We start from the raw sequence: 54,730 nt of genomic DNA, 5'->3' as shown, positions 1-54,730 counted from the left end.
CCGTGCAACAGGCCGCCGTCACGCTGGGAAATCCGCACCCAGGCCAGGGCGCCCTGCTCGGCCAGGAAGGCGTCCAGCTGATTGGCGAAGTTCACGGTCTTAAGCGAGCGTTCGATGGCGGCCGGCGAATGCTGGGGCTGGTTATAGGTGTTGCGCTCGGCCAGTTCGGCGCTGGTCCAGCGGCGGAAGGCCGGCTCGGTCGGCTCGGACCCCGTGCCCGGCTGGGACAGCATGACGATCTTGCCCGACAGCTTGCCGCGCCATTTGTCGAAATCCTCGACCTTGGAGATGGGCGCAACGATGACGCCGCCGCTGATGGTCCCATTGGTCGAGGGCGTCCAGGCCACCGGGATGGCGCGCAGATCGAGCGGGCGCGGTGCGGTCATGCGGGCGCTGGAGCGGACGATGGACCAGCCCCGGCCGAACTCGAACCCCTCGGCGCGAACATTGGACAGGCCGTAGTTCGTGAACTGCGCTTGAGCCCACCGTTCGGCCTCGCGCATCTGGGGCGAGTTGGTCATCCGCCCGCCGATCCGGTCGGTCAGATAGGCGGCGGTCTGCATCACCTGGCTGTGGTTCAGCCCCTGGTCGATAATGCCGTTGACAGCGACGCGGTTCACCGACTGGGCGGCGACCGGCGTGGCGAGAAGAGCGGCGGCGGAGACGAAGGCGAGCAGACGCGACATGGATTTCCCCAAGAAAGCCCGATGGCTGAACAGGGGCGCATCTGATGCGATCCGCCTACGGAGTGCAAACCGCAAACCGTGTTCAGGCCGCGACGATCAGCCCCAGGGGCCGCGCGGCTCCGTCGGCGTCGCGGGAACGCCGGTGGTCGAGGTCGTGAGGCCGGCGGCGGGCCGAGGCTGGGCCAGGTCCAGCGTTCGCGGGCGCGGCTGCATCCCCATCTTGGCGCCCAACTCCAGCAGCGCCTTGACGCGATTGAGCGTCGCCGGATGGGTCGAGAACAGGTTGTCCGCCCCGCGTCCCGCCAGCGGATTGATGATGAACATCTGACCCGAGGCCGGATTGCGCTCGGCCGTCTGATTGGTGATCCGCCTGGCGTAGGCGTCGATCTTCTGCAGGGCCGAAGCCAGGGCCTGGGGATCGCCGGCGATCTCGGCGCCGACGCGGTCGGCCTCATATTCGCGGCCCCGGCTGATGGCCATTTGCACCAGACCGGCGGCCATGGGCGCCAGCAGCATCAGGGCGATCGTGCCGATGATGCCGCCCGGCCGCTCGCGGTCATTGCCGCCGAAGAACAGGGCGAAGTTGGCGAGCGCGGCGATGGCGCCGGCGATGGTCGCCGTCACCGTCATGATCAGGGTGTCGCGGTTCTTCACATGGGCCAGCTCGTGCGCCATCACCCCGCGCACCTCCTCGCGCGTCAGCATGTCCAGCAGGCCGGTGGTGGCGCAGACGGCGGCGTTCTCGGGGTTTCGGCCCGTGGCGAAGGCGTTGGGCTGATCATTGGGAATGATGGCGACCTGCGGCTGAGGCAGGCCGGCGTCGCGGGCCATCTGACGCACGTCGGCGACGTAGTTCCTGACCACGGCGTTGGGGTGCTGCTCATCGACCGGCTGGGCCCGGTACATCTTCAGCACGATCTTGTCGGCGTTCCAGTAGCTGAACAGATTCATCCCGCCCGCGAACAGCAGGGCGATCGCCATGCCGGTCGCGCCGCCGATCAGATAGCCGACCCCTGCGAACAGGGCCGTCATCGCCGCCAACAGAATGAAGGTCTTCAGATGGTTCATCGCGGTTCCATTCCCGATCCGTCTGGCGTCACGGGCTTGAACCTCTATTTGAGAGAAGGCGCATCAAGCCTCAAGGGAGCCGCCCTGTGACCGAACATCCCACCCTCGCGCCGAATGACGCCGACGAAACGCCGGTGGCAGCGCCCATTTTCAATGCCGACGTGCCCCACGCCACGCCGGAACGGCCGCTCAGCGAGGCCGCGCGGCGCGCGCTTCGGGAAGCGGCGGATCGTCGCGCGGCGGAAACGACCGTTCAGGCGGACACGGAATATGGCGGTCCGACCGGTCCCGAGCCGACCCGTTTCGGCGACTGGGAGAAGAAGGGTCTGGCGGTCGATTTCTGACCCGCCGAGCCTGCTGCGACGGGCGCAAAGGTTAACCACGCCTTAAGAAACAGGCGCCGGACTTGCCAGTGTCGGGACAACTCAGAGGAGTCTGTCCCGTGACGATACAGTCGATACTTACCGCCGCGTCGGCGGCTCTGCTGCTCTCCGCAGCGCCCGCTCTGGCCGGTGGTCCCGGTCACGGGGGTTATGGCGGCGGCCACCCCGGCGGCGGCTGCGGCGGGGGATGCGGCGGCGGCGGTCACTACGGCGGCGGCAACTACAACGCCAACCACAACGTCAATGTGAACGTGACCGGCGGCGCCTACGCCAATGCCAACGCAAACGCCTATGCGAGCGCCTCCAGCTACGCGGCGAGCAGCGCACGGTCCTATTCCAGTTCGTCCAGCTTCCAGCGCGGCTATGTCGGCGGCGGCACGACCTATGTCGGAAGCGGCGGCTATTCGGACGGCTATTACGGCGGCGGCTATGTCGGCGGCGTCAGCGCGACCTCGGTTCTGGTCGGTCGTCCTCCGGTCAGCGCGCCGGTCGGCTATCCGGTCTATGGGTTCGGCCGTGACTATATCGGCTGGCGTCCGTATCCGGGCCGTCCGGTCGACTGCAACTGCCGTCCACCCGTTCGCCCGCCGGTTCGCTACGAACACCGCTATGAGCAGCGTTACGAGCAGAGCTACGTCGATCAGCCGCCGGTCTATGTCCAGGCGCCGCCCGTCCAGATCGCGCCGCAGCGCATCTATGTCGCGCCTTCGCAGGTCAGCATGGCCCCGCCTCAGATCGAGATGGGACCGCCCACCTATATCGAACAGCCGCCCATCTATGTGCAGGCGCCGCCGGTGAACATCGGGCCGCAACGCGTCCAGGTGGCCCCGTCGCAGGTGAACCTGGCCCCGGCACAGGTCGATGTCGGCCCGCCCGTCTACGTCGATCAGGCCCCGGTCTATGTGCAGTCGGCGCCCGTCAACATCGGCCCGCAACACATCCAGGTCGCCCCGGCCCAGGTTAATGTCGCGCCCGCCCAGGTCGAGGTCGGCGGTCCGGTCTATGTCGATCAGTCGCCGGTCTATGTGCAATCCGCGCCGGTCAATGTGGCCCCGGCCCAGGTCTATGTCGCGCCGCCGGAAGTGAACACGGCCCCGCCGCCGCCGCCTCCGCCCCCGCCGCCGCCGTCGGGCTACTACGGGGACCTGCCGCCGCCCGAGGCGCCCGCGCCCCACGCCCCGCCGCGTCACGGCTATGCCCAGGAGCCGGGCGAGCGCGGCTGATCCCCTCGCGCTAGAATAACCGAAGACGAACGGTCGCCCTGGTCTGTCTCAGATCAGGGCGATCTGCTGTGCGATCTGTTGCGCGGCTGCGCGTGGATCGCTCGACGCCGTGATCGGCCGGCCGATGACCAGATGAGTCGCGCCGGCTTCAAGCGCCGCCTGTGGCGTCGCCGCCCGCGCCTGGTCGTCCAGCGCAGCGCCGACGGGTCGTACGCCCGGCGTGACGATCAGGAAGTCGGGCCGGCCCGCCTCGACCGCCAGAGCACGCGCTCCCGCCGCCTCATGCGGGCTGGAGACGACGCCGTCGATTCCGGCCTCCAGCGCCTGCCGCACGCGCCGTTCGACCAGATCGGCCGGCGACAGGCTGTGGTCGTCGGCGGCCAAATCGTCGGCCGTAAGGCTGGTCAGGACCGTAACCCCCAGCACCTTCATTTTCGAGCCCGCCGCGCCGCGCGCCGCCGCCGCCATCACCTGGGGCCGCGCATGGACCGTCAGCAGGTCGCAATCCGCGCCCGCCAGATTGGCCGTCGCCTTCTCCACGGTCGCGCCGATGTCGTGCAGTTTCCAGTCCAGGAAGATTTTTCGCCCCTGCGCCTTCAGCTCACGCGCCAGCGCCATGCCGTCGACCGCGAACAGTTGCAGCCCGACCTTATAGAAGCCGATCGCGTCGCCGATCCGCTCGGCCAAAGCAGCCGCCTCGGCCGTCGTCGGCACGTCCAGGGCGCAGATGATCCGCTCGTCGGGCGCACGATCGGAGGGGGTTTGGGGATCGGTCATCGACGGACTCGCGCTGAGCGGCTATGCCGGACACGAGGGCGCGTCGGCAGGGCGGCGTGATGGATTGAGGGCGAGGGCAGGCGATGAACGCAGTCGATTTGGGTGTCAACCTGTTCGTGACCCTGTTCGCCCTGCTGGACCCGATCGGCAATCTGCCGATCTTCGCCGCCGCAACGGCCGGGGCGACCCTGCGTCAGCGGATTTCGGTCTCGGCCCTGATCTGCGCCTTCGCCGCCGTCTTCCTGGCCTTCTTCCTGTTCACGGGCCTGGGCCTGCTGCAGTTCTTCGGCATTTCGCTGGCGGCGTTCCGCATCGCGGGCGGCATACTGCTGTTGTTCCTGGGTCTGGACATGGCGCGCGGCGACTTCCTGGCCATGTTCGCCGACAAGGATGCGCTGGCCGATTCCAAGGACGTGCGCGGCTATGCCCGCAGGCGTTTCCAGCGCCTGGTCGTCCCCTTCGCCATTCCGCTGATGATCGGCCCCGGCGCCATTTCGGCGGTGATCATCCAGGCAGGCGAGGCGGCCAAGCTGGGTTACGGCGGGACCATGGGCTCGCTGGTCGCGATCGCGGCGGCCTGCGCTGTCTCCTTCGTCTGTTTCGCCCTGACCGGGTCGCTCAGCCGCCTGCTGGGCGAGGTCGGCATGGCGATCATCGTCAAGGTGCTGGGCCTGATCCTGTGCGCCCTGGCGATCCAGTTCATCCTGCTGGGCCTGGGAGAGGCCATCCCCGGCATGATCTCCGGCGCCGTGACGACCCCCTATCCGGGGACCAAGTAAGACGTCAGTCCGCGTCGTCCTCGATGGCGTGAATGTCGTCGTCGGTCAGGCCGAGGTGATGGCCGATCTCGTGGATCAGGACGTGGGCGATCAGTTCGCCGATCCCCACGTCGCCGCGCTCGCACCATTCGTCCAGGATGGGGCGGCGATAGAGGAAGACCCGCGACGGCTCGGCCGCCGGGCCCAGGCTGTCGCGCCGGCCGATGTCCACGCCATGATACAGGCCCGTCAGCTCGAAAGGGTCCTCGACCTCCATCTCCGCCAGCGTCGCTTCGTCGGCGAAGTCGTCGATGCGGATCACCACCTCGCCCGCCGCCTGTTTGAATGGTCCAGGCAGGGCGTCGAACGCCTCCTGAGCCAGGCGGGCGAAGTCATCGAGCGAGGGGGCGATCGGGTCGGTCATGTCCGCGATATCGCCGTCCCGACGCCCTGCCGCAACGGGGCGCGATGACGCGATCACGAGACTGCCGCTTTTTCGCGCGCTTGGAGTATGGTTAGCGAATCGGGGCTGAGACTCTTCTCCAGGGACACGAATGGCCGAGGCCGACATCGCCTATGTCGCCACAGCGGGCGCAGCCGGACTGGCCATGGCCGTCAGCGCCTGGGCCTTGCTGCTGCGCGGGCGGCTGCACGAGACCGCCGTCGCCGCCGAGCGTGAGCGCGTCGAGGCCTTGGCCGACCTCAGCCGCCATGACGCCATGCTGCGCGCCTTCGACGACGTCAGCCTGGCCCTGACGCCGGACGGGCAGGCGGCCGGTGTGCCGATCGGTTCCGCCGAACTGATCGCGCGGCTGGCGGGTGAGGACGCCGAGGCCGGGGCCGCCGTCTTGAACAAGCTCCGGATCACGCACGGCGCGCTGATCGACGCCCTGGTTCACGAAGGTCAGGCGTTCGAAGGTCTGGTCGCGCTGGACGACGTGGAGCCCTGGCGGATCGAGGGACGGGTCGCGGGCGGTTCGGCCTGGCTGCGGCTGTCGCCCGCCTCGCGCTTCACCCTGACCGGGGCGGATGCGACCGAGAGCGGCCTGGCCCTGCTGGGCGACGCCTCGCCGACCCCGACCTGGGTCGTGGACGGGACCGGCAAGCTGGCCTGGGCCAACCGCGCCTGGCTGAACGAGACCAATGCCGAGAGCATCGACGACGCCGTCGAAAAGGGCGTGTCCTTCGACCGTGGCGCCGACGCCCTGGTCGCCGAGGCCGCGCGCTTGGGCGTGCGCCAGGAGGGCTTCCGCTGGACGACCGGCGGGGGCGCGCGGCGCGCTTGGCGCATCATCGCCGAGCCGGCGGGCGGCGGCGCCGTCACCGCCTTCGCCATCGAGGTGACCGAGGCGGAAGAGACGCGCGACACCCTGCGCCGCCACGTCGACGCCCATGACGAGACGCTGAACCACTTGGCCGATGCCGTGGCCATCTTCGGCCCGCAAAAGCGGCTGGCCTTCCACAACACCGCCTTCCAGACCCTGTTCGACATCGACGCGGCCTGGCTGGACGAACGTCCGACCCATGCCGAGCTGCTGGATCGTCTGCGCCAGCGTCGCAGCCTGCCCGAAGTCGTCGACTACGCCGGCTGGAAGGCGCGAGAGCTGGAGTTCTATGGCGCGTCGGAGGCCTCGCCGGACGACAGCTGGTCCCTGCCGGACGGGCGCACCCTGCGTGTCGTGCGCCAGCCGCACCCGCTGGGCGGCATTCTGCTGATCTTCTCGGACATCACCGACGAGTTGAAGCTGCGCAGCCGCTTCAACGCCCAGATCCAGGTCCAGCGCGCGACGCTGGACAAGCTGAATGACGCGGTCGCCGTGTTCGGCTCGGACGGCCGACTGCGGCTGCACAATGAGGCGTTCGAGACCTTCTGGAACCTGTCGGTGGACAAGATAGCGACGGCCTCGGACTTCGACGCCCTGGCCGAACTGTGCAAGGCCGTGCTGCCCGATCCCGCCCTGTGGCTGGGGCTGAAGGCGCGCGTCGCCGATCCAGATCCCGAAAGCCGCGTCGCCATTTCCGGCGAGGGCCGGACCGTGGACGGTCGCGTCGCCGCCTGGCAGACCCGCCCCCTGCCGGACGGCGCGACCCTGGTCGCCTTCTCGGACGTAACGGCTCGACGCGGGCTGGAGCAGGCGCTGGTGCAGCGCGAACAGGCGCTGGCCGAAAGCCAGGCGCTGAAGCGTGAGTTCGTGGGCAGCGTCTCGTATGAGCTACGCACGCCGCTGACGACCATCGTCGGCTATTCCGAACTGCTGGAGACGATGGGCGATTTGCCCGAGCGCAGCCGCCAGCACGCCGGCGCCATCCGCATCGCCGCCAGCCAGCTGGCCCGCTCCATCGACGACGTGCTGGACATGGCCCAGATCGACGCGGGCGAGATGGAGCTGTCGCTGGGCGACCTCAGGGTCTGCGACCTGTTGAGCCAAGCCGCCGAAAAGGTCCGGGCGCGGGTCGAGGGCCGCGGCGCGACCCTGACCGTGTCCTGTCCCGCCGATCTCAAACCCATCCGCGCCGACGAACACCGCATCGGCCAGGCGCTGGATCATCTGCTGGAGAATGCGGCGCGCGCCGTGTCCGAAGGCGGGGCGGTCGTGCTGAAGGCCGAGACCGGGCCGTCCGAAATCCGCCTGACGGTGTCCGACACCGGGCGCGGAATCCCCTATCACCTGCAGGCCCACGTCTTCGACCGCTTCGTGCGGCGTGAACGGGGTGGTCCCGGCGTGGGGTTGGCCCTGGTCAAGGCCCTGGTCGAATTGCACGGCGGTTGGGCCGAGGTCGAAAGCGAGCCGGGCAAGGGCGCCGCCTTCATCCTGCATCTGCCGCTGGGCGCCGCGACCACCGCCGCCGCGCCCGAGCTTCAGCTGGAACTCTAGCGCCGCGACGCCTTCGAGGCATCCCGCGCCGGGCCGAACTCGGCGCCCGCGTTCCATTCCGGCCACTGATCCCCGTCCGCCAGCTCGCGACCAACGGCGTAGATCAGGGCGACATCGGCGGCGGCCGCGTCCATCGTCGAGGTCGCGTCCCATTCGTCCGTGGGCTGATGATAGCGGTTCTGAACGTAGTCGCGGCTGGCCGCGCTGGCGCCGGTGAAGCCCGCCGCCGGGAACAGAGCCGGCACGCCCTTCAACGCCAGGGGGAAGTGGTCCGAGCGATAGAAGGCCCCGGCCTGGGGCGCCGGATCGGCGATCAGGGTGCGGCCCGTTTCGGTCGCGTGGCGCGCCAGAATGTCGTCCAACTGGTTCTTGCCCTTGCCGATGACGACGACGTTCGGGTCGATCTCGGTCCCTGGCAACAGGCTGTCGACGTTGATGTTGGCGACCGTGGTCTCCAGCGGCCAGACCGGATTGGCGGCGTAATAGGTCGAACCCAGCAGGCCCGCCTCCTCGCCCGACCAGGCGGCGAAGACGACCGATCGTTTCGGACGCGAACCGTCGGCGAAGGCGTGGGCCAGTTCCAGCAGGGCCGCGACGCCGGTCGCATTGTCCACCGCCGCATTATAGATCTTGTCGCCCTGGGCGTTCGGGGTGCCGACGCCGTAGCCGTCCCAGTGGGCGCCGTACATGACGGTCTCGTCCGGGCGTTCCGAACCCGGAATGCTGGCGATGACGTTTTTCGTTTCCACCTTGTCGGCGATCTGGCCGAAATCGACGCTCATCGTCAGGCCGGGCAGGACGACGGGCTTGAAATCGGCGCTGCGCGCGCTGTCCTTCAGGGCGGCGAAATCCAGGCCGGCGGCGCTGAACAGCTCTTCGACCTTGGCGCGCTGAATCCAGCCCTGGAACGCCGCGCGCTCGGCGTCGGGGTTGGCGCGCACGATGTCGAACTTGGGCGCGGCCGATGAGTTCTGCAGCGTCGACCAGGGATAGCCGGCGCCGGCCGTCTCATGCACTACCAGCACGCCCGCCGCGCCGCGACGACCCGCCTCCTGGAACTTGTAGGTCCAGCGGCCATAGAAGGTCATGGCGTTTCCGTCGAACTTGCCTGCGACCGGGTCGCCGTCGGGCGCCTGGAAGTCGGGATCGTTGACCAGGACGACGATGACCTTGCCGCGCACGTCCACGTCCTTGAAATCGTCCCACTGGCGCTCGGGCGCCGTCGCGCCGTAGCCGACGAAGACCACGGGCGCGTCGGTCACCGTAATGTAGTTGGTCGGACGGTCGCTGGACACCAGAACGTCGGGACCGCGCTCAAGGCTGATGGTCTTGCCGCCGACGGTCGCGGCGACGGTGGCCGGACCGTCTTGGCGTGTGCGCGACAGATGGGCGACCTGGACGAAGGCGCCGTCCGGCCCGCCGCCCTCGGCCCCCGCCGCCTTGAACTGTTCGACTAGCCAGGCGACGGTCTTTTCCTCGCCGGCCGAGGCGGGGGCGCGGCCTTCGAATTCGTCCGACGCCAGAACCCGAACCGACTCATTCATCCGCGCGGCGTCGATGTTCGGCGTCGTCTCTTGCGCCAGGGCCGGGGACCAGGCCATCATCAGGGCCAGGACGGAAACAGCGGGGAGGGCGTGGCGCATCGGATACTCCTGATCGAACCGCGCGACCCTGCCTTTCTCAGTCCCGGCTGTCGAGCCAGTCGATGACGCCGTCGGCCGCGACGACGGCGGAGGCGAAACTGGCCTGAAGCAGGTAGCCGCCGGTCGGCGCCTCCCAATCCAGCATCTCGCCGGCGATAAAGACGCCCGGTCGCGCGACCAGCATCAGACGTTCGTCCACGCCGTCCAATTTGACGCCGCCCGCGGAGGAAATGGCCCGTTCCAGTCCCTGAACGCCGGTCAGGGTCAGGGGCATGGCCTTGATCCGTTCGGCCAAGGCCCGAGGCGAGGCGGGCAGGGGACCGGCCTCATACAGCAGGGCGACGGCGGCCGGCTCCAGTCCGACCACCTTGCGTAGATGGTTCGACAGGCTGGCCTTGCCGCGCGGCTTCGACAGACGGTCGGTCAGTTTTCCGGCCGCCACATCCGGCTTCAGGTCGATCTGGATCTCGGTGCGCCCCGCCGTCTCGACCGCCGTCCTCAGCGCAGAGGACAGCGCATAGATGGCGCCGCCCTCGATGCCGTAGCGGGCGATCATCGCCTCGCCCCGCGCCGTTCGGTCACTATGCGTGACAGCGACGCCTTTCAGCGGCTGGCCCGCGAACCGATCACGGAATAGAGCCGACCAGGCGACGTCGAAGCCGACATTGGCCGGTTTGAAAGGCGACACGGCGGCGCCCTGCGCTTCCAACCACGGCGTCCAGGACCCGTCCGAACCCAGGCGCGGCCAGCTGGCGCCGCCCAGCGCCAGGACCACGGCGTCGGGTCGTTCCAGCCGCTCGCCCTCCGGCGTCTCGAATGTCAGCGCGCCGTCGCGCCAACCGGTCCAGCGCGAGCGCGTGCGAATCTCGACGCCCTGCGCCTCCAGCCGCGCCAGCCAGGCCCGCACCAGCGGCGAAGCCTTCATGGCCTTGGGAAACACCCGCCCGCTGGAACCGACGAAGGTCTCCTGCCCCAGGGCCTCGACCCAGGCGGTCAGGTCGGCAGGCGTGAAACGGTCGATCCAGGCGGCGGCCGTCGGTTGGGCGGGACCATAGCGGGTCAGGAACCGATCGAGCGGTTCCGAATGGGTCAGGTTCAGCCCGCCGCGCCCGGCCATCAGCAGCTTGCGCGCCACGGACGGCATCCGGTCGTGCACCACGACCGTCGCCCCTGCCTGCGCCAGCCGTTCGGCCGCCATCAGCCCTGCTGGGCCGGCGCCGATCACATGAACGGTGCGAGAGGTCGTAAGACGGGGCGACTGTTGCATGGCGTGGCTTTGCGCGCTTGCGGCCGCGCTGGCTATAGGCGTCGTCATCGCTATGTTCTGTGTCATGAGCGTTGCCTTCACCCGCGAAGAAGATCTGGAAGCCACCGCCGCCGACCTGGCGGACCGCCCGATCTCGCCCCATCCCAATCTGGTCACGCCCGAGGGTCTGGCCGCGATCGAGGCCGAGCTGGCCTCGGCCCGCGCCGCCTATACCGCCGCACAGGTCCAGGGCTCGATCGAAAGCGACCGCACGGCGATGGCGCGCGCGACGCGGGATCTGCGTTACTGGGCCGCTCGCCGTGCCTCCGCGCAACTGATCGAGCCGACCGAGGACGATGGGGCCGTGCGGTTTGGAGGTTCCGTGTCCATCGAGCGCGAGGACGGGCGCGCCCAGACCTGGCGCATCGTCGGCGAAGACGAGGCCGATCCGGCCGCAGGCTCGGTCAGCCATGTCTCGCCACTTGCCCGCGCCGTCATGGGCAAAAGGGTCGGCGACGAGCTGACGGTGGCCGGTCAGTCGGCCGAGATCGTCGCGGTCGGCTAGACGTCAGTCCTGGGCGTCTTCGTCGCCCAGCATATCCCGCATCATGTCCAGGATCAGCTTCTGCTTGCGCGCCGGCAGGCGCGGCGCCAGGCGGGTGATCTCGACGCTGGTCTTGGTCGGGCGATGGTCGTGGTCGAAGGCGGGCGCCTCTTCGGCGAGGCCGCCCGCCGCGCTGCTGTAGCCGTCGAAGAAGAAGGGAATGCCGACCTTCATGAACTCGGCCATCTCGAACAGTTTCGAGGCCGAGACGCGGTTCGTGCCCTTTTCGTACTTCTGCACCTGCTGGAAGCTTACGCCGACGGCCTTGGCCAAGGCGGTCTGGGTCAGGCCCAGGTCGAGACGCTTTTCCTGAACGCGACGGCCGACATGGCGATCGACGGGATGCGGATCCTCGTCCTTTTCACGCGCCATCACCGTCACCCTTCACCTAGATCGCTACTTGATTTCCCTGGACCCTAGATCGCCGGATCGACGGCCACAAGGACAGGATGAACGCTGTTAGCACTGAGAAAAAGAACAGGAAATCGCCAAATCGACCATAGGGCGTGACGCCCGTCGGACGGGGCAGGGGCGCGTCGATCACTCCCATGAAGCGCGGCTCCAGCCGTTGACCCTCAACGATCCGGCCCCACGGATCGATCATGGCCGAAATCCCCGTCGGGGTGGCCCGCGCGATGGGCAGGCCGGTCTCGATCGCGCGATAGCTGGCCAGGTTCAGATGCTGGCGCGGACCCGAGGTCGCGCCGAACCAGGCGTCGTTGGATGCATTGACGATCCACTCGGGCCGTCCGGTCGCGCCGGGCGTGAAGCCGGGATACAGGCTCTCATAGCAGATCAGCACCTGCGCCGGCGGGGCGCCCGGAACAGAGATCGGCGCTGGCGTCGGCCCGGCGGAAAAGTCGCTGGGCATATGCACCAGGCTGCGCAGGCCGATGGAGGTCATGATCGACCCCAGAGGCAGGTATTCGCCGAACGGCACCAGCCGGTGCTTGTCATAGACGGCGGAGACTCTCAGTCCCGCCCCGCCCTCGTCAGCCAGGGCGAACAGGCTGTTGTAATAGCGCGCGCCCTCGGGCGCGGTCAGGTCCGGCTCGCCGCGCGCCAGGCCCATCAGCAGGGTCTGTCCCGGACGCAGGGCCCCCGCGATAGCCTGGGCGTCGGCCGAGGCGAAGACGTCGTTGGCCGAGGCGGGCAGGGCGCCTTCGGGCCAGACCACGACATTGGGCGTCCGCGCCGCCGCCTGACCCGTCAGGGCGACATAGCGATCGACGATGGAGCGATAGGCCTCAGGCGACCATTTGGTCTCCTGCTTCACATCGGCCTGAACCAGACGGACGACTGTGTCGGTGAACTGAAGATCCGACTGCGCCAGCCTGAGGGCGCCGAAGCCGCCGACGGCGATCAGGGCCAAGACGCCCAGGCCTGCGGAGATCAGGCGGCTGTGCTTGTCGCCCGGCCCGATCAGGGGCGCGAAGGCCGCCGTGGCCGCGACCGTGACCAGGCTCAGCCCATAGACGCCGACGACCGAAGCGAACTGGGACATGCCGCCGCCCGCGCGCCAGGTCGCGCCTGCCGGGTTCCACGGAAAGCCCGTCAGCACATGGCCGCGTAGCCATTCAGCGGCGCAGAACAGGGCGGCGAACAACAGCACCCGCACGGCGCCGAGCGGCGCGAACCGACGATAGAGGGCGCAGGCCGTCCCCCAGAACAGCCCCAGGCCCGCCGGCAGCAGGCTGGCCGCAAACGGCGCCATCCACGCCTGTTCAGGATTGACGAAAAACGCTTCGGCCACCCACCAGCAGCCGACGAAGAAATAGGCGAACCCCGCCAGCCACCCCATCCAGAAGGCGCCGCGCGCCGTGTCGGACCGCTCCGACAGGATCATCAGCAGCGGATAACCCAGAAGACCGATCAACACTCCGAACGGCGGATGAGCGAAGGCCGTCCCGGCGCCGGCCAGCAGCGCCAGAACGTTGCGGATCAGCCGCCATGTCAGGGCGCGCTTCCTGTCGGGCAGGGCGCGGATCGGGGCCGCGAATCGGTCCAGCAGGGCGTCGGGGAACATCGGGTCAGTCCTGCTCGGCAAGATAGGGGTCGGCGACGCCGATCTGGGCCAGGATTTCGCGTTCCTCGGCCTCCATCTCCTCGGCCTCGGCGTCGTCTTCGTGGTCGCGACCCAAAAGGTGCAGCACGCCGTGGACGACCAGATGGCTCAGATGATCGGCCAAGGTCTTGCCCTGCGCCTCGGCCTCGGTCGCGCAGACGCCGTAGGCCAGGACAATGTCGCCCAGATGCGGAAAGGCGTTCTCCGGCGCCGGGAAGGACAGGACATTGGTCGGCTTGTCCTTGTCGCGAAACCGGCCGTTCAAGTCGCGCACGGCGGCGTCGTCGGTCAGCAGGACGACGATGTCGCCCGCCACGGCGCCCAGTGCGGCCTGCGCCGCGCGTTCGACGACGGCCTCAGCGTCCGGAAGGGCGCCGGTCCAGGCCTCGGCCTCGACTTCAATCTCGATCATGCGGGGTCTTCAAGGTCCGGGGCGGGGCGTCCGCGCGCGGCGTCGGCGTCATAGGCGCGCACGATCCGCTCCACCATGGCGTGACGCACCACGTCGGACGCCTCGAACTTCAGGATGCCGACGCCCTGAACCCCGTCCAGGATCCGCAGGGCGTGGGCCAGGCCGGAATCGCGCGGGTTCAGCAGGTCGATCTGCGACGGGTCGCCCGTCACCACCATCCGCGCGCCCTCGCCCAGGCGCGTCAGCACCATCTTCATCTGCAGGCGGCTGGTGTTCTGGGCCTCATCGACGATGACGAAGGCGTGGCTGAGCGTGCGGCCGCGCATGAAGGCGATCGGGGCGGCTTCGATCTCGCCCTTGTCGCGGCGACGCTGCACGTCCTCGGCGCCCAGAATGTCGTTCAGCGCTTCCCAGATCGGCGCCAAATAGGGATCGACCTTTTCGTTCAGGTCGCCGGGCAGGAAGCCCAGCTTCTCGCCCGCCTCGACCGCCGGGCGGGTGATGACCAGCCGGTCCACCTGCCCCCGCCGCAGCAGCGATGCGCCGTAGGCCGCCGCCAAAAAGGTCTTGCCGGTGCCCGCCGGACCAACGCCGAAGCTCAGTTCGCACCGGCCCAGCATGTCCAGATAGGCGGCCTGCGCCTTGGTCTTGGGCACGATGGCGCCGCGCTTGCCGCCCGGCAACGACACGCCCGCCGCCGCCATGCCCGGCGTGCCGCGACCGCCGCGCGCCTGGCCTAGGGCCGCGCGCACATCGGCCTCGGTGACTTCGGCGCCCAGGGCCGCGCGCTTGGCCAGATCTTCGATCACCTGGCGGGCGTCCGTGCGGTCGCGCGCACCGCCGTTGACGGAGACCCCGCCGCCCGGGGCCTCGACCAGCACCTTGAAGGCGTCCTCGATCAGGGCGACGTGGCGACTGTTCGGCCCGATGACCGCCCGCAGTTCGGCATCGTTCAAGGGGACGAATTCAGACTCACGCGCCATCAAGCGGCCTTTTCTTTTTGGGCTATCGCCGAGCCCGCGGGACCCGGCTGCTTGAGCCCGTCTGCTATGAGCCGGCCTGACAGACTGTTCTGTTGGCCGGCGATGATCTCGACCGGAACGATCTGCCCGATCAGATGATCCGCGTCATCGACGTGGACCGATTGGAGATATGGGGATCGACCGATCGCTTGACGACGGTGGCCGTGCCGTCCCGGCTTGTCGAACAGCACGTTCAGCGTCCGGCCGGCCTGCGCGGCGTTGAAGGCGGTCTGCTGTTCCGTCAGCAGGGCGATCAGGCGATGCAGTCGGTCCTTGACGATTTCCGGCTCGACCTGTTTGCCCATGCCCGCCGCCGGCGTGCCCGGTCGCGGCGAATAGGCGAAGGCGAAGGCCCCGGCGTAGTTCACACGCCGCACCAGATCGAGCGTGTCCTCGAACTCCCGATCCGTCTCACCGGGGAAGCCGACGATGAAATCGCCGGCGATGGCGATGTCCGGTCGTGCAGCGCGGATGCGGTCGATCAGGTCGAAATATTTCTGACGCCCGTGCTTGCGGTTCATCGCCCGGAGAATCCGATCCGACCCCGCCTGAACCGGAAGGTGCAGATAGGGCATCAAGGCGTCCAGATCGCCATGCGCGGCGATCAACTCATCGGCCATGTCGTTGGGATGGCTGGTCGTATAGCGGATGCGGTCCAGTCCGGGGATCTCGGCCAGGGCATAGGCCAGTTCGGCCAGGCTCGCCTTTCGCCCGTCCGGCCGCTCGCCGTCATAGGCGTTGACGTTCTGGCCCAGCAGGGTGACCTCGCGCACGCCCCGATCCGCCAGCTGACGCGCCTCTTCCAGCACCGCCGCCATCGGCCGCGACCATTCGGCGCCGCGCGTGTAGGGCACGACACAGAAGGTGCAGAACTTGTCGCAACCCTCCTGCACCGTCAGGAAGGCGGTCGGCCCCTCGGTGAAGCGGGCCGCGGGCAGGACGTCGAACTTGTCGTCGGGAGCGAAGTCGGCGCCGATCCGCTCGCCTCGCGCCCGCGCCGTGCGGGTCAGCAGTTCGGGCAGCTGGTGATAGGCCTGAGGGCCGACGACGATATCGACGGCCGGCTGACGCCGCATGATTTCTTCGCCCTCGGCTTGGGCGACGCAGCCGGCGACGGCGATGGTCAGATCCCCGCCGGTTTCGCGCCGGATGTCGCGCATCTCGCGCAGCTTGCCGAGCTCGGAATAGATCTTCTCGGCCGCCTTTTCGCGGATGTGGCAGGTGTTCAGGATGACGAAGTCGGCGGCCTTGACGTCGTCGGTGACGCCATAGCCCAGCGGGCGCAGCACATCGGCCATGCGCTCGGAGTCATAGACGTTCATCTGACAGCCGTAGGTCTTGATGAACAGACGCTTTTCAGGCGCCGTCTCGACTTGAGGAACCAGGGTCTCGGTCATCGTGGGCTTATGATCGCCCGCAAGCGTCGCGACAAGCCGAGCGTCAGCCCGCATCCAAATCGGCGGGATCGACGCGCGCCGCGTGCCGGGTGAAGATCAGACCTTCGCGCTTGGACGGCTCGGCGCCCTCGATCGCAACGCCGTAGAGCTCCAGCTTGTGGCCGATCAGCTGGAAGCCCAGCCGTTCCGCGATCTCGTTCTTCAGCCGCTCGATCTCGGCATCGAAGAATTCGATCACCTCGCCCGACTTGGTGTCGATCAGGTGGTCGTGGTGATCGTCGCCGGCCTCTTCATAGCGGCTGCGGCCGTCGCCGAAGTCGTGCTTCTCGACCACGCCCGCCTCTTCGAACAGGCGCACGGTGCGATAGACGGTGGCGATGGAGATGTGCGGATCGATCGCCGAGGCGCGGCGATACAGCTCTTCCACATCCGGGTGGTCCGCGGCGTTGGACAGCACCCGGGCGATCACCCGGCGCTGTTCGGTCATACGCATGCCGCGCTCGGCGCAGAGTTTTTCGATCCGGTCCATGCGCTTAGAATAGGGGCTTGTATCGCATCAGGGAAGCGTCAGGTTGGCGTCAGGCGCACAGAGGTCGCGGCTCATCACCACCGCATCGGTCCGCGATCCGTCGGCGCTCGCATAATAGGCTTTGCGGCGACCCATCGGATTGAACCCGGTTCGCTCATACAGGCCGCGCGCGGCGATATTGTCGTCGGCGACCTCCAGGAACAGCCGCGTCGCGCCGGCCTGGACCGCAGCGACGGCCGCCGCCTCGACCAGACGTCGCCCCAGTCCGTGGCGGCGCGCGGATGGCACCACGGCCAGGGTCAGGATTTCCGCTTCGTCGACCACGGTCCGGATCAGGATGAAGCCGTCGGACTCGCTGACCGCCAGCACGCCCGGCTGCAACAGCAGATCGGCGAAGGTGTCGGCGCCCCACGGCGCGGCAAAGGCCTGAGCGTGCAGGGCGGCGAGTGAGGCGGGGTCCGCCGCCGTCATGGCGCGGGCTGGCGCGGCTGGCCCGGCAGGCGGCTGGGCGGCGTGGCGTCGGGCGCGCGCAGATAGAGTGGACGGGGCGGCTGGGTCGCCGGATCGGCGACGGCGGCCAGGCGCGCCAGCGCCTCCGGCGACGGTGCGACCCGGTCGTCCAGATGGGCGAAAGGCAGGTCGGGAAAGGCCTGGGTCACGACCGCCGCGCCATTGCCGACCAGGGCGACGCTCGGTCCGATGTCGGCGATCCGCCGCGCGGCCTCTTCCACCGACAACGCTTCATCGGGACCAAGCGGCCCACCGTCGGCGAAGAGCCGCGCATAGACCTGACCGCGCCGCGCATCGACCAGGGCTGCGATGGGACTCTCTTGATTGGTGACCGAGGCGGCGAGGGCGTCCAGCGCCGAAAGACCGACGACCGGTCGATCCAGCGCCGCGCCCAGACCCTGGGCAAAGGCCAGGCCGACGCGCAAACCGGTGAACGAACCCGGTCCGACCGTGACGCCGATCCGGTCCAGGCTGTCGAAACCGCCGCCCGCCTCGGCCATGACATCGCGCACCAGCCCGCCGATCCGTTCCTGGTGCCCCTTGGTCATCGGCTCGAAGCGTACGGCGAGCGCGCGATCGTCCTCGAACACCGCCGCCGTGCAGGCGCCGAGCGCCGTATCGATCACCAGAAGTCTCATGGGCGTCTTCTAGGCGGCGCGTTGCAGAACCGCCACCGCGTCCGGATCAGAGGGTCTGCTCGACCCGCGTCACCTCGGGCACATAATGGCGCATCATCTGCTCGACCCCGGCCTTCAAGGTCGCCGACGACGACGGGCAGCCGGCGCAGGCGCCGCGCATCCGCAGGTTCAGCACGCCGGTCGCCTCGTCGAAGGAATCGAACAGGATGTCGCCCCCGTCCTGGGCAACGGCGGGGCGAATACGGCTGTCCAGCAGGGCCTTGATCTCGGCGACGATCTCGCTGTCGTCCTCGGCATGGCCGTCGGTTTCGCCGCCGCCGCGCGTCAGCGCCTGACCCGAGACGAAGTGATCCATGACGACGCCCAGGATCGGAGCCTTCATCTCCGACCATTCCGGCCCCTGCGGCTGGCGGGTGACCGAAACATAGTCCGCGCCGAAGAAGACGCCGTCGACGCCTTCCAGCTCGAACAAGGCCTCAGCCAGCGGAGAGGCCGTCGCCTCGTCGATGGTGCGGTATTCCAGCGCGGCGGTCGGCGACACGTCGCGGCCGGGCAGGAACTTCAGCACGTTCGGATTGGGCGTGGGTTCGGTCTGGATGAACATGGGCGGGAGATGCGCTCGCCCCCGCCCCGTTGCAAGACCCGAGCGGAACCTAGCGCCGCTTCAACCCGCCCAGCAGACCGCGCATCAGTTCGCGAGTCAGGGTCGATCCGGCCGTGCGCAGGACCGACTTGGTCAGGGCCTCGACCGGCGTTTCGCGGGTGGACCGACGCGCAGGCTTCGCGGCCTCGCGCGACGCCCGCGCCTCGGCCTGAGCCTGAGCCTTCGCCCGCGCTTCGGCGGCCTTCTGATCGGCCTTGGCCTGGATGGCGGCGGCCTTGTCGGCCTCGGCCTGGATTTCAGCCTGATCGGCGGCGCTATGACGATTGGCCAGGATTTCGGCGGCGGACTCGCGGTTCAGCACCTGTTCGTAAAGGCCCCGCACCGGACTGGCGGCCATGACGGCGGCGCGCTCGGTATCGGTCGCGGGACCGAGGCGCGAGGCCGGCGGGCGGATCTTGGTGCGGGCCACGATGGTCGGCGCACCCTTTTCGTCCAGCACGGAAACCAGGGCCTCGCCCACGCCCAGACCCTGAATGGCCTCGGCCGTGTCGAAGGCGGCGTTGGCGCGGAAACTCTGGGACGCGGCCTTCAGCCCCTTCTGTTCCGACGGCGTATAAGCGCGAAGCGCGTGCTGAATGCGGTTGCCCAGTTGGGCCAGGACGCTGTCGGGAATATCGGCCGGGTTCTGCGTCACGAAATAGACCCCGACCCCCTTGGATCGGATCAACCGCACGACCTGTTCGACCTTTTCCAGCAGGGCGCGTGGGGCGTCGTTGAACAGCAGGTGCGCCTCGTCGAAGAAGAAGACCAGGCGCGGCTTTTCCGGATCGCCCACCTCTGGAAGCTGTTCGAACAGCTCCGACAGCAGCCACAGCAGGAAGGCCGCATACAGGCGCGGACTGTTCATCAGCCGGGTCGAATCCAGCACGTTGACCTGGCCCCGGCCGTCCAGGCCGACGCGGATCATGTCTTCCAGCTTCAGCGCCGGCTCGCCGAAGAAGGCGGCCCCGCCCTGTTGCTCGACCTGCAACAGGGCGCGCTGGATCGAGGCGATGGAGGCAGGGGCGACATTGCCGACCTCGCGCCCGATCCGCTCTGCGTTCTCGCCGACATAGACCAAGAGGCTGCGCAGATCGTCGAGATCCAGCAGCAGCAGGCCTTCCTTGTCCGCCACATGGAAGACCACGGTCAGCACGCCCTCCTGCACGTCATTCAGGTTCAGCATCCGCGCCATCAGCACCGGGCCGATCTCGGACACGGTCGTGCGGATCGGATGTCCCTTCTGCCCATACAGGTCCCAGAAGACGGTGGGGGCGGCGCGCGGCGTCAGGGTCAGGCCCATCTCGGCTGCGCGGGCGATCAGCTTCTCGTTCGGCGCACCGACCTGGGAGATGCCCGACAGGTCGCCCTTCACATCGGCGCAGAAGACCGGCACCCCGGCGTCGGAAAAGCCCTGGGCCATGATCTGCAGCGTGACCGTCTTGCCCGTGCCGGTCGCGCCGGCGACGACGCCGTGACGGTTGGCGCGGTTGAAGAGCAGGTTTTCCGGCTGGGCGGCGTCGGACTGGCCGAGGAACAGGCCGGGCAGGGCGTCGGGCATAGGGGTCTCCGATGGCGTCTCCGGCAAAGGTCTAGCGCGTTCCCCGCGCGCTCGGAACAGCGATTGACGGCGACGGCAGGCGGTTCGACAACACGGTCATGAAAAACCCCGTCGCCACGCCGTCCTCGGTCGCCGCTCGCAATGCCCTCGGCGTCATCGCCACGGTGGCGGCCGGGGCGGCGATCTACTGGCTGCGGGACATCCTGACGCCGCTGGCGATGGCCATCTTTCTCCTGATCATGATCGATGGGGTAAAGCGGTCGGTCGAGGCGCGCACGCCGTTGAACAGCCGCATGGCCGGGATCGCGGCCCTGACGCTGGTGGTTCTGGCCTTCTTCGCCTCCATCGCCATCATCGTGAACGGGGCGGCGGGCTTCTTCGGCGAGGCGTCCGGCGTGTCCCAGAACATTGGCCCTCGCATCGATCAGATCATTCGCGACGCCTATGGGCTGGTGCGTCTGGCCAATCCGCCGACGGCGCAGGACCTGATCAACGGCGTCGATGTGCCCGGCTGGCTGACCTCCATGGCTTTCCAGGTACAGGGCATCGCCTCGGGCGCCTTTTTCGTCCTGATCTATCTGGGCTTTCTGCTGGCCTCGCAGGTCGGCTTCCGGCGCAAGATCGTCGCCATGTTCCCGTCCGAGGCCCAGCGCGACGAGGCGGTCGCGGTGTTCCAGCGCGTGCGCGGCGGGGTCGAGGGCTATATCTGGGTGCAGTCGGTGACCGGCGCGATGATCTGCGTCGTCGCCTGGATCCTGATGCGGGCGGTCGGGCTTCAGAACGCCGAGTTCTGGACCTTCGTCATCTTCATCGTCGGTTTCATCCCGGTGCTGGGCGGGGCGGTTGCCGGTCTGGCCCCGCCGCTGTTCGCCCTGGTCCAGTTCGAAAGCTATTGGCCCGCCGCCATCCTGCTGGTCGGTTTGCAGGTCATCCTGTTCGTCGTCGGCAACTTCATCCAGCCGCGCATGCAGGGCGACAACCAGAACATCGACCCGGTCGTGGTGCTGCTGGCCCTGGCCTTCTGGGGCAAGCTGTGGGGCGTGGTCGGCATGTTCCTGTCCACGCCGCTGGCGGTCATGGCCATGGCGATCCTGGCCGAGTTCAAAGGCTCGCGCTGGATGGCCATCCTGCTATCGGGCGACGGCGAGCCCTATGCGAACGAGGGCAAGACGACCGACAAGCCGAAAGCAGCCCGCCGCAAGCCCAAACCGGAACCCGCAGCGGAGGCCTGATCAGGGCTGCCAGCCGCTGATCTGGTCCGCGTTGCTGTCGCCGGCCAGGGCGCCGCGCGTCTTTTTCACCTCGGCCCAGGCGGCGCGAAGCAGGGCGGGCACGCCCTCACCCGACACGCCGGACACCAACATGGGACGCCGACCGGCGACGGCCTCCAGCTCGGCGGCCTTCTCTTCGCGCGCTTCGGGCGTCAGGGCGTCGATCTTGTTCAGGGCCAGGATCTCGGCCTTGTCCGCCAGACCCTCGCCATAGGCTTCCAGCTCGCCCCGAATGATGCGGTAGGCCTCGACCACGTCGTCCTGGGTGCCGTCGATCAGGTGGATCAGGCTGGCCGAGCGTTCGACGTGGCCCAGGAAGCGCGTGCCGAGGCCCGCGCCCTCGCTGGCGCCCTCGATCAGGCCGGGAATGTCGGCGATGACGAACCGCTCGGATGGCGACAGGTCCACCATTCCCAGGTTCGGAGCCAGGGTGGTGAACGGATAGTCGGCGATCTTGGGCTTGGCGGCGCTTGCGGCCGACAAGAAGGTAGATTTGCCCGCGTTCGGAAGGCCCGCCAGGCCGATGTCGGCGATCAGCTTCAACCGCAACCAGATCCAGCGTTCCTGACCGTCCTGGCCGGGGTTGGCGTAGGTCGGCGCCTGATTGGTCGGCCCCTTGAAGCGCACATTGCCCCAGCCGCCGTTGCCGCCCTTCAGCAACAGCTCCATCTTGCCGGGCGTGTCCATGTCCAGCAGGACCGTTTCCTTGTCCTCGTCCAGCACCTGGGTGCCTACGGGCACCTTCAGATGCACGTCTTCGCCCTTGCCGCCATGCATCTGGCGACCCTGGCCATGGTGGCCGGTCTGGGCCTTGAAATGCTGCTGATAGCGATAGTCGATCAGGGTGTTCAGCCCGTCGACCGCCTCGATCCAGACATCCCCGCCCTTGCCTCCGTCGCCGCCATCCGGGCCGCCGTTCGGGATGAATTTCTCGCGTCGAAACGACACGGAGCCCGCGCCGCCGTTGCCGGAGCGGATATAAATCTTGGCCTGGTCGAGGAACTTCATCGCGGGCTTATGCCGCAGAAGCGCGGCAAATTACAGGCCCGGCGACCCGGCGCTATTTCAGCGCCAGCGTCACCGTCTTGACGTCCACATATTCATCGATGCCGTGGATCGAGCCTTCGCGGCCATAGCCCGACTGCTTGACCCCGCCGAACGGCGCGACGGCGGTGGAGATCAGGCCCGTATTGACGCCGCACATCCCCGCCTCGATCCGCCGGCTGAACCGCATGGCGCGGTCCAGATCGCGCGTGAACAGATAGGAGGCCAGGCCGTAGTCGCTGGCGTTGGCCTTCTCCAGCGCCTCTTCCTCGGTGTCGAAGGCGAAGACAGGGATCATGGGGCCGAACGTCTCTTCCTCGCGGAACAGGGCGTCGTCGCCGCCCAGGGTCACGGTCGGCTGGAAGAAGCGGCCGCCCAGATCATGGCGCGATCCGCCGGTCAGGACCCGACCGCCGTCGGCCTTGACCGCCGCGACGTGTTTTTCGACCTTGTCGATGGCCTTGTCCTCGATCAGCGGCCCGACCTTCACGCCGTCGTCGAAGGCGGGGCCGACCACGATCTTGGCCACCTCGGCGGCCAGTTTCTCGGCATAGGTCTCGGCGACCGACCGCTCGACATAGATGCGGTTCGGACAGACGCACGTCTGGCCTGAGTTCCTGAACTTGCCCTTGATGGTCTCCGCCACGGCCAGATCGAGGTCGGCGTCGGCGAAGACGATCAGCGGCGCCGCGCCGCCCAGCTCCATCGACACCCGTTTCAGCGTTCCGGCGCATTGCTCGGCCAGCTTGCGGCCCACGCCGGTCGAACCGGTGAAGGACAGTTTGCGAATGTCCGGGCTGTCGGTCAGCGCCTTGCCGATCGTGGCGGCGTCCCCGGTGACGATCGACAGGGCGCCCTTCGGCAGGCCGGCTTCATAGGCCAGTTCGGCCAGGGCGATGGCGGTGAAGGGCGTCTGGCTGGCCGGCTTGACCACGGCGGTGCAGCCTGCCGCGAACGCCGGACCCAGCTTTCGCGTCAGCATGGCGGCGGGGAAGTTCCAGGGCGTGATCAGCGCGCATGGCCCGACCGCCTCGCGATAGGTCAGGATCAGATGGCCCAGCGGACTGTCCTGGGTCTCGCCGATCAACCGTTCGGCCTGGCCCGCGAACCATTTCAGAAAGCCGTTGGCGTAGGCGACCTCGCCCTTGGCCTCCTCGAACGGCTTGCCGTTCTCCAGCGCCATCAGGGCGCCCAGACCATCAAGATTGTCGTCGATCAGCGCGGCCCATTTGCGCAGGAAGGCCGCACGCGCGTGCGGATCGGATCTGGACCAGGTCTTGAACGTCTCGCTCGCCGCCGCGATGGCCTGTTCGGTTTCGGCGGCTCCCAGATCGGGCACATGGCCGATCACATCGCCCGTCGCCGGATCATCGACGGCGATGCCGCCGCCGTTGGCCGGAACGGCCTTGCCGGCGATAAGGGCGTGCTGGCGCAAGAGTTTGAGGCCGGCGTCGCGGGCGGTGTGGTTCACGGGATGGCTCCTGTCGCGGTGCTGAAACGAACAAGGCCCCGACGATGCGGGGCCTTGCAAGTCCAACGATGCAGCCGAGGCTGCGGTCGTCGATATTAGTTCTTGGCGTCTTGGGCGGCGCCGGTCACGGCCGAGCCGGCGGCTTGGGTGTCACGGCCCACGCCTTCAACAGTGTTGCAGGCGGCGGTGGTCAGGGCGGCGGCGGCGGCGACCAGGACGAAAATCTTGCGCATAGGGGAAGCTCCAGGGTTGGCCGGGGTGAAACTCCGCCGGTCTCGCCTCATCAACGCGACGCCAGCGCTGCGGTTCCGGGCGTCTTGTCCGCGGGATCGACGGGCGCGAGCGCTTCGGGGGTGGCGAAGATCATGCGGGCGATGGTGCCGCCGCCGGCAGGAGTGTCGAACTCGGTCTCGCCGCGCAGCTGTTTGGCGAAGGCGCCCATCAGGGTGCGGCCCACTCCGACCTCGGTGCCGGCCTGGGCGCCTGGGCCATTGTCCTCGACTTCCAGAATCGATTTCTCGCCTTGGACGCGGAAGCGCACCCTCAGCTCGCCGCCGCTTCCGGCGAAGGCGTGTTTCTGGGCGTTCGTCACTGCCTCGACCAGCCACAGCGCCAGGGGTGCCAGTTTGTCCGGATCGACATGCAGGGAATCGGCGTCCACCGAGCTGATGACCACCGGTCCGCGCCCGGTTTCGCTGGCGACCAATTGCCCCACCAGTTCGTTCAGGAACTCGCGCGCATCGGCGTGGCGAATGTCGTTGCTCTGATAAAGGGTGCGGTAGATCAGGGCCAAGGCCGAGATGCGCTGGCGCGTATCGCCCAGAGCCGCCTTGGCTGGCGCATCGGTCAGGGCGCGTTGCTGCATCGACAGTAGGGACGAGATGATTTGAAGGTTGTTCTTCACCCGGTGATGGATTTCGCGCATCAGCGCGTCCTTTTCCATCAAGGCGTCTGTCAGCTCGCGGTCGCGCAGGGTGATGGCCTCGGCCATCTCATCCAGGGTGCGGGCCATGGTGCGGATTTCCGACGGGGCGTTCATCGCCTGCAGCGGACGCACCGAGAATCGGCCTTTGGCGTAGATGGCCGCGACCCGCTCCAGATAATCCAGCCAGCGGATGAAGATGCGTTCCGACAGCAGCATCACCGCCGCGAACGCCGTCAGCCACGCGCCCAGCGGCAGCAACAGGGTGCCGATCGGATTCAGCCGCGCCCATGACAGCCACCCCGGCGCCGGGGCTGACAGGAGGGCGTAGAGATCGCCGCCGGCCAGGGCCGCGCCCGCATAGTCGCGGCGCTGATTCTGCGCATCCTTGGCTTCGAACACCGCAGACCCCTGATCGCGCGCTCGGCCGACCCAGCCCGCGATATCGTCGCCGGCCGACAGTTTGAACACGTCGGGATCACTGGCCGTCAGAATGCGGCCTGCGCCGTCGGTCAATGCCGCTTGCGCGCCCGAGGGCAGGGCGGGGTCGGTCACGTCGGGCTGCAGGGCGGAGAATGGGATCACCGCGACCATGGCGCCGTCGAACCGGCCCATTGGTCGTTCCGCGCGGGTCGCGACGATCAGCGCGCCTTCATAGCCGGCGCCGTCAGGGGCGCGCATGACGACCAATTCTTCGCCGTTGCGCAGCCGCTGGAACCACGTCGCCTGCGCGGCGGGAGCCACGCGGGACCTCATGCCGTCCGCCCGGCCGGACGCGCAGACCGCCTCGCCCGTTGGGCTGATGCGATAAAGACCCTCGTAGCCTTCCAAACGACCCACCAGCGCCGTCAGGCGCGGTGCGCAATATGGGCCGACGGCGTCGGGACTGAGCGCGCGTAGCAACACCTGTGCGCTATCCAGCTGGGCCTTGGCGCTGGAGGCGCTGCGTTCGGCCGCCAGTTGAAGGTCCACCTGCCGGTCGTCGGCCTGTCTTTGGAAGTCCGCCTGGGTCTGGATCAGGCTGAGAACGAAGATCGGCAGCAGGGCCATGGCCATGGCCGCACCCAGGCGAAACCGGATGCCCTGAAAGCGATCCGATTTCCACGTGCGACCGAGCCGCGACCTGGAGGCCTCCCTGCTCGTCTCGTTCACCGCCGCTTAGCTCCGGGCGCCGGCCAGCCTGTCGGCCTCGCCCAGGATCGTGCGCATGGCGTCGCCGGCCGCTTTACCGTCACGGCCGTAACCGCCCCGTTCCAGGGTGGCTTGCAGCGCACGCCGCGCGCGGCTGACCCGGCTTTTAACAGTGCCGACGGCGCAGCCGCAGATTTCGGCCGCTTCTTCATAGGCGAAGCCGCCGGCGCCGACCAGGATCAAGGCCTCGCGCTGTTCTTCCGGCAGGGTCTTCAGGGCCTGACGCAGCTCGTCCAGGGCAACCGGCGCCTCGGGATCGTCGACTGCGACCAAGGTGCGTTCGGCCGCTTCCTGATCCAGCTGTGACTGACGCCACGACCGGCGCTTTTCCGAATAGAACTGGTTGCGCAGGATCATGAAGGTCCAGGCCTTCATGTTGGTGCCCATCTGATAGCTGGCGCGCGCGTCCCAGGCCTTCATCATGGCGTCCTGCGCCAGGTCGTCTGCGGCGGTGGGGTCGCCGGTCAGGGTGCGGGCGAAGGCGCGCAGATGCGGGATCAGCAGGACCAGTTCGCGCTTGAAGCCCTCGTCGTCGGCCGACGCGGGTTTGGGGGCGGCGCCCAGGCGTGAGGTGCTCATGCGGCGCTGTCCGAAGCCTTGGCGTCGGCGCGTTTCAAAATATCGAGAAACTCATCGGGCACGGGTTCGTTGACGACCTCGTCGAACATATGCCGCAGCTTGACGCCGATGGCCTGTTGGCGAAGGCGCGCTTCTTCAAGCCCTGCCTCCCCCTTCTGGTCGCCTTTGGGACGAGAGGAGTCCGGAGAATCAATCATAGACAGAGCCAAGCCCACCCAACTGTCATCGCTAAAGAGATGTCGGTCTCAAACGTCATCAGGCCGACCAGGTTCCTGCATGAACAGCTTTTTATGCTAAAGCTTGTTGAACACGGCGGAACCGTGATGCGAATGTGACGTTTAAGGCTGCTGTAGCGCCCCGCCTTGCCGGCCGGGCTGTGATTTGTCGGGGACTATCTGAATGAGCCTTCTGGCCAGACTCGCGCCGCACCTTCCATATGTGCGCCGTTACGCACGCGCCCTGACCGGCGATCAATCCACGGGCGACAACTATGTCCGTGTCGCTCTGGAAGCCCTGGCCGCTGGGGAACAGCAGCTGTCGGCCGATATGACGCCGCGGGTCGCCCTTTATCATGTCTTCCACGCCATCTGGTCCTCGACCGGCGCGCAACTGGAAACCGGCACGCTGGAAACCACGGGCAGCGACGCCTCGCAGCGTCTGCTGCGCATTGCGCCGCGCTCGCGTCAGGCTTTCCTGCTGACGGCCCTTGAAGGCTTCACCCCTTCGGAAGCCGCGCAAATCCTGTCCGCCGACCCGCGCGACGTGGAGCGTCTGATCGCCGACGCCCAGGCCGACATCGACGCCGAACTGGCCACCGACGTTCTGGTCATCGAGGACGAGGCCATCATCTCGGCCGACATCCAGAGCCTGGTCACGGAACTGGGTCACCGCGTCACCGGCACCGCCACGACGCACGACGAGGCGATCGACGCCGTCGCCCGCCACAAGCCGGGCCTGGTTCTGGCCGACATCCAGCTGGCCGACGGCTCGTCGGGCATTGATGCGGTCAAGGACATCCTGAAGACCATGGACGTGCCGGTGATCTTCATCACCGCCTTCCCGGAGCGCCTGCTGACCGGCGAGCGTCCCGAGCCGACCTTCCTGATCACCAAGCCCTTCCAGCCGGAAACGGTGAAGGCGGCGATCAGCCAGGCGCTGTTCTTCCACCCGTCGCGCCAGAAGGAAGCCGCTTAAACCGCGGTCTGTCGCCGACCTCAAGATCGGCCTCGGTCCTTCGGGATCGAGGCCTTTTCTCTGTTTCACGCCGACTTCGATGGGCCAAAGTACGAAGGCGCAAAAAAGCGATGGAGGTCGGGAACCGGCTTCAGGCGCCGCCGTTATCGGTCTGTGGAGGCGGCGACGCCCCCCGACTTGATCTGCGAAAGCTGATCATGCCGCCTCCGCGCCTCATTCTCGATGATGCCACTTCAAAGCGATCCGCAAGGGTCGCTTTTTTCTTGGCGCACACCTCGACCGAGGCCCCCGTCGCGGCCAAGATGGTGGCCAAAGAAAACGCACGGAGAGACGCCAATGGCTTCGACAAGCGGCAAGACGAACCGTCAATGGGTGCTGCGCCAGCGGCCCAAGGGCCTGATCCAGCCCGGCGATCTGGAACTGGTCGAGACGGCCATCCCTGATCTGAAGGAGAACGAGGTGCTGGTTCGCACCGTCTATCTGTCGCTGGACCCGACCAATCGCACCTGGATGAACGATTCCGAGGGTTATTTGCCGCCGGTCGGCCTGGGCGAGGTCATGCGCGGCCTGACGCTGGGCGTCGTCGAAGCCTCGCGATCCAGCCGCTTCAAGGCCGGCGATGTCGTCATGCCGACCTCGGGCGGCTGGGCCGACTATGCGGTCGTGGCGGAAGGCGGTCTTCGCCCGGTCCATCGTGCGCCCGGCCTGCCGTTGACGGCCAATATGTCCGTACTCGGTATGACCGGCCTGACCGCCTATTTCGGCGTCACCGACGTGTTGAAGGCCAAGGAAGGCGAAACCATCGTCATCTCGGCGGCGGCCGGGGCGGTCGGCTCCATCGCGGGGCAGATCGCTAAACAGCGCGGCTGCCGCGTCATCGGCATCGCGGGCGGCCCGCAGAAGTGCGCCTGGCTGACCGACGAACTCGGCTTCGACGCGGCCATTGATTACAAGAACGAGGATGTCGGCGAGGCGCTGGACCGTCTGGCCCCCGACGGCGTCGATCTGAACTTCGAGAACGTCGGCGGCGACATCATGATCGCGGTGTTCAACCGTCTGAAGGTCCACGGCCGGATGGCGGTCTGCGGCCTGGTGTCCTCCTACAATGCGACCAAGGCGCCGCCTTCGCCGAACTTCGCGCGTATCATCACCCATCGCCTGCACGTCCAGGGCTTCCTCGTCCTGGACTACGCCCCGCGCGCTCGCGAGATGGTGGCGGAGATGGGCCCGTGGCTGGCGGACGGCCGGGTGAAGTGGAAGGTTCACGTCGACGACGGGCTGGAAGGCGCGGTGGGATCGTTGAATCGCTTGTTCACCGGCGATCACGACGGCAAGCTGCTGGTTCGCGTTTCCGAAGAACCCGCCTGAACCCAAGGTCTGCGCATGAGCGATCCGCTGCACATCCATTTCGAAGACCTGGAGGTGGGGCAGGTCGTGCCGCTGGGCGCCTGTGCGGTCGATCAGGGGGCGCTGGACGTCTTTATCGAGCGGTTCTCGCCGGGCTGGGACGTGGCCTACGGCGCGCCGGACGCCATGGTCTATGTGCTGTGGAGCCGACTGGCGGCCGACAAGTCCGGCGGCTGGGCCCAGACGAAGGTCCTGGCCGTCGATGGGCTGCGTTACATGCGCAATCCCCCGGCGGGCGAATTGCTGCGGGGTCGCATGACGGTGATGGGCAAGGATCCGGTCGGAGACGACAAGGGCATCGTCATCGCCTCGCATGACCTTCTGGACGAGGCCGGGCGTCTGGTCTTTTCCTGCCTGACCCGGGCGCTGTTCTCGCGCCGCTGAAACGACAAACGCCCCGCCGGCGAACCGGCGGGGCGTTGATCGATCTTCGACAGACCGGGTCTTAGTTGACCGAGGTCGGGGCCTGGGCCTGACGCATCACGGCCATGGCGATCAGGCGATCCCAACCGACCAGCGACACCAGGTGGGCGTAGATCTGGCCCAGGGCGCCGTTGTCGCGCAGCTCGACCAGCTTCTCGGCGGGCAGGGCGCGCAGCTTGTCTTCCGAGACCGCATAGTATTCGGCCAGCTTCTGCGGCTGACCCGGCGTGCCGTCGGGATTGCGCGGCGTGAAGTGGGCTTCGCGGATGTCCAGCAGGTCCAGATCCTTGACCAGGGCGACGAAGCCCTCGGTGCGCTGACGCTCCTGTTCGAAGTTGTTGCAGAACTCCATCGCCATGTTCGTGTAGTCGCTGGGCTGACCGTCGACGAACAGCGGGTTCTGGCCGCCTTCGGTGACGATCGAGGCGCCGCGGTCGATGCACAGGATTAGGCGCTGGTTCTGCTTGTCGTCGGCGAAGACGAACGGATAGCGGCGCACATAGGCCGGCACATAGGCGTCGGCGCGGAACTCGCCGTCGGGCGCGACGAACAGGTTCTCGTTCGAGCTCAGGCCCATCACGGCCACCGGCTGGCGGTTATCGCCGGTGAAGATGATCGGATAGGACAGGGCGGCGGCCGAGAATTCAGTGACCGTCAGCGGCACGATATTGGTCTGGGCCACGAAGGCGTAGGGCTTGTCGCTCGGGTTCACGCCCAGGCCGCCGTGGACGCTCTGATCCAGCGGTTCGGGGTTGGTGTAGAAGAGGACGTTGCCTTCAAGCGGCGAATTGTTCGTGTCGGTCATGAAGCGAGGACGCTCTGGTTAAAGATCGGAGGCGCGCCTTCTAGCCCAACGCCGCGCAACCGGCAAACCCGCGATGCGTCGGTTGCAGTGGGGGTCGCCAGCCATTAGCTGTGGCGTATGGGTTCCGCCTGCGATCACGACCATGACCACTCCGGCCTGAACGGCGGGGCGCTGGACCGCGCCCTGGCGGCGGCCGAGGCGCGCGCGATCCAGCAGGGCGAGCGGATGACCGCCCAGCGCCGGCGCGTCCTGGCCCTGCTGCTGGAAAGCGGCGAGCCGGTGAAGGCCTACGATCTGATCGCCCGCTTCGGCGAGGACGGCCAGGCCGCCAAGCCGCCGACCGTCTATCGCGCGTTGGAGTTTCTGGAACGGCTGGGCATGGTCCACCGTATCGCGTCCATCAGCGCCTATGTCGCCTGCACCGACGATGGCGAAGCCGCTCACGCGGCGGCCTTCCTGATCTGCGACTGCTGCGGCGCGACGCGTGAGGTCAGCGGGCCGGACCAGAGCGCCATGAACGCCGCCGCCTCGGCCGCCGGTTACGCCATCGTCCGCACGACGATCGAGGCGCACGGTCGCTGCGCCGCCTGTCGCGACGTCGCATGACCATGGATGCGGCGTTGATGTCCCCACCGCGTCGCCTGTCCGTGCCGATCGACAATCGCTGGGGCGCCGGCGAGATGGCCGTGCTGGATTTCGGCGATCCGAACCGGCCGGTCGATCTGATCTTCTCTCACGCCAACGGCTTCAACGCCGCCACCTATCGCAGCCTGTTGTCGCCGTTGTCGGCGTCCTTGCGGATCTGGGCGCCGGACCTGCGCGGCCATGGCCGGTCTGCGCTGCCGACCTTCGCCCGGCCCAAGACCAGCTGGCTGGACCATCGTGACGACCTGCTGGCGCTGCTGGAGGCCATCGACGGCCCGCCGGTGGTCATGGCCGGCCATTCGATGGGCGGCACGGCCTCGCTTCTGGCGGCTGCCGTTCGGCCGGATCGGGTGTCCAGTCTGGTGCTGTTCGATCCGGTGATCTGGAAACGCTCGGCGGTCTTCGCCTTCAATCTGCCCTTCGCCCACAAGCTGATGAAGGCGATCCCCATCGCCAAGGCCACCCTGCGCCGTCGCAGCCAGTTCGACAGCCGCGAACAGGCCATGGCCGCCTATCGCGGGCGCGGCGCCTTCAAGGGTTGGCCCGACATGGTCTTGGCCGACTATCTGTCCGAAGGCCTGAACCAAGGCGACGGCGGGTTCAGCCTGACCGCCGCGCCGGCGTGGGAGGCGGCCAACTACGCGGCCCAGGCGCACGATCCGTGGCGGGCCATGAAACGCTATCCCGGACCGGTTCGCATCCTGAAGGCCGAACACGGCGCCCTGACCCATGTGCCGGTCCAGCCCCGTGGCCTGCCCAATGTCTCGGTCGAGGTCGTGTCCGGCGGCGGGCACCTGTTCCCCATGACCCATGCCGACGTGGCGCGTGACGCCCTGTTCGACGCGGCGGTCTGAGAACGATTTCTGTAGGCGGAACATTGGCGCGCGCTATAAGGGCGCCGCTGAGCATAACGCCCGCCGCCCGAGACGCCGCTTGTCCTTCTTCCACGCCGGTCCCGCGCCCAAAGGCGCCGGCCCCCGTTCCGGGGCGCTGCGCGACGGTTTGATCCTCGCTCCAGGCATGAAGGTCGGTCTGTTCGGCGGCTCCTTCAATCCCGCCCACGACGGTCACGCCCATGTCGCCGAGACCGCCATGCGGCGTCTGGATCTCGACCGGGTCGTCTGGCTGGTCTCGCCGCAGAACCCGTTGAAGGACGCCCGTCACAGTGCGCCGCTGGAGGACCGCATGGCCTCGGCGCGCCAGCATGCGCGCGGTCCGTCGATGATCGTCTCAGATTTTGAAAGCCGGGCCGGCGTCGCCTGGACCGTCGACACCCTGCGTCTGCTGGTCGCGCGGCATCCCGGCGTGCATTTCGTCTGGCTGATGGGGTCGGACAATCTGGCCAGCTTCCATCGCTGGCGAGGCTGGACCGACATCATGCGGCTGATGCCGGTGGCGGTCATCGCCCGGCCGGGTTCGCTGCTGGACAGCCGCACGGCGCCGGCCGCCGCCCGCTTCGCCGGTTTCCGCATTCCGGCCCAGCAGGCGGGGCTTCTGCCGACGCTTCAGGCGCCCGCCTGGACCTATCTGACGGCGCCGCTCAACCCCCTGTCGTCCACGGCGATCAGGACCGGCACGGGCGTGCGCGCGACCTCGTGATCGCCGGATGATTCGGGCGGCGGTTCACGTTGCGGCCCATCCGTGCTAGAGGGCTTCTTTAGTCAACGCTCCCGGAGCCCTCCGCTGACCCCCTCGCCCGCGTATGATACGCAAGACGCCGCCGTCTCGAATACGGCGCACGAGATGGACCCTATCGAACCTCTCCATTCCGAAGACGGCTTTGAATCCGACGCCTCCCCGCGCGGCTTCGACGATTCCGCTCCCCGCCCCGTCGGCTCCACGCCCCTGGAAGAAGCCCTGCTGAGCCGCCTCGACGAGGACAAGGCCCAGGACATGGTCCTGATCGACCTGAAGGGCAAAAGCGCCATGGCCGACACCATGATCGTGGCGTCCGGTCGTTCGCACCGTCACGTCGGCGCCATCGCCGACCACCTGCTGCGCACGCTCAAGGAACAGGGGCTGGGCAAGGCCAAGGTCGAGGGCCTGCCGCACTGCGACTGGGTTCTGATCGACGCCGGCGATGTGATCGTGCACCTGTTCCGTCCGGAAGTGCGCACCTTCTACAACATCGAAAAGATCTGGGCGGTCGATTCCGCTCACCGCATGGTCCGCGACTGACACCATGAAGCTGAGCATCGTCGCCATCGGCCGACCGGGCCGGGGGCCTGAAGCGACGCTCGCCGACGACTACGCCAAGCGCGCCACCCTGTCGGGACGCGCGCTTGGCCTCGGTCCCCTCGAACTGATCGATCTGGAAGCCCGCAGACCCGGCAAGGCGCCGGAGGCTGAGCTGATCCTGGCTGCCGCAGAGGGCGCGCACCTGATCGCCTGCGATGAGCGCGGCAAGACCTATTCCTCACGCGCCTTCGCGGACCACATCGCCAAACTGAGGGATCAGGGCGAGCGTCGCCTGGTCTTCGCCATTGGCGGAGCGGACGGACTGGACGCCAGCGTGCGCGAAGCCGCGTCTTCGACCCTGGCCTTCGGTCCACAGACCTGGCCCCACGCCCTGGCGCGCGCCATGCTGGCCGAACAGCTGTATCGGGCCGTGACCATCCTGGCCGGATCGCCCTATCATCGCGACTGACATGCGTCGCGCCATACCCTTATCGCTGGCCCTGCTGACGGGTTTCGTCTGCGCCGCCCCGGCGATGAGCCGCCCAAGCTTTGGTGGGCAGGCGCCCGAGAGCGAACTGTCGCGCATCCAGGCCGAATACCGCGACGAAACGGTTCGCGCCCGCCGTCTGCGCGCCGACGCCGACGCCGCCAAGACCGAACTGGCTCAGTTGGAGCGCCGCCTGGCCTCGCTGCGCGCCGACGAACAGACCGGCGACCGTCAGATCGACGATCAGCGCGCCCGTCTCCAGCAACTAACCGAGCGTGAGGCCGAACTGGTCACGGATCTGGCGCGTGAGCGCGGCGCCCAGGGCCGTCTGCTCAGCGCGCTGCAGATGATGAGCCGCCGGCCGCCGCCGCCCTTGCTGGTGCCCGCCGACAAGGCCATCGACACGGTGCGCGCCTCCATCCTGCTCAAGGCCATGACGCCGGATCTGGAAAGCCGCGCCAAGGTGCTGGCCGCCCGTCAGGCCGAGATCATGCGCATCCGCCGTCTCGCCGTCCTGTCCTCGGAGCGACTGCTGACGACCGAGAGCGAGCAGGGCGACCGGCGCGGAGAGATCGAGGGTCTGACGTCGCGCAAGACCGCCCTGACCGCCGTCCTGAACGCCGAGGCCCGCGCCGCCGAACGCGCCGCCGCTGTGCTGGAGCGTCGCATTCGCGAACTGGGCGGCGCGGTCCCGACCACCCAGGCTGAAGAGACGCCGACCGCTCGTCTTCCGGCCGGGCGCGGCCGCCTCAGTTCGCCCGTCGCCGGCGCGCCAAGCCAGACCTGGGGCGCTGGAACTTCCGGCTGGCGCTGGCGGGCCGACCGCGCGGCCGTCACCGCGCCCGCCGACGCCAAGGTCGCCTACGCCGGACCGCTGACGGGGTGGGGCAATGTCGTGGTGCTGGATCTCGGTCCCGGCTGGCGCGCCGTCATCGCTGGGTTGGAAAGCGTCGATGTGGGCCCGGACGCCCGGGTCTCGGACGGCCAGACCCTGGGGCGCAGCGGCCCGGACGGCGACGTCTATTTCGAACTGCGTCGCGACGAACGGCCGATCGACCCGGGACCGTGGTTGCGGTGAACCCGCAATAGTCCTTTGCATTCTCGTCTGACGCTGATTTTATCGGCGGGACGCCGCGTCGCCACGATTTGGTCGTGACGACGGGGCCTTAACCTTCCCACGGGCGCCCACAGTGATCGGCCCGACCGAAAGAGACCGAATGCGTAAACTGCTCCTCGTCGGCTGCGCCGCTCTGGTGCTCGGCGGATCCGCCGCTGCTGTCAGCAGCCAGACCCCGCGAAACGAAACCTTCCGCATGCTGGAGCTGTTCGGCGACGTGGTCGGCATCGTCGAGCAGGCCTATGTCGTCCCGGTCGACAACAAGAAGCTGATCGAGGCCGCGCTGGCCGGCATGATGACGGCGCTGGACCCGCACTCCAACTATCTGCCGCCCTCCAACTACGACGATCTGCGCGAGCGCACCGAGGGCCAGTATTCTGGCGTCGGCCTGACCATTAGCGCCGACGGCGGCATGGTGAAGGTCATCTCGCCGATGGACGACAGCCCCGCCGCCAAGGCCGGGGTCCAGGCGGGCGACGTGATCTCTTCGATCGAGGGCCAGAACGCGGCGGGCCTGACGGTCAGCCAGGTGTCCGAGAAGCTGCGCGGCGCCGTGGGCACCAGCGTCAAGGTGACCTTCCTGCGCGACGGTTCAGACCCGCTGGAAGTGACCCTGACCCGCGAGGTCATCAAGGTTCAGTCGGTCACCGGCCGGGTCGAGGGCGACTTCGGTTACTTGCGCGTCTCGACCTTCAATGAGAACACCGGCCGCGAGCTGAACGAGGCCATCGCCAAGATCAAGGCCGAGAAGCCGGGCGTGAAGGGCTATGTCCTGGACCTGCGCAACAACGGCGGCGGCCTGCTGAACGCCGCAATCGACGTGTCCGACGCCTTCCTGGAACGCGGCGAGATCGTCAGCCAGCGGGGCCGGAAGCCCGAACAGATCCAGCGCTATTCCGCCAAGCCCGGCGACGTCACCGGCGGCCTGCCGCTGGTCGTCCTGGTCAACTACGGCTCGGCCTCGGCGTCGGAAATCGTCGCCGGCGCCCTGAAGGATCACCAGCGCGCGACCGTCGTGGGCCTGACCAGCTTCGGCAAGGGTTCGGTCCAGACGGTGATCCCGCTGCGTCAGGGGCAGGACGGCGCCTTGTCGATCACGACCGCGCGCTACTACACCCCCTCGGGCGCCTCGATCCAGAAGATCGGCATCGAGCCGGACTTGGAAGTCGCGCGTTCCGAGGCCGAGGCCCGCATCGTCTCGCGCTCCAGCTTCATCTATTCCGAGGCCGCCTACGCCACGGCCCTGGACGCCTCCATCGGCGCCGAGCGCAAGGGTCCGCACACCCCCCGCGAAGCTCCGGGCGACAAGTTCGACAAGGAAAAGGACTATCAGCTTCAGCGCGCGCTGGACGTTCTGCGCGCCGGCGGCGACCTGTCGAAACTGCCGGCCGCGCCCGAAGGCATCGTCGTCACCGAGCCTGGCTCGACGCCCAAACCCGACGCCGAACCGACGGCGGACGAACCCAAAGACGAATAGGTCAGGTAAGGGCGGCGCGAGCCGCCCTTTTTCTTTGCGATCAGGACAGTCGGTCGCGGAAGGCCGAATAGTCGAAGTCACGCACCGTCGTCAGCGCATCCGTCTGCGAATTCCACAGCACGATGGACGGCAGCGGCACGCCGTTGAAGGTGTTGGTCTTAACCATCGAATAGTGGGCCTGGTCCAGAAACGCGATCCGCGTTCCGGGCCTCGGCCGTTCGGCGAAGACATAGTCGCCGATGATGTCTCCGGCCAGGCACGACGGCCCGCCCAGCCGCACCGTCACCCCATGCTCCGGCTCGTCGAGGAGGGCGGGGCGATAGGGCGCCTCGATCACATCGGGCATATGGCAGGTGGCGGAGATGTCGGTGATGCCGATGGGCATGCCGTTGTCGAAGACGTCCAGCACCTCGCCGATCAGGATGCCGGCGTCCAGCGCCACGGCCTCGCCCGGCTCCAGATAGACCTGAACTCCATGCCGGGCCTGCAGCTCGCGCACGAAGGCGATAAGATCGTCGGTCTGATAGTCGGCGCGGGTGATGTGGTGCCCCCCGCCCAGGTTCAACCATTTGATCCCGCCGAGCAGCGGCGCCAGCTTCGGCTCCACCGCCGCCCAGATACGCGATAGCGGCTGGAAGTCCTGCTCGCACAGCGCATGGATATGCAGACCGTCGACGCCGATCAGATGTTCGGCGGTCAGTTGCGAAACCGGAAAGCCCAGGCGCGAACAGGGCTGGGCCGGGTCGTATTTGGCGACCTCGCCTTCGGAGTGTTCAGGGTTCAGCCGCAGGCCGATCTCGAACACCTGCCCTTCAGCCCGCGCCTTTGCGATTAGGTCCGCGAAACGGGCGATCTGGGCCGGGTTGTTGAAGATGACGTGGTCCGACAGACGCAGGATCTCGGGCAGGTCCTGCGCCGTATAGGCCGGTGAATAGGTGGTCAGCTCGCCCTTGTAGAACTCGCGCGCCAGCCGCGCCTCCCACAGGCCAGAGGCGCAGACCCCGTCGAGGTATTCGCCGACCACATCGGCCAGCGACCACATCGAAAACGCCTTCAGCGCCAGAAGCACGCGCGCCTCCGCCCCGTCGCGCACGCCCTTCAGCACGGACAGATTGCGACGGATGGCCGCCTCGTCCACCACGAAGGCGGGCGAGGCGACGCGGTTCAGGTCGAAATGCGCAAAGGCGCCCGGATCGCCGGCCTGGGTCTGCATTCAGTCGGTCCGATCAGAAGTCCAGAGGGGCGTCCAGGTCCTGAACCTTCCACGGCAGGCCGTGCTTGTTCAGCATGTCCATGAAGGGATCGGGGTCCAGTTGCTCGATGTTGAACACGCCGTCGCCCTTCCACTGGCCGGTCACCATCAGGGCCGCGCCGATCATGGCCGGAACGCCGGTGGTGTAGCTGACGGCCTGGTTGCCGGTTTCGGCATAGGCCTCTTCGTGGTCGCAGATGTTGTTGACGTAGACCGTCTTCTGGACCCCGTCCTTCAGGCCGGTGGCGATGACGCCGATGTTGGTCTTGCCCTTGGTGATCGGACCCAGCGAGGCCGGCTCGGGCAGCAGGGCCTTCAGGAACTCGATCGGAATGATCTCGCGGCCCTGGAACGACATCGGCTCGATCGAGGTCATGCCGATGTTTTCCAGCACTTCGAGGTGCTTCAGATAGCTGTCGCCGAATGTCATCCAGAAGCGGATGCGCTTGATCTCGGGGTAGAACTTCGCCAGCGACTCCAGCTCCTCATGGTACATGAGGTACATGTTCTTGGGACCCACGCCCTCGAAGTCGAAGGTCTGTTTGTGGCTCAGCGCCGGGCCTTCGACCCACTGGCCGTTCTCCCAGTGACGCGAGTTCGCCGTCACTTCGCGCAGGTTGATCTCGGGGTTGAAGTTGGTCGCGAAGGGCAGGCCGGTATCGCCGCCGTTGCAGTCCAGAATGTCCAGCGTCTCGATGGAATCCAGCAGATGCTTCTTGATGTAGGTGGTGAACACCGAGGTCACGCCGGGGTCGAAGCCCGAACCCAGCAGCGCCATCAGACCGGCGTCCTTGAAGCGGTCCTGATAGGCCCACTGCCACTTGTATTCGAACTTGGCCTCGTCGCGCGGCTCGTAGTTAGCGGTGTCCAGATAGTCGACGCCGGCGGCCAGGCAGGCGTCCATGATCGACAGGTCCTGATAGGGCAGGGCCAGGTTCACGACCAACTCGGGTTGCACCTTCTGGATCAGCGCCGTGGTCGCCGCCACGTCGTCGGCGTCGATGGCCGCCGTGTCGATGTCGACGCCAAAGCGCGACTTCACGGACTGGGCGATCGCATCGCACTTGGACTTGGTGCGGCTCGCCAGGGTGATATGCGAGAAGATGTCCGCGTTCATCGCCATCTTATGGACGGCCACCGAACTGACGCCGCCTGCGCCGATAACCAGCACCTTGCTCATCTGTGCTTCTCCCGAAGTCTGAAACCCTGGCGACAACGCCGCCCCTATAAAGGGCGCGGCTCTTAGCACGATGATGACAATCCGCTAAATCCCTGCGCCGATATTGCCTGTTATAGCGTGACCGGATCGCTCCGGTTGCCTTTGTGCGGTTTTTCCGCCATAAGCCGCCGCTTCCGACGCAAGTGAACCTCGCGTCTCCACCCACACGACAGCTCTCCAAGGAGAGAACGAGGTGGGCGAGAACCCTCCGCCGACGTGATCGTCGCCGGGGGCCGTTGTCGTATGGAGCCGTTTCACCCGTCGCCATGAGGTAGTGAATGTTCGAGGCTCTGAACGAGCGGCTGACAGGCGTCTTCGACCGGATCACCGGGCGCGGCGCCCTGTCCGAAAAGGATGTCGCCGAGGCGATGCGCGAAGTGCGCGTGGCCCTGCTCGAGGCCGACGTCGCCCTGCCGGTCGTCAAGGAATTCATCGCCTTCGCCACCGAGCGCGCGACGGGCGAAGAGGTGATCCGTTCGGTCAAGCCGGCCGATCAGGTGGTCAAGATCGTCTATGATGGTCTGATCGAGATGCTGGGCGGCGAAGAGCCGGTCCCGCTGAACACCAACGCCAACCCGCCCGCCGTGGTCCTGATGGCCGGCCTTCAGGGCTCGGGCAAGACCACGACCTCGGCCAAGCTGGCGCTGCGCCTGACCAAGTTCGATCGCAAGAAGGTCATGATGGCCTCGCTGGACACGCGTCGTCCGGCCGCGATGGAACAGCTGGCTGCGCTGGGCAAGCAGATCGAGGTCGCCACCCTGCCGATCGTGGCGGGCGAAAGCGCCGTCCAGATCACGCGCCGGGCGCTGCAATCGGCAAAACTCCAGGGCTTCGACGTCCTGATCCTCGACACCGCTGGCCGCATCACCCTGGACGAAGGGTTGATGAACGAGGTGGCCGAGGTCGCCGACATCGCCAAGCCGGTCGAGACCCTGCTGGTCGCCGACAGCCTGACCGGCCAGGACGCCGTTCGCACCGCCAAGGCCTTCCACGAGCGCCTGCCCCTGACCGGCCTTGTCCTGACCCGCGCCGACGGCGACGGTCGAGGCGGCGCCATGCTGTCGATGCGGGCCGTCACCGGCTTGCCGATCAAATATCTGGGCGCCGGCGAAAAGGTCGATGCGCTGGACGTGTTCGACGCCCGCCGCGTCGCCGGCCGCATCCTGGGTCAGGGCGACATCGTCGCCCTGGTCGAAAAGGCCAGCCAGGATCTGGACCAGGCCAAGGCCGAGAAGATGGCCCGCAAACTGGCCAAGGGTCAGTTCGATCTGGACGACCTGGCCGGCCAGCTTCAGCAGATGAAGCGGATGGGCGGGCTTCAGGGCATCATGGGCATGCTGCCCGGCGTGGCCAAGATGAAGGGTCAGATGGCCGAGAGCGGCATCGACGACCGCATGATCCTGCGTCAGGAAGCCATCATCTCCTCGATGACCAAGGCCGAGCGCAAGAAGCCCGACCTGCTGAACGCCTCGCGCAAGAAGCGCATCGCCGCCGGCGCCGGCGTCGATGTGCAGGACGTGAATCGGGTTCTGAAACAGCACCGCCAGATGGCCGACGTGGTTAAGTCGATGGCGCGCGGCGGACCCAAGAAGATGCAGCAGATGGCCGCCATGCTGGGCGGCCTTGGCGGCGGCGGCATGCCCGGAATGGGCGGCGGCGGCCCCGACATGGCCCGCCTCAAGGCGTTGGGCGGCGGCAAGATGGCCGAACCCTCCGCCGACGATCTGAAAGCCATCCAGGACCGGCTCGCCGGACTGGGCGGCGGACAACTTCCGGGAGGTCTTCCTGGCCTGCCGGGCTTCCCTCCCAAGAAATAACGACTTCCTAGAAAGAGACCTGAAATGCTGAAGATTCGTCTGGCCCGCGGCGGCGCCAAGAAGCGCCCCTACTACCACATCGTCATCGCCGACTCGCACTCGCCGCGCGACGGCAAGTTCATCGAGAAGGTCGGCAGCTACAACCCGATGCTGCCCAAGGACGGCGCCACGCCGCGCGTCGCGCTGAAGGTCGAGCGCATCGCCGAATGGCTCGGCAAGGGCGCCCAGCCGACCGACCGCGTCGCCCGCTTCCTGTCGCAGGACGAGACCCTGGGCCAGAAGGTCAAGTGGACGCAGTCGAACAACCCGAACAAGGGCGCTCCGGGCAAGAAGGCGCAAGAGCGCGCCGCCGAACGCGCCCAGCGCGAAGCCGACCGCCTGGAAGCCGAAGCCGCCGCCAAGGTCGAGGCTGCTGAAGCCGCCGCCCGCGCCAAGGAAGAGGCCGCCGCCGCCGCCGAAGCCGCCAAGAACGCTCCCGCTGCTGAAGAAGCGCCTGCCGAAGAAGCTCCGGCCGCTGACGCCGCCGCCGAGGAAGCCCCGGCTGCTGAAGCGACCGAGGAAAAGGCCGAAGGCTAAGCCTTTCGGTTTGACGATGATCAGGGCGGCGTCTTTCGACGCCGCCTTTTTCATGGGTTAAGAACACGCATGACCACGGACAGCAGATTGATCCTCGTCGGCCAGGTCGGCGGCGGCTTTGGCGTGCGGGGCGAGGTGCGGGTGACCGCCTTCACCGCCGACCCCCTGGCCCTGACCGCCTATGGCCCTCTGCTGCGCGCCGACGGGACCGTGGCCCTGACCCTGACCTCGACGCGGCCCGACAAGAACGGCGTCGTCGGCCGGGCCAAGGAGATCGCGACAAAGGAACAGGCCGACGCCCTGCGCGGCCTGAAGCTGCACGTCCCTCGCGATCGGTTCCCCGAGCCGGACGAGGACGAATTCTACCTCGCCGATCTGCTGGGCGTTCAGGTCCGCGATGCGGCGGGCGCCGTCATGGGCACGGTGAAATCGGTCCAGAACTTCGGCGCCGACGACATGCTGGAGATCGCGCCCGCCGCCGGCGGCCCGACCTGGTATCTGCCGTTCACCAAGGAAGCGACGCCGGAACTGCACCTGGCCGACGGCTGGCTTCTGGCCGTGCCGCCGACCGAGGTGGGCGAGCGCGAGCCGGACTAACACTTCGTCACCGCTCCCGTCGGTGTTGCGGATGGGCCGTACGGCGCCGACATAGGCCTATCGCAATAGCCGAGGCCGCGCCCATGACCGACTTGTCCGCCTTCCCGATCACGCAACGCTGGCCGGCCCAGCATCCCGATCGCATCCAGCTCTATTCCCTGCCAACGCCCAATGGGGTGAAGGTCTCGATCATGCTGGAGGAGGTCGGCCTGGCCTACGAGCCGCATTTGATCGACATCACCAAGAACGAGACCTGGGGGCCGGAGTTTCTGTCGCTGAACCCCAACGGCAAGATCCCCGCCATCCTCGATCCGAACGGCCCGAACGGAAAGCCGCTGGCTCTGTTCGAATCCGGCGCCATCCTGATTTATCTGGCGGAAAAGACCGGCAAACTGCTCTCGGCCGAACCGGCGACCCGCTACGAGACGATCCAGTGGGTCATGTTCCAGATGGGCGCGATCGGCCCGATGTTCGGCCAGCTGGGTTTCTTCCACCGCTTCGCCGGCAAGGAATACGAGGACAAGCGCCCGCGCGATCGCTACGTCGCCGAAAGCCGCCGTTTGCTGGGCGTGCTGGAGACGCGGCTTGCCAATGATGGGGGAGAACCTCGCGACTGGCTTGTCGGCGACTATTCCATCGCCGATGTCGCCACCCTGGGCTGGGTCCGAAACCTCATCGGCTTCTACGAAGCGGGCGAGATCGTAGGCTTCGCCGACTTCCCGCGCGTCGCCGCCTGGCTGGAGCGCGGCTTGGCCCGCCCCGCCGTCCAGCGCGGCCTCAACATCCCGGCGCGCGACTGATCTGAACCTCGCCCCGTCGGTCGCGTTGTCTGCTCACATCAACAGGAGCGCGACCGATGGGCATCTTTTCTTCGATCTGGAACAAGATCACGGGCCACAAGCCAAAGGCGGCCCCCGTTCCGCCGCCGGCCTCAACGGCCGGAATTCCGGCGCCAAACGCAGCGCCGGCCCCGACCGCCGCGCCGGCCTTGCCGCCCGTCGATGTGGAGGCGGTGCTCAGCGATCTGGCGGCGTCCAAGGGCGGCGGCGGCAACTGGCGCACCTCGATCGTCGATCTGCTGAAGCTGCTGGACCTGGATTCCAGCCTGGCCGCCCGCAAGGAACTGGCCGAGGAACTGAACGTCCATGCCGGCGAGCACGGCTCGGCCGAACAGAATATCGCCCTGTCCAAGGCCGTCTGGAAGAAGCTGGCCGAAAACGGCGGACAAGTCCCGGCCTCGCTGCGCGACTAGCCCCCTGAGCTGGATCAGGCCGTCGGTCTGATCCAGCCCATGGCGGCCAGCGCCGCAAACCCAACGACCAGACCCCAGAAGGCCGATCCGACGCCGACCAGGGTCAGGCCTGAAGCCGTCGCCGCAAACGCTAGCACCGCCGCCTCGCGCGATCCGACATCCATCATCATGTTGTGCAGCGCGCCGGTCAGCGGCGCGATCAGCGCCAGCGCTGTTACTGCCGCGAGCACGGCTGGCGGCATGGCGATGAACAGCCCGGCCAGCGGCGCGGCGAACAGAGCCACGACCAGATAAAGACCGCCGTAGATCACGCCCACGATCCAGCGCCTGGCGGGGTCGGGATGGGCGTCCGGCCCGGTGCAGATCGCCGCCGTGATCGCCGCCAGATTGACCCCATGCCCGCCGAACGGCGCGATCAGCAGGCTGGCGACGCCGGTCGACAGGATCAGTCGGTTGGCGGGCGGCGGATAGCCGGCGCTCTGCAGCACCACCAGCCCCGGCAGGTTCTGGGCCGCCAGCGTCACCAGGAACAACGGAAAGCCCAGGCTGACCGCGGCCTTCCAGTCAAACACGGGCGCGGCGGGCTCTAGATGGCCGAACAGGTCGGTCCCGGCGGGCAGGGCCAGCTGCCCCCGCATCGCCAGCACCGCAAAGGCCGCCGCCAGCACGGCGGGCAAGGCCCAGGTCGGCCACAGCCGTCTGAAGATCAGGAACACCGCGATCAGCCCGACGACCAAGGCCGTCTCGTCCGGCACGACCTTGAACAGTCTCAGCACGAACGGCAGCAGCACCCCCGCCAGCATGGCCGAGGCGATGGCGGCCGGTATCCGCGCCGCCAGCCGCTCCAGCACCGGGATCAGGCCGGTCAGGCTCATCAGCAGGGCGGCGAAGACGAAGGCGCCGATCGCCGTCGGCCAGGACAGGCCCAGCGTCGAGGCCGCCAGCAGGGCCGCCCCCGGCGTGGACCAGGCCAGCACGACGGGGATCTTCAGCCGCCAGCTCAGCAAGACGCCCGGCGCCCCGATGCCCAGGCACAGGGCCGTCACCATCGACCCGATCTGGCCCGCGTCCGCGCCCAATGCCTGACCCGCCTGCACCACCAGGGCCACGGTGCCGCCAAACCCGATCACCGTCGCCACCGCGGCGGACGAAAAGGCCGAGGCGGGCAGGGCGCGCATGGAAAAGGCCGGAGCAGTCATGCCCCGGCCTTAAACCGTCGCTTCAGATGGCGGAAGGCTGGGATCAGCCTTCGATATCTTCCGGCAGGCCCACGGCGTGGAAGCCCGCATCGACGTGGACGACTTCGCCCGTGGTCGAACGCCCAAGGTCCGAACACAGCCACAGGGCCGCGCCCGCGACGCCCTCCATCGACGTCTCTTCCTTGATCAGCGAGAACTGCGCCGACTTGGAGTGCAGGCCGCGCCCGCCCGAGATGCCAGCCAGCGACAGGGTGCGCATGGCGCCGGCCGAGATGGCGTTGACGCGGATGTTCTTGGGACCCAGGTCGCGCGCGATATAGCGGGTCGCGGCTTCCAGCGCGGCCTTGGCCACGCCCATGGTGTTGTAGTTCGGAATGACCCGCTCGGACCCCAGATAGGTCAAGGTAATCAGGCTGCCGCCGTTCGGCATCAGTTTGGCGGCGCGTTTGGACACGTCCACGAAGCTGAAGGCCGAGATATTCATGGCCAGCAGGAAGCTGTCGCGCGTGGTGTTGTCCACGAAACTGCCCTTCAACTCATCCTTGTTGGCGAAGGCCACCGAATGGACGACGAAGTCGATCGTGCCGAAGGTCTTTTCCAGCTCGGCGAAGGCCGCATCCATCGAGGCGTCGTCGGTGACGTCGGCCGGGATCAACAGCTTGGCGCCGACGCTTTCCGCCAGCGGACGCACGCGGCGCTCCAGGCTGTCGCCCAGATAGGTGAAGGCCAGCTCGGCGCCCTGGGCGGCCAGCTGCGAGGCGATGCCCCAGGCGATGGAGCTGGAGTTGGCCACGCCCATGATCAGGCCCTTCTTGCCCTTCATGAGGTCGCCGGTCGGCATGTCCCAGCCTTCGGAAGTCGCCATGGTTCGTCTCCTGATGATTTGCGCGGAGGGTTAGCAGGGTGGAGAGGCTGGCTCAACGCCTCTCCCTCCCCTGCGGGGGAGGGTGGTCGAGCCGCAGGCGAGATCGGGTGGGGAGGACAGGGCGAAACCTCGTTGATCTCGCAGGGGCAAACTCAGATCAGTGCGGCCTTGCCGGGCCGCCCCCACCCCGTCGCTGCGCGACGACCCTCCCCCGCAGGGGGAGGGAGAGGCACCGCATTCGCCCTTACAGCAGACCCGCGATCGCTTGGCGGGCCGCGTCGCCTAGGTCGGGGCGTTTCAGGGCCAGGGCGACGTTGGCGCGCAGCAGGCCGATCTTGTCGCCGCAGTCGTGGGTGACGCCCTCGTACTCGACGGCGGTGAAGCTCTGGTCCGCCATCAGTCGCGCCATGGCGTCGGTCAGCTGGATCTCGCCGCCCGCGCCCTTTTCCTGCGTCGCCAACAGGTCGAAGATTTCCGGCTGCAAGATGTAACGGCCTGAGATCGACAGGTTGGACGGCGCGGTTCCGGCGGCGGGCTTTTCGACCATGCCCTTCATGACGATGCGCGAACCGTCGCGGCTGACCGGATCGACTATGCCGTATTTGTGGGTCTGATCTTCGGGGACGGATTCCACACCGATGATGTTGCCGCCGGTCTCGGCATAGACCTGGGCCAACTGCTTCAGGGCGCCGGGCTGAGAATCCACGATGACGTCGGGCAAGATGACGGCGAACGGCTCGTGGCCGATGATGTCGCGCGCGCACCAGACGGCGTGGCCCAGGCCCTTGGGCTGCATCTGGCGGGTGAAGCTCATCTCCCCGGCCGAGGCCAGTTCGGCGTTCATCATCTCCAGGATGTCGGTCTTGCCCTTGGCCAGAAGTTGGGCTTCCAGCTCGATCTGGTGATCGAAATAGTCCTCGATGGCGCCCTTGGAGCGGCCGGTGACGAAGACGATGTGCTCGATCCCCGCTTCGCGCGCCTCTTCGACGATGTAGGACAGGATCGGCCGGTCGACGACGTTCAGCAGTTCCTTGGGGGTCGTCTTGGTGCCGGGCAGGACCCGGGTGCCGAGGCCCGCGACGGGCAGTACGGCCTTGCGCAGGCGCGCGGGCGTGGTGGTCATCAAATCATCCTGACAGCTATACCGCCCCTTCTACGGCCTCGTTCGCTTCAGTAGAAGCGCTTCGCGCTTCAACGGGGCGAACCGGTGAAAGAAGGGGCGGAACGGCGGTCGGGTTCCGCCTTATTTGGCGGGGCGGGCCATCGGGGTCATGGCGGCGATGGTCGCGCGTTGGGCCAGCAGTTGGTCTTCCGGCAGCGGGATCAGGCCGCGGTCGGCCAGATAGCCGCCCTTGCCGGCGGCGCCTTCCGACAGGAACTCCTGCACGAACTGCTGCAGGCCCGGAATGACGCCGATATGGGCCTTCTTCACATAGATGTAGAGGCTACGCGACAGCGGGTACTCACCGCTGGCGATGGTGTCGGCGGTGGGGGCGACGCCGTCGATGGTCTCGGCCTTCACCGTATCCAGGTTCTGTTCCAGGAACGAGTAGCCAAACACGCCCAGCGAGCCCGGCGTGCGGGTCAGGGTCTGGACGATGGCGTTGTCGTTCTCGCCGGAATCGATCCAGGCGCCGTCCTCGCGCAGGGTGTGGGCGATGGCTTCGAACCGGTCCTTGTCGCCTTCGATCGCCTTGACCGCCGGCACCAGCTTGGCGCCCGGCGTCATGCCCAGCTCCAGGAAGGCGTCGCGCGTGCCCGAGGTGGGCGGCGGGCCATAGACCTGAATGCGCTGGTTCGGCAGGCCGGCGTTGACCTGGTTCCAGGTCTTGGCCGGATTGGCGACGAACTGACCGTTGGCGCCCGGCACTTCCTTGGCCAGGCCTTCGTAGAGGTCGTTCAGTTCGAAGTTGAAGCCGTTGCCGTTACGGGCCGTGGCTATGACGATCCCGTCGAAGCCGATCTTGATCTCGACGATGTCGGTGACGCCGTTCTTGGCGCACAGGTCGAACTCGGACTGCTTCATCTGACGCGAGGCGTTGGCGATGTCCGGCGTGGTCGGGCCGACGCCCTGGCAGAAGGCCTGAATGCCGCCGCCGGTGCCCAGCGATTCGACGCGCGGCGCCGCGCCGCCCGAACCGCGCGCGAAGGTTTCGGCGACCCGCGTGGCGAAGGGGAAGACGGTCGACGAACCAGCCGCCCAGATGCCGGAGCGCGCGCCGGAGGCCGAGCCGCCCCCGCCGTTGTCGCCACAGGCCGCCAGGGCCAGAAGGGCGGCGGCCGAAGCCGCCAGTTTCAGTATGCGGATCATCCAAGGCTCTCCCTGAGCATCGATTTCGCGATGCTTAGAGCAGAGGATTATGACAGTCCCGCGAAGGGGACCGCCGCCGCTACAGCAGGCGGCGGCGCATCACCTGCGACAGGGTGTCGATCAGGGTCACGGCGACCACGACGACGATCACGATGGCCGAGACGGCGCGGAAATCGAAGGCGTTCATGCTGTCGAACAGCACCTGGCCGATGCCGCCCGCGCCGATCAGACCCAGCACGGTCGCGGACCGGCTGTTGGACTCGAAACGGTACAGGGCGAACGAGGTCCACAGCGGCGCGACCTGAGGCAGGACGCCCCAGACGATCTCGTGCAGTTTGCCGGCGCCGGTGGCGCGCACGCCCTCGACCGGACCCTTGTCGATCGACTCGACCGCTTCCGAGAACAGCTTGGCCAGAACCCCGGCCGTATTCAGGGTGATGGCCAGAACACCCGCCAGAGGCCCCAGGCCAACGGCGGTGACGAACAGCAGGCCGATCACCAGATCCGGCACCGAGCGCAGCAGGTTCATGATCCAGCGCACCGGCGTCACGACCCAGACGGGCGCGATGTTGCGCGCCGCAGCCAGACCCAGCGGAATGCCAAGGATGACGGCCAGGAAGGTGCCCCACAGCGCGATCTGCACCGTCTCCCACATCTTGGCGACGAACATCTTCCAGTCGCTGAAGTCGGGACGCAGCAGGTCGTGGACGAACAACTGGGTGCTGTCGTTGCCGGCGAACAGACGCGAGATGTTGCCCAGATCGACGGCGTCGATGCTGTACAGCAGGACGGCGGCGACGCCGCCCCAGACCAGGACGTCGGCGACCCAGGCGAGGGCGGACTTCTTGGGCGCCGCCGGAATCGCGACGGCGGGAGACGCGACTGCGGTCAAGGCCGGACCTCACGCAGGCTGCGCAGGCGTTGAAGCTCGCGCTCGGCGGCGGCGGCGGCGGCCGTGTCGCCCTTGGCGCGGGCCTCGCCCAGTTTCTGGTCGGCGATCATTTCGCGGATCGGGTCCAGATAGCTGTCGTCGGCGGCGGTGAAGCGCGAATATTCCAGGTCCGCCAGAACCTTGCGCTGACGCTCGGCCTCGGCGCCTTCGCCCTGGCCATAGGTCAGGAAGAAGCCGCGGATCTTTTCTTTCAGCGCAGGATCCAGGTCCTCGCGCACGACGATGCCGCTTTCGGGGATCGGCGGCGAGGTCCAGATTTCCTCGATCTGGCCGGCCAGCTGCGGGTTCTCCTTGCGCATGAAGACGGTGTTCACGCTGTTGGAGGTCGCCACGTCGATCACGCCGGTCGCCACGCCGAAGGCGTTGGCCTGGTGGTTGGCCGAGCGCACGGTCTTGAAGCACTGGCTGGGGACTACGCCGCGCGGATTGAACAGGAAGGTCAGCGGGGCCAGGGTGCCCGACGTCGACTGGGCGTCGCCGATGCCGAAGTTGTACTTCTTGCCGCACGCCATGACCTGATCCAGCGTGATGCCTGAGCCCTTCTTGACGATCAGCGTCGACTGATAGCTGTCCAGACCCTCGCGGTTGACGGTGCGGGCGATGACCTCGGCCTTGGCGCGGTCGATGGCCTCGACCTCAGGCTTGGCCGAGAACCAGCCCACCTGGGTGTGGTTGCCGCGCATGGCCTCGACCAGAACGGTGTAGTTCGAACCGAAGTAGGGCTTCACCGGCACGCCGATGGCCTTGGACATGTCGTCCAGCAGCGGCTGCCACAGCGGACCGGCCGAGGCCTGGCCTTCGGCTGACAGGATCGAGAAGGTGATCTCGCTGGGCGCGCCGCCCGCAGCCTTCTTGTCCTCGCCGCCGCCGCAGGCCGCCAGGCCCAGGATCATGACGGCGGCGCCGGCCGCAGCGAACAGGCGGCGGGTGGGGGAAATGCGCGACAGGCTCATGCCTTGGTCTCCCAGAACGCGTCCTCGAACTCGGGACCGTAGATTTCGATCAGGCGCTTTTGGTCCAGCGCCGTGGACGGGCCGTCATAGACGATCTTGCCGCCTTGCAGGGCGATGACGCGGTCGCAGTAGCGGATGGCGTAGTCGACCTGGTGCAGGGTCACGATCACCCCCATGCCGTCGCGCTTGTTCAGCTCGACCAGCAGTTCCATCACCTTGCGGGCCGACACAGGGTCCAGCGAGGCGACGGGTTCGTCGGCCAGAATGGCTTTGGCGCCTTGCACGATGGCGCGGGCGATGGCGCCGCGCTGCTGTTGGCCGCCGGAGAGCGTGTTGGCGCGCTGCGCGGCGTAGTCGCTGACGCCGACGCGGTGCAGGGCCGCCATGGCCTTGTCCTTATCCGCCTGGGGCCACAGGCCCAGCAGGCCCTTCCATCCGGGCAGACGCCCCAGCGCGCCCAGCATGACGTTGGAGAACAGGCTCAGGCGACCGACCAGATTGAACTGCTGGAAGATCATGCCCAGCTTGCCGCGCGCCTTGCGCACGGCGCCGGTGACCCGGCCGTCCTTCTGCACGGTCTCGCCGAACACCTGGATCGTGCCGGCGCCGGCGTCGATCGACTGCAGGCCGGTGATGGAGCGGAGCAGGGTGGACTTGCCCGAACCGGACGGACCGATCAGGGCGACCATTTCGCCGGAGGCCACGGAAATCGAGACGCCGTCCAGCGCCTTTCGCGATCCGAAGGTCTTCGACACGTCACGCGCCAGGACTAGCCCAGGGGCGGCGGCGGCTGCGGATGAACTCATGAACTCGCTAGGAGGCTATGGCGAAGGGGCGCCGCAATAAGCTGAAATCACGCTCGGGCAAGCCCTAATCGCACGTCGGGCGCAATCTCGTCCAGACCCGAGCCGTTCAGGAGCCTTCCGCCGCACCCTTCACCCGGGCGTAGTCCGCCGGAATCGGCAAGGCGGCGCGCGATCGCTCCAGCGCCTGATCAGCCATTGTCCGGACCGGCGCGGCCAGACAAGGGGTCGAGGCCAGCGCCCTCAGGCCTTTTTGCAGTCTGATGGCGACCGCCACGTCGCCGGCTCCATAGCGGGCGATTGGGCCGAACAGATCGTCGAGCAGGTCGTGTTCGCAGACGCCCGGCATCATCAGGCGATCGCGCAGGGTCCGCTTTTCGTCTTCCCCGCCGTCTCGGGCCCAGATGTCCATCAGCCTCACACCGGTCGACACCACCTGAATGGCCGTTCCGGGATCGTTGATGCCAGGCGACAGGGCCTTGGCGGCGATCTCGCCCAGAACGATCAGGCCAAAGCGCGGGTCTTGATCATAGGAGCGCGAGTCTCCGATCGCGAAGGCGGAGCAGAAGGCGTCCTGGGCCTCTTTGTCGCAGGCCGGCAGGCTGACCCGGGCGAGGACCTCGCCGCGTCGCACGAAGGCGCCCGGCGCAGCGACCACCTCGACATGGCAATCCCGCTTTTCGGCCATGGCCTGCAGGCGATCGGGATCGACGTTCTGGACATAGCCGGTTTCCGGCGCCGTCACGTCCGCGCCGTTCTGCAAATGCCCCACGCGCCCGCCCAGAAACGGATTGTCGCGCCGCTGTTCCAGCGCCTCGCGCGCCCGGGCCTCGACCAGATCGATCATGTGACCGACCCGCGCCAGGCTGGACAGGCGGTTGATCCAGGCCAGGAGCCTAAACGCCACCAGACCCACCATGACGAGGCTGACCAGGAACAGGATCGCCCGGCCGTTCTGGCCGTAATAATGGGCGTTGATCGCAGTGACGGCGACGATGGCGTAGAGGAACGCTCCAACAAAGGTCGCCAGCGATTTCTGGGTCTCGTCGTCGCTGGTGACCAGGGCCGCGACGCGCGGACTGGCCGCCGACGACACCGACGTATAGGCCGTGACCATGGCGCCGACCGAAAAGGTCGCCACGCCCAGCAGGCTGGACGCCAGGATCGTCAGGATCGATTCCACAGACTCACCGCCCAGACGCTCGGCCATCTCCTGCGGCACCCAGGGGGCCAGGGCGGCGGCCAGCAAGGCTGCGGCGACGCCCGCGACGGCATAGGCCGTGGCGCGCACCCACAGCTGACGCCGCATCTTGCGCCAAAAGAACAGCCAACGGTTCATCAAACCCTCCGACCATCGCAACGATGCAGAACGGTCAAGGTTGCCGCTGGATCGTGTCGTAGAGGGCGCAGAGTGGATTTGTGACAGTCAAACCTACGCCCCGCCACGAAAAAACCTCTTTACATGACAGTCGCGCGTCCCCATATCGCGCTCTCCGGCGGACCCCGTAGGTCCTGTCTGCGCCGCTAACGCCGGTCTGGGTTTAACAATTAGCAGGGGGTTACGTGAATTGCGCACGTATCAGCTTCCCCTGGACCTGGTCCGTGAGCGGTCCCCTGAACGTCCCGTCGCCCTCGTGCGGCCGCGTTCGGTTTCCGTAGCGGCGCGCTGGTTCCAGGATAATCTAAAGGCCGACGTCTTCTACGCTGTGAAGGCCAACCCTTCGCGTTGGGTCGTGGAGACCCTGATCGAGGCCGGCGTTCGCGGCTTCGACGTGGCGTCCATCGCCGAGATCGAGCTGGTCCGCTCGGTCAGCCATGACGTGCGCCTGGCCTTCATGCACCCGGTCAAGAGCCGCTCTGCAATCACCAAGGCCTATTTCGATCACGGCGTGCGCACCTTCTCGCTCGACTGCATCGACGAGCTGAACAAGATCCTCGACGCCACCGGCGGCGCGGACGACCTGAACCTGATCGTGCGGATGGCCGTCTCGGCCGACGGCGCCGCCTATACGCTGTCGGGCAAGTTCGGCGTCTCGTCGGATCAGGCGCCGGCCCTGCTGATGGCGACGCGCCAGGCGGTCAAGGACGGCCTGATGGGCGTCTCCTTCCACGTCGGCAGCCAGTGCATGCGCCCGACCGCCTATCAGGCCGCCATGGCCCAGGTCGGCCGGTCGATCAGCCGTGCGGGCGTGATCGTCGATATCGTCGATGTCGGCGGCGGCTTCCCGTCCGTCTATCCGGGCATGGTCCCGCCGGACATGAGCGAATACGCCGACGCCATCCATCGCGGCTTCAACGAGATGCCGGTGTCGGAAACGACCGAGCTGTGGTGCGAGCCCGGCCGGGCGCTGGTCGCCGAATCCTCGTCGATCCTGGCCCGCGTCGACCTGCGCAAGGGCGACGCCCTGTATCTGAACGACGGCTCCTACGGCTCGCTGTTCGACGCGACCCACTCGCGCTGGCCCTTCCCGACCAAGCTGGTGCGGCCAGAAAGCGTAAATGGGGGCGAAAGCGCGGGCGAGCTGAAGGCCTTCCAGTTCTACGGCCCGACCTGCGATTCCATCGACCATATGCCAGGCCCCTTCTGGCTGCCGGCCGATGTGCGCGAAGGCGACTTCATCGAGATCGGCATGCTGGGCGCTTATGGCGTGGCCATGTCGACGGGCTTCAACGGCTATGGCGAACATGACATCGCCGCGGTCGAGGACGCCCCGATGGCCTCGCTGTACGGTCTGGCTCCACGTTCCATCCCCACCGTGCGCACCACGGCGGAAGAGAACGCCCGCAAGGTCGTGCGCCTGTCACGGCCCAAGGGTAAGGCCGGTCAGCGCAAGTCGCGCCGGAAGTAGGACGCTCCATCTGACATCCGTCATCCTCGGGCTCCATCCGGGGATCGGCCGCTCTGCGTCTTCCTCGCGAGGAGCGCGGCGGAACGTCCGACCCTCGGATCAAGTGCGAGGGTGACGGCTGAAGGTTGGGCGTCTATCGGTCCTGTCGGTCGCTCCGTCCCGGCACGTCTGCTTGTTCGACGGGCGCTCAAATCACAGGGAAACCGCCGAAATGAACGCTCCCGTTCAATCGAACACCAAGGCCCAACTGCTGCAGAATGTCGTCGAGCACGTCGACATCACCAGCTTCGACGCGCGCCCGATCATCGACTCGATGCGCAGAATGTCCTTCTCGTCGCGCGACACCGCCCGCGCCGCCGACATCTTCTCGATGGCCATCGAGGACAAGGACTGCTCGCCCTGGCTGATCCTGGCCGGTTCGACCTCGGCCGGCGGCTGCATGCACGTGTACCGCGACATGGTGAAGTTCGGCATGGTCGATGCTGTGGTCGCCACCGGCGCCTCGATCGTCGACATGGATTTCTTCGAGGCCTTGGGCTTCAAACACTACCAGGCGGCCGGCGAGGTGGACGACAACGTCCTGCGAGACAACTACATCGACCGGATCTACGACACCTATATCGACGAGGAAGAGCTCCAGGCCTGCGACCACACCATCCTGGAGATCGCCAACCGGCTGGAGCCGCGCGGCTATTCCAGCCGCGAATTTATCTGGGAGATGGGCAAGTGGCTGAGCGAGGGTAATGCGAAAAAGCCCGGCTCGCTGATCCAGACCGCCTATGAAGAGGGCGTGCCGATCTTCTGCCCGGCCTTCGTCGATAGCTCGGCCGGCTTTGGTCTAGTGAAACACCAGAAGGAACGCGCCGCCGCCGGTCTGCCCTATCTGATGCTGGACGCCATCGCCGACTTCCGCGAACTGACCGACATCAAGATCGCCGCCGGCGTCACCGGCCTGTTCATGGTCGGCGGCGGCGTGCCCAAGAACTTCGCCCAGGACACTGTCGTCTGCGCCGAAATCCTGGGTGTCGAGGCCGAGATGCACCGCTATGCGGTTCAGATCACCGTCGCCGACGTCCGCGACGGCGCATGCTCGTCTTCGACGCTGAAAGAGGCGGCCTCGTGGGGCAAGGTCCAGACCACCCACGAACAGATGGTTTTCGCCGAGGCCACCACGGTCGTCCCCCTGATCGGCTCCGACGCCTACCACCGCGGCGCCTGGAAGGCCCGCGACAAGCGCCGCTGGAACAAGCTGTTCGAGAAGTAAGCCTTACTCGTCGGTTTCCTTCTCCCCTCGGGGGAGAAGGTGGCCGGCGGAGCCGGTCGGATGAGGGGGCTGTGTCCGCATGCTCGCATGTCGCCGTATCGCGTCCAGCACAACCGCCGGATTTTTCGAGAAGTCGGCGTTCCTGAATCGCATGACCGTATAGCCCGCGACGCGAAGCCGCTCGTCTCGTACGGCGTCCCGCGCCTCGTGCAGATCGTGCACGCCGCCGTCCAGCTCTATGATCAGTCTGATCTCATGACAGGCGAAATCGGCGATGGCCCCAGCGACTGGCGCCTGCCGCCTGAACTTCAGGCCATCCAGCTGCCGGTTCCGCAGCATCGACCATAGGATCGCTTCCGCGCCTGTCATGTCGGCGCGAAGACGGCGTGACTGCCGGGTTCTTGGCGGCGATTGCCACATTTGTATCCGGCAGCCCCCTCATCGACCCGCGCTGCGGGCCACCTTCTCCCCCAAGGGGAGAAGGATCAAGGGTGGCTAGGCGGCGCAGGCCTCGAAGCCGGCCTTCAGCGCGGCCTCGTCCAGATCGCGGCCGATGAACACCGCGCGGC

Annotated in this window: 58 protein-coding genes (2 of these 58 only partly in view); 23 read left to right on the top strand and 35 right to left on the bottom strand. The window is 67.5% G+C overall.

What is annotated here, in order from left to right; genetic code table 11:
• Window positions 1-686: the start of a M20/M25/M40 family metallo-hydrolase gene (locus tag HNP47_RS11455; RefSeq protein WP_184279655.1), read on the bottom strand. It extends 922 nt beyond the left edge of the window; only the first 686 of its 1,608 coding nucleotides appear in the window; it begins with the start codon at window positions 684-686; its stop codon lies beyond the left edge, outside the window.
• Between the two features lie 96 nt (window positions 687-782).
• On the bottom strand, window positions 783-1,754 hold the full coding sequence (htpX, locus tag HNP47_RS11450) for a zinc metalloprotease HtpX (RefSeq protein WP_184279654.1): 972 nt from the start codon (window positions 1,752-1,754) through the stop codon (window positions 783-785).
• Window positions 1,755-1,840: 86 nt separating this feature from the next.
• Here htpX and HNP47_RS11445 point away from each other — a divergent pair, with 86 nt between their 5' ends.
• Window positions 1,841-2,098, top strand: a complete 258-nt coding sequence (locus HNP47_RS11445) for a DUF1674 domain-containing protein (protein ID WP_311770071.1) — start codon at window positions 1,841-1,843, stop codon at window positions 2,096-2,098.
• A 98-nt stretch (window positions 2,099-2,196) separates the two neighbouring features.
• On the top strand, window positions 2,197-3,360 hold the full coding sequence (locus HNP47_RS11440; protein ID WP_184279653.1) for a hypothetical protein: 1,164 nt from the start codon (window positions 2,197-2,199) through the stop codon (window positions 3,358-3,360).
• 48 nt (window positions 3,361-3,408) lie between these two features.
• On the opposite strand, the gene pyrF is transcribed toward HNP47_RS11440, so the two are convergent.
• A complete protein-coding gene (gene pyrF, locus HNP47_RS11435; protein ID WP_184279652.1) occupies window positions 3,409-4,137 on the bottom strand; it encodes an orotidine-5'-phosphate decarboxylase in 729 nt (242 codons plus the stop codon).
• A gap of 83 nt (window positions 4,138-4,220) precedes the next feature.
• Between pyrF and HNP47_RS11430 the strand changes: the two genes are divergently transcribed.
• On the top strand, window positions 4,221-4,916 hold the full coding sequence (locus tag HNP47_RS11430; protein WP_184279651.1) for a MarC family protein: 696 nt from the start codon (window positions 4,221-4,223) through the stop codon (window positions 4,914-4,916).
• 4 nt (window positions 4,917-4,920) lie between these two features.
• Here HNP47_RS11430 and HNP47_RS11425 read toward each other — a convergent pair whose 3' ends face one another.
• Window positions 4,921-5,319 carry a metallopeptidase family protein gene (locus HNP47_RS11425; RefSeq protein WP_184279650.1) on the bottom strand — a complete coding sequence of 133 codons (399 nt, stop codon included), beginning with the start codon at window positions 5,317-5,319 and terminating at the stop codon, window positions 4,921-4,923.
• Window positions 5,320-5,449: 130 nt separating this feature from the next.
• Here HNP47_RS11425 and HNP47_RS11420 point away from each other — a divergent pair, with 130 nt between their 5' ends.
• The gene (locus HNP47_RS11420) at window positions 5,450-7,771 is read left to right on the top strand and encodes a PAS domain-containing sensor histidine kinase (protein WP_184279649.1); all 2,322 of its coding nucleotides are present in this window, start codon (window positions 5,450-5,452) and stop codon (window positions 7,769-7,771) included.
• On the opposite strand, the gene HNP47_RS11415 is transcribed toward HNP47_RS11420, so the two are convergent.
• Together HNP47_RS11415 and HNP47_RS11410 are read right to left on the bottom strand one after the other, a co-directional pair.
• Window positions 7,768-9,414 (bottom strand): M28 family metallopeptidase, encoded by a 1,647-nt coding sequence (locus HNP47_RS11415; protein ID WP_184279648.1) that lies wholly within the window; start codon window positions 9,412-9,414, stop codon window positions 7,768-7,770. The genes HNP47_RS11420 and HNP47_RS11415 overlap by 4 nt on opposite strands.
• Window positions 9,415-9,451: 37 nt before the next feature.
• Complete coding sequence (locus tag HNP47_RS11410) at window positions 9,452-10,681, bottom strand: TIGR03862 family flavoprotein (RefSeq protein WP_184279647.1); 1,230 nt, start codon at window positions 10,679-10,681, stop codon at window positions 9,452-9,454.
• A 64-nt stretch (window positions 10,682-10,745) separates the two neighbouring features.
• Between HNP47_RS11410 and greA the strand changes: the two genes are divergently transcribed.
• Entirely contained in the window at window positions 10,746-11,225 is a 480-nt protein-coding gene (greA, locus tag HNP47_RS11405; RefSeq protein WP_184279646.1) for a transcription elongation factor GreA, read from the top strand.
• 3 nt (window positions 11,226-11,228) lie between these two features.
• On the opposite strand, the gene HNP47_RS11400 is transcribed toward greA, so the two are convergent.
• Genes HNP47_RS11400 through HNP47_RS11355 form a run of 10 tightly spaced genes read right to left on the bottom strand, consistent with a single transcriptional unit; the run spans window position 11,229 to window position 20,041 of the window.
• Window positions 11,229-11,636 carry a helix-turn-helix transcriptional regulator gene (locus tag HNP47_RS11400; protein WP_184279645.1) on the bottom strand — a complete coding sequence of 136 codons (408 nt, stop codon included), beginning with the start codon at window positions 11,634-11,636 and terminating at the stop codon, window positions 11,229-11,231.
• A gap of 16 nt (window positions 11,637-11,652) precedes the next feature.
• Entirely contained in the window at window positions 11,653-13,290 is a 1,638-nt protein-coding gene (gene lnt, locus HNP47_RS11395; RefSeq protein WP_184279644.1) for an apolipoprotein N-acyltransferase, read from the bottom strand.
• 4 nt (window positions 13,291-13,294) lie between these two features.
• Entirely contained in the window at window positions 13,295-13,741 is a 447-nt protein-coding gene (gene ybeY, locus HNP47_RS11390; RefSeq protein WP_184279643.1) for an rRNA maturation RNase YbeY, read from the bottom strand.
• The gene (locus HNP47_RS11385) at window positions 13,738-14,724 is read right to left on the bottom strand and encodes a PhoH family protein (protein ID WP_055754567.1); all 987 of its coding nucleotides are present in this window, start codon (window positions 14,722-14,724) and stop codon (window positions 13,738-13,740) included. The genes ybeY and HNP47_RS11385 overlap by 4 nt, the downstream gene beginning before the upstream one ends.
• Window positions 14,724-16,160, bottom strand: a complete 1,437-nt coding sequence (gene miaB / locus HNP47_RS11380; protein WP_260394800.1) for a tRNA (N6-isopentenyl adenosine(37)-C2)-methylthiotransferase MiaB — start codon at window positions 16,158-16,160, stop codon at window positions 14,724-14,726. The genes HNP47_RS11385 and miaB overlap by 1 nt, the downstream gene beginning before the upstream one ends.
• Before the next feature lie 43 nt (window positions 16,161-16,203).
• On the bottom strand, window positions 16,204-16,689 hold the full coding sequence (locus HNP47_RS11375; RefSeq protein WP_184279641.1) for a Fur family transcriptional regulator: 486 nt from the start codon (window positions 16,687-16,689) through the stop codon (window positions 16,204-16,206).
• 27 nt (window positions 16,690-16,716) lie between these two features.
• Window positions 16,717-17,160, bottom strand: a complete 444-nt coding sequence (gene rimI / locus HNP47_RS11370; protein WP_184279640.1) for a ribosomal protein S18-alanine N-acetyltransferase — start codon at window positions 17,158-17,160, stop codon at window positions 16,717-16,719.
• Window positions 17,157-17,837, bottom strand: coding sequence for a tRNA (adenosine(37)-N6)-threonylcarbamoyltransferase complex dimerization subunit type 1 TsaB (gene tsaB / locus HNP47_RS11365; RefSeq protein ID WP_184279639.1), 681 nt, complete (start codon window positions 17,835-17,837; stop codon window positions 17,157-17,159). Before tsaB ends, rimI begins: the two co-directional genes overlap by 4 nt.
• A 46-nt stretch (window positions 17,838-17,883) precedes the next feature.
• Complete coding sequence (locus HNP47_RS11360) at window positions 17,884-18,441, bottom strand: NifU family protein (protein WP_184279638.1); 558 nt, start codon at window positions 18,439-18,441, stop codon at window positions 17,884-17,886.
• Window positions 18,442-18,490: 49 nt separating this feature from the next.
• A complete protein-coding gene (locus tag HNP47_RS11355) occupies window positions 18,491-20,041 on the bottom strand; it encodes a helicase HerA-like domain-containing protein (RefSeq protein ID WP_184279637.1) in 1,551 nt (516 codons plus the stop codon).
• Window positions 20,042-20,139: 98 nt separating this feature from the next.
• On the opposite strand from HNP47_RS11355, the gene HNP47_RS11350 reads away from it, so the two are divergent.
• Window positions 20,140-21,273, top strand: a complete 1,134-nt coding sequence (locus tag HNP47_RS11350; protein ID WP_184279636.1) for an AI-2E family transporter — start codon at window positions 20,140-20,142, stop codon at window positions 21,271-21,273.
• On the opposite strand, the gene obgE is transcribed toward HNP47_RS11350, so the two are convergent.
• From obgE to HNP47_RS11320, 6 genes are all read right to left on the bottom strand, one after another.
• Window positions 21,274-22,320, bottom strand: a complete 1,047-nt coding sequence (obgE, locus tag HNP47_RS11345; protein ID WP_184279635.1) for a GTPase ObgE — start codon at window positions 22,318-22,320, stop codon at window positions 21,274-21,276.
• 52 nt (window positions 22,321-22,372) lie between these two features.
• Entirely contained in the window at window positions 22,373-23,827 is a 1,455-nt protein-coding gene (locus HNP47_RS11340) for an NAD-dependent succinate-semialdehyde dehydrogenase (protein ID WP_184279634.1), read from the bottom strand.
• Window positions 23,828-23,922: 95 nt separating this feature from the next.
• On the bottom strand, window positions 23,923-24,060 hold the full coding sequence (locus HNP47_RS11335) for an entericidin A/B family lipoprotein (protein ID WP_184279633.1): 138 nt from the start codon (window positions 24,058-24,060) through the stop codon (window positions 23,923-23,925).
• Between the two features lie 50 nt (window positions 24,061-24,110).
• Window positions 24,111-25,805: a sensor histidine kinase gene (locus HNP47_RS11330; protein WP_184279632.1), complete on the bottom strand. Its 1,695-nt coding sequence runs from the start codon at window positions 25,803-25,805 to the stop codon at window positions 24,111-24,113.
• 102 nt (window positions 25,806-25,907) lie between these two features.
• On the bottom strand, window positions 25,908-26,519 hold the full coding sequence (locus HNP47_RS11325) for a sigma-70 family RNA polymerase sigma factor (protein ID WP_184279631.1): 612 nt from the start codon (window positions 26,517-26,519) through the stop codon (window positions 25,908-25,910).
• Entirely contained in the window at window positions 26,516-26,716 is a 201-nt protein-coding gene (locus HNP47_RS11320; RefSeq protein ID WP_184279750.1) for a NepR family anti-sigma factor, read from the bottom strand. Before HNP47_RS11320 ends, HNP47_RS11325 begins: the two co-directional genes overlap by 4 nt.
• 202 nt (window positions 26,717-26,918) lie before the next feature.
• Here HNP47_RS11320 and HNP47_RS11315 point away from each other — a divergent pair, with 202 nt between their 5' ends.
• The 3 genes from HNP47_RS11315 to HNP47_RS11305 all read left to right on the top strand — a co-directional run bounded on the left by HNP47_RS11315 (window position 26,919) and on the right by HNP47_RS11305 (window position 29,504).
• Entirely contained in the window at window positions 26,919-27,713 is a 795-nt protein-coding gene (locus tag HNP47_RS11315; RefSeq protein WP_026108480.1) for a response regulator, read from the top strand.
• A gap of 336 nt (window positions 27,714-28,049) precedes the next feature.
• Window positions 28,050-29,081 carry an NADP-dependent oxidoreductase gene (locus HNP47_RS11310; RefSeq protein ID WP_184279630.1) on the top strand — a complete coding sequence of 344 codons (1,032 nt, stop codon included), beginning with the start codon at window positions 28,050-28,052 and terminating at the stop codon, window positions 29,079-29,081.
• 15 nt (window positions 29,082-29,096) lie between these two features.
• On the top strand, window positions 29,097-29,504 hold the full coding sequence (locus tag HNP47_RS11305) for a hypothetical protein (RefSeq protein ID WP_055808883.1): 408 nt from the start codon (window positions 29,097-29,099) through the stop codon (window positions 29,502-29,504).
• A gap of 61 nt (window positions 29,505-29,565) precedes the next feature.
• Here the strand turns inward: HNP47_RS11305 and HNP47_RS11300 are convergent, their stop codons facing one another.
• Window positions 29,566-30,348, bottom strand: coding sequence for a SapC family protein (locus tag HNP47_RS11300; protein WP_184279629.1), 783 nt, complete (start codon window positions 30,346-30,348; stop codon window positions 29,566-29,568).
• A 117-nt stretch (window positions 30,349-30,465) separates the two neighbouring features.
• Between HNP47_RS11300 and HNP47_RS11295 the strand changes: the two genes are divergently transcribed.
• From HNP47_RS11295 to HNP47_RS11265, 7 genes are all read left to right on the top strand, one after another.
• Window positions 30,466-30,954 carry a Fur family transcriptional regulator gene (locus tag HNP47_RS11295; protein WP_184279628.1) on the top strand — a complete coding sequence of 163 codons (489 nt, stop codon included), beginning with the start codon at window positions 30,466-30,468 and terminating at the stop codon, window positions 30,952-30,954.
• A 2-nt stretch (window positions 30,955-30,956) separates the two neighbouring features.
• Window positions 30,957-31,847 (top strand): alpha/beta fold hydrolase, encoded by an 891-nt coding sequence (locus tag HNP47_RS11290; protein WP_221415113.1) that lies wholly within the window; start codon window positions 30,957-30,959, stop codon window positions 31,845-31,847.
• A 79-nt stretch (window positions 31,848-31,926) separates the two neighbouring features.
• The gene (locus tag HNP47_RS11285) at window positions 31,927-32,592 is read left to right on the top strand and encodes a nicotinate-nucleotide adenylyltransferase (protein WP_184279626.1); all 666 of its coding nucleotides are present in this window, start codon (window positions 31,927-31,929) and stop codon (window positions 32,590-32,592) included.
• Window positions 32,593-32,736: 144 nt separating this feature from the next.
• A complete protein-coding gene (gene rsfS / locus HNP47_RS11280) occupies window positions 32,737-33,171 on the top strand; it encodes a ribosome silencing factor (protein ID WP_082064315.1) in 435 nt (144 codons plus the stop codon).
• A gap of 4 nt (window positions 33,172-33,175) precedes the next feature.
• Window positions 33,176-33,640: a 23S rRNA (pseudouridine(1915)-N(3))-methyltransferase RlmH gene (gene rlmH / locus HNP47_RS11275; RefSeq protein WP_066554030.1), complete on the top strand. Its 465-nt coding sequence runs from the start codon at window positions 33,176-33,178 to the stop codon at window positions 33,638-33,640.
• Window position 33,641: 1 nt separating this feature from the next.
• The gene (locus HNP47_RS11270; RefSeq protein WP_184279625.1) at window positions 33,642-34,736 is read left to right on the top strand and encodes a murein hydrolase activator EnvC; all 1,095 of its coding nucleotides are present in this window, start codon (window positions 33,642-33,644) and stop codon (window positions 34,734-34,736) included.
• Between the two features lie 139 nt (window positions 34,737-34,875).
• Window positions 34,876-36,252 (top strand): S41 family peptidase, encoded by a 1,377-nt coding sequence (locus HNP47_RS11265; RefSeq protein ID WP_184279624.1) that lies wholly within the window; start codon window positions 34,876-34,878, stop codon window positions 36,250-36,252.
• Window positions 36,253-36,292: 40 nt separating this feature from the next.
• Here HNP47_RS11265 and HNP47_RS11260 read toward each other — a convergent pair whose 3' ends face one another.
• Window positions 36,293-37,465, bottom strand: coding sequence for a carboxynorspermidine decarboxylase (locus tag HNP47_RS11260; RefSeq protein ID WP_184279623.1), 1,173 nt, complete (start codon window positions 37,463-37,465; stop codon window positions 36,293-36,295).
• A 13-nt stretch (window positions 37,466-37,478) separates the two neighbouring features.
• On the bottom strand, window positions 37,479-38,684 hold the full coding sequence (locus HNP47_RS11255; RefSeq protein ID WP_184279622.1) for a saccharopine dehydrogenase family protein: 1,206 nt from the start codon (window positions 38,682-38,684) through the stop codon (window positions 37,479-37,481).
• Window positions 38,685-39,001: 317 nt separating this feature from the next.
• Here HNP47_RS11255 and ffh point away from each other — a divergent pair, with 317 nt between their 5' ends.
• From ffh to HNP47_RS11230, 5 genes are all read left to right on the top strand, one after another.
• On the top strand, window positions 39,002-40,540 hold the full coding sequence (gene ffh, locus HNP47_RS11250; RefSeq protein ID WP_184279621.1) for a signal recognition particle protein: 1,539 nt from the start codon (window positions 39,002-39,004) through the stop codon (window positions 40,538-40,540).
• A gap of 24 nt (window positions 40,541-40,564) precedes the next feature.
• A complete protein-coding gene (gene rpsP / locus HNP47_RS11245; RefSeq protein WP_055754551.1) occupies window positions 40,565-41,116 on the top strand; it encodes a 30S ribosomal protein S16 in 552 nt (183 codons plus the stop codon).
• A gap of 69 nt (window positions 41,117-41,185) precedes the next feature.
• Window positions 41,186-41,713: a ribosome maturation factor RimM gene (gene rimM, locus HNP47_RS11240; protein WP_184279620.1), complete on the top strand. Its 528-nt coding sequence runs from the start codon at window positions 41,186-41,188 to the stop codon at window positions 41,711-41,713.
• 83 nt (window positions 41,714-41,796) lie between these two features.
• A complete protein-coding gene (locus HNP47_RS11235) occupies window positions 41,797-42,513 on the top strand; it encodes a glutathione S-transferase N-terminal domain-containing protein (RefSeq protein WP_184279619.1) in 717 nt (238 codons plus the stop codon).
• Window positions 42,514-42,569: 56 nt separating this feature from the next.
• A complete protein-coding gene (locus tag HNP47_RS11230; protein ID WP_039245841.1) occupies window positions 42,570-42,965 on the top strand; it encodes a DUF3597 family protein in 396 nt (131 codons plus the stop codon).
• 14 nt (window positions 42,966-42,979) lie between these two features.
• Here HNP47_RS11230 and HNP47_RS11225 read toward each other — a convergent pair whose 3' ends face one another.
• From HNP47_RS11225 to HNP47_RS11190, 8 genes are all read right to left on the bottom strand, one after another.
• Complete coding sequence (locus HNP47_RS11225; protein WP_260394795.1) at window positions 42,980-44,164, bottom strand: benzoate/H(+) symporter BenE family transporter; 1,185 nt, start codon at window positions 44,162-44,164, stop codon at window positions 42,980-42,982.
• A gap of 43 nt (window positions 44,165-44,207) precedes the next feature.
• Window positions 44,208-45,005: an enoyl-ACP reductase gene (locus tag HNP47_RS11220; RefSeq protein WP_184279748.1), complete on the bottom strand. Its 798-nt coding sequence runs from the start codon at window positions 45,003-45,005 to the stop codon at window positions 44,208-44,210.
• A gap of 268 nt (window positions 45,006-45,273) precedes the next feature.
• Window positions 45,274-46,152: a UTP--glucose-1-phosphate uridylyltransferase GalU gene (gene galU, locus HNP47_RS11215; protein WP_184279618.1), complete on the bottom strand. Its 879-nt coding sequence runs from the start codon at window positions 46,150-46,152 to the stop codon at window positions 45,274-45,276.
• A gap of 120 nt (window positions 46,153-46,272) precedes the next feature.
• On the bottom strand, window positions 46,273-47,340 hold the full coding sequence (locus HNP47_RS11210) for a substrate-binding domain-containing protein (protein WP_184279617.1): 1,068 nt from the start codon (window positions 47,338-47,340) through the stop codon (window positions 46,273-46,275).
• A gap of 79 nt (window positions 47,341-47,419) precedes the next feature.
• A complete protein-coding gene (phnE, locus tag HNP47_RS11205; protein WP_045809538.1) occupies window positions 47,420-48,232 on the bottom strand; it encodes a phosphonate ABC transporter, permease protein PhnE in 813 nt (270 codons plus the stop codon).
• Window positions 48,229-49,245 (bottom strand): phosphate/phosphite/phosphonate ABC transporter substrate-binding protein, encoded by a 1,017-nt coding sequence (gene phnD / locus HNP47_RS11200; RefSeq protein ID WP_184279616.1) that lies wholly within the window; start codon window positions 49,243-49,245, stop codon window positions 48,229-48,231. The genes phnE and phnD overlap by 4 nt, the downstream gene beginning before the upstream one ends.
• Window positions 49,242-50,051 (bottom strand): phosphonate ABC transporter ATP-binding protein, encoded by an 810-nt coding sequence (phnC, locus tag HNP47_RS11195; RefSeq protein ID WP_055808912.1) that lies wholly within the window; start codon window positions 50,049-50,051, stop codon window positions 49,242-49,244. The genes phnD and phnC overlap by 4 nt, the downstream gene beginning before the upstream one ends.
• 106 nt (window positions 50,052-50,157) lie before the next feature.
• Entirely contained in the window at window positions 50,158-51,387 is a 1,230-nt protein-coding gene (locus tag HNP47_RS11190) for a DUF2254 domain-containing protein (RefSeq protein ID WP_184279615.1), read from the bottom strand.
• Between the two features lie 229 nt (window positions 51,388-51,616).
• Between HNP47_RS11190 and HNP47_RS11185 the strand changes: the two genes are divergently transcribed.
• On the top strand, window positions 51,617-52,897 hold the full coding sequence (locus HNP47_RS11185; RefSeq protein ID WP_017506640.1) for a type III PLP-dependent enzyme: 1,281 nt from the start codon (window positions 51,617-51,619) through the stop codon (window positions 52,895-52,897).
• 211 nt (window positions 52,898-53,108) lie between these two features.
• Complete coding sequence (locus HNP47_RS11180; RefSeq protein WP_184279614.1) at window positions 53,109-54,161, top strand: 1,9-bis(guanidino)-5-aza-nonane synthase; 1,053 nt, start codon at window positions 53,109-53,111, stop codon at window positions 54,159-54,161.
• A gap of 3 nt (window positions 54,162-54,164) precedes the next feature.
• Here the strand turns inward: HNP47_RS11180 and HNP47_RS11175 are convergent, their stop codons facing one another.
• Entirely contained in the window at window positions 54,165-54,500 is a 336-nt protein-coding gene (locus HNP47_RS11175; protein ID WP_260394825.1) for an endonuclease domain-containing protein, read from the bottom strand.
• A 156-nt stretch (window positions 54,501-54,656) separates the two neighbouring features.
• Window positions 54,657-54,730: the final stretch of a GTP-binding protein gene (locus HNP47_RS11170; RefSeq protein WP_184279612.1), read on the bottom strand. The gene runs 1,048 nt beyond the window's last position; only the last 74 of its 1,122 coding nucleotides appear in the window; its start codon lies off the right edge, out of view; the stop codon is at window positions 54,657-54,659.

Origin of the sequence: Brevundimonas vesicularis, from assembly GCF_014204545.1 — a bacterium.
GTDB classification, from domain to species: Bacteria; Pseudomonadota; Alphaproteobacteria; order Caulobacterales; family Caulobacteraceae; genus Brevundimonas; species Brevundimonas vesicularis_B.
This window is presented reverse-complemented; position numbering and strand designations above follow the sequence as displayed.

Bases quoted from the DNA above. Each gene is read 5' to 3' on its own strand.
- obgE (WP_184279635.1), bottom strand. From the start codon at position 22,320: ATGAAGTTCCTCGACCAGGCCAAGATTTATATCCGCTCCGGCAACGGC.
- miaB (WP_260394800.1), bottom strand. From the start codon at position 16,160: ATGACCGAGACCCTGGTTCCTCAAGTCGAGACGGCGCCTGAAAAGCGT.
- HNP47_RS11360 (WP_184279638.1), bottom strand. From the start codon at position 18,441: ATGTTCATCCAGACCGAACCCACGCCCAATCCGAACGTGCTGAAGTTC.
- HNP47_RS11350 (WP_184279636.1), top strand. From the start codon at position 20,140: ATGAAAAACCCCGTCGCCACGCCGTCCTCGGTCGCCGCTCGCAATGCC.
- HNP47_RS11310 (WP_184279630.1), top strand. From the start codon at position 28,050: ATGGCTTCGACAAGCGGCAAGACGAACCGTCAATGGGTGCTGCGCCAG.
- HNP47_RS11430 (WP_184279651.1), top strand. From the start codon at position 4,221: ATGAACGCAGTCGATTTGGGTGTCAACCTGTTCGTGACCCTGTTCGCC.
- HNP47_RS11375 (WP_184279641.1), bottom strand. From the start codon at position 16,689: ATGGACCGGATCGAAAAACTCTGCGCCGAGCGCGGCATGCGTATGACC.
- HNP47_RS11180 (WP_184279614.1), top strand. From the start codon at position 53,109: ATGAACGCTCCCGTTCAATCGAACACCAAGGCCCAACTGCTGCAGAAT.
- HNP47_RS11265 (WP_184279624.1), top strand. From the start codon at position 34,876: ATGCGTAAACTGCTCCTCGTCGGCTGCGCCGCTCTGGTGCTCGGCGGA.
- HNP47_RS11400 (WP_184279645.1), bottom strand. From the start codon at position 11,636: ATGGCGCGTGAAAAGGACGAGGATCCGCATCCCGTCGATCGCCATGTC.
- HNP47_RS11305 (WP_055808883.1), top strand. From the start codon at position 29,097: ATGAGCGATCCGCTGCACATCCATTTCGAAGACCTGGAGGTGGGGCAG.
- galU (WP_184279618.1), bottom strand. From the start codon at position 46,152: ATGACCACCACGCCCGCGCGCCTGCGCAAGGCCGTACTGCCCGTCGCG.
- HNP47_RS11190 (WP_184279615.1), bottom strand. From the start codon at position 51,387: ATGAACCGTTGGCTGTTCTTTTGGCGCAAGATGCGGCGTCAGCTGTGG.
- HNP47_RS11315 (WP_026108480.1), top strand. From the start codon at position 26,919: ATGAGCCTTCTGGCCAGACTCGCGCCGCACCTTCCATATGTGCGCCGT.
- HNP47_RS11300 (WP_184279629.1), bottom strand. From the start codon at position 30,348: ATGACCGACACGAACAATTCGCCGCTTGAAGGCAACGTCCTCTTCTAC.
- rlmH (WP_066554030.1), top strand. From the start codon at position 33,176: ATGAAGCTGAGCATCGTCGCCATCGGCCGACCGGGCCGGGGGCCTGAA.
- HNP47_RS11330 (WP_184279632.1), bottom strand. From the start codon at position 25,805: ATGGCCATGGCCCTGCTGCCGATCTTCGTTCTCAGCCTGATCCAGACC.
- HNP47_RS11235 (WP_184279619.1), top strand. From the start codon at position 41,797: ATGACCGACTTGTCCGCCTTCCCGATCACGCAACGCTGGCCGGCCCAG.
- tsaB (WP_184279639.1), bottom strand. From the start codon at position 17,837: ATGAGACTTCTGGTGATCGATACGGCGCTCGGCGCCTGCACGGCGGCG.
- rpsP (WP_055754551.1), top strand. From the start codon at position 40,565: ATGCTGAAGATTCGTCTGGCCCGCGGCGGCGCCAAGAAGCGCCCCTAC.
- HNP47_RS11255 (WP_184279622.1), bottom strand. From the start codon at position 38,684: ATGAGCAAGGTGCTGGTTATCGGCGCAGGCGGCGTCAGTTCGGTGGCC.
- HNP47_RS11260 (WP_184279623.1), bottom strand. From the start codon at position 37,465: ATGCAGACCCAGGCCGGCGATCCGGGCGCCTTTGCGCATTTCGACCTG.
- greA (WP_184279646.1), top strand. From the start codon at position 10,746: ATGAGCGTTGCCTTCACCCGCGAAGAAGATCTGGAAGCCACCGCCGCC.
- HNP47_RS11220 (WP_184279748.1), bottom strand. From the start codon at position 45,005: ATGCCGACCGGCGACCTCATGAAGGGCAAGAAGGGCCTGATCATGGGC.
- HNP47_RS11385 (WP_055754567.1), bottom strand. From the start codon at position 14,724: ATGGCGCGTGAGTCTGAATTCGTCCCCTTGAACGATGCCGAACTGCGG.
- pyrF (WP_184279652.1), bottom strand. From the start codon at position 4,137: ATGACCGATCCCCAAACCCCCTCCGATCGTGCGCCCGACGAGCGGATC.
- HNP47_RS11290 (WP_221415113.1), top strand. From the start codon at position 30,957: ATGGATGCGGCGTTGATGTCCCCACCGCGTCGCCTGTCCGTGCCGATC.
- HNP47_RS11320 (WP_184279750.1), bottom strand. From the start codon at position 26,716: ATGATTGATTCTCCGGACTCCTCTCGTCCCAAAGGCGACCAGAAGGGG.
- HNP47_RS11415 (WP_184279648.1), bottom strand. From the start codon at position 9,414: ATGCGCCACGCCCTCCCCGCTGTTTCCGTCCTGGCCCTGATGATGGCC.
- HNP47_RS11270 (WP_184279625.1), top strand. From the start codon at position 33,642: ATGCGTCGCGCCATACCCTTATCGCTGGCCCTGCTGACGGGTTTCGTC.
- ybeY (WP_184279643.1), bottom strand. From the start codon at position 13,741: ATGATCGAGATTGAAGTCGAGGCCGAGGCCTGGACCGGCGCCCTTCCG.
- HNP47_RS11335 (WP_184279633.1), bottom strand. From the start codon at position 24,060: ATGCGCAAGATTTTCGTCCTGGTCGCCGCCGCCGCCGCCCTGACCACC.
- HNP47_RS11355 (WP_184279637.1), bottom strand. From the start codon at position 20,041: ATGCCCGACGCCCTGCCCGGCCTGTTCCTCGGCCAGTCCGACGCCGCC.
- HNP47_RS11225 (WP_260394795.1), bottom strand. From the start codon at position 44,164: ATGACTGCTCCGGCCTTTTCCATGCGCGCCCTGCCCGCCTCGGCCTTT.
- HNP47_RS11175 (WP_260394825.1), bottom strand. From the start codon at position 54,500: ATGCTGCGGAACCGGCAGCTGGATGGCCTGAAGTTCAGGCGGCAGGCG.
- rsfS (WP_082064315.1), top strand. From the start codon at position 32,737: ATGGACCCTATCGAACCTCTCCATTCCGAAGACGGCTTTGAATCCGAC.
- HNP47_RS11410 (WP_184279647.1), bottom strand. From the start codon at position 10,681: ATGCAACAGTCGCCCCGTCTTACGACCTCTCGCACCGTTCATGTGATC.
- phnD (WP_184279616.1), bottom strand. From the start codon at position 49,245: ATGAGCCTGTCGCGCATTTCCCCCACCCGCCGCCTGTTCGCTGCGGCC.
- HNP47_RS11295 (WP_184279628.1), top strand. From the start codon at position 30,466: ATGGGTTCCGCCTGCGATCACGACCATGACCACTCCGGCCTGAACGGC.
- rimM (WP_184279620.1), top strand. From the start codon at position 41,186: ATGACCACGGACAGCAGATTGATCCTCGTCGGCCAGGTCGGCGGCGGC.
- rimI (WP_184279640.1), bottom strand. From the start codon at position 17,160: ATGACGGCGGCGGACCCCGCCTCACTCGCCGCCCTGCACGCTCAGGCC.
- HNP47_RS11230 (WP_039245841.1), top strand. From the start codon at position 42,570: ATGGGCATCTTTTCTTCGATCTGGAACAAGATCACGGGCCACAAGCCA.
- phnC (WP_055808912.1), bottom strand. From the start codon at position 50,051: ATGAGTTCATCCGCAGCCGCCGCCGCCCCTGGGCTAGTCCTGGCGCGT.
- HNP47_RS11425 (WP_184279650.1), bottom strand. From the start codon at position 5,319: ATGACCGACCCGATCGCCCCCTCGCTCGATGACTTCGCCCGCCTGGCT.
- ffh (WP_184279621.1), top strand. From the start codon at position 39,002: ATGTTCGAGGCTCTGAACGAGCGGCTGACAGGCGTCTTCGACCGGATC.
- htpX (WP_184279654.1), bottom strand. From the start codon at position 1,754: ATGAACCATCTGAAGACCTTCATTCTGTTGGCGGCGATGACGGCCCTG.
- HNP47_RS11420 (WP_184279649.1), top strand. From the start codon at position 5,450: ATGGCCGAGGCCGACATCGCCTATGTCGCCACAGCGGGCGCAGCCGGA.
- lnt (WP_184279644.1), bottom strand. From the start codon at position 13,290: ATGTTCCCCGACGCCCTGCTGGACCGATTCGCGGCCCCGATCCGCGCC.
- HNP47_RS11325 (WP_184279631.1), bottom strand. From the start codon at position 26,519: ATGAGCACCTCACGCCTGGGCGCCGCCCCCAAACCCGCGTCGGCCGAC.
- HNP47_RS11210 (WP_184279617.1), bottom strand. From the start codon at position 47,340: ATGATCCGCATACTGAAACTGGCGGCTTCGGCCGCCGCCCTTCTGGCC.